The 57,671-nt window shown below is 39.7% G+C and carries 50 protein-coding genes, 10 pseudogenes and 1 riboswitch (1 of these 61 cut by a window edge); of the genes and pseudogenes, 25 read left to right on the top strand and 35 right to left on the bottom strand.

The genetic code is table 11. The annotated features are described in order from the left end of the window. On the top strand, positions 1–734 hold the 3' portion of the coding sequence (gltC, locus tag BFW96_RS10275; RefSeq protein WP_014664178.1) for a glutamate biosynthesis transcriptional regulator GltC. Its footprint begins 169 nt before the window's first position; 734 of the gene's 903 nt are visible here — the last part of the coding sequence; its start codon lies off the left edge, out of view; it ends in the stop codon at positions 732–734. A 49-nt stretch (positions 735–783) separates the two neighbouring features. Here the strand turns inward: gltC and proB are convergent, their stop codons facing one another. The 4 genes from proB to BFW96_RS10255 all read right to left on the bottom strand — a co-directional run bounded on the left by proB (position 784) and on the right by BFW96_RS10255 (position 4,311). Beyond that, the gene (gene proB, locus BFW96_RS10270) at positions 784–1,899 is read right to left on the bottom strand and encodes a glutamate 5-kinase (protein ID WP_069839357.1); all 1,116 of its coding nucleotides are present in this window, start codon (positions 1,897–1,899) and stop codon (positions 784–786) included. Then, positions 1,896–2,789: a pyrroline-5-carboxylate reductase gene (gene proC, locus BFW96_RS10265; protein ID WP_010886524.1), complete on the bottom strand. Its 894-nt coding sequence runs from the start codon at positions 2,787–2,789 to the stop codon at positions 1,896–1,898. Before proC ends, proB begins: the two co-directional genes overlap by 4 nt. Before the next feature lie 147 nt (positions 2,790–2,936). Continuing rightward, complete coding sequence (rtp, locus tag BFW96_RS10260; protein WP_003220337.1) at positions 2,937–3,305, bottom strand: replication termination protein; 369 nt, start codon at positions 3,303–3,305, stop codon at positions 2,937–2,939. Between the two features lie 289 nt (positions 3,306–3,594). Next, positions 3,595–4,311 carry a 3-ketoacyl-ACP reductase gene (locus BFW96_RS10255; protein WP_040082991.1) on the bottom strand — a complete coding sequence of 239 codons (717 nt, stop codon included), beginning with the start codon at positions 4,309–4,311 and terminating at the stop codon, positions 3,595–3,597. Between the two features lie 152 nt (positions 4,312–4,463). Between BFW96_RS10255 and BFW96_RS10250 the strand changes: the two genes are divergently transcribed. The 3 genes and pseudogenes from BFW96_RS10250 (at position 4,464) to BFW96_RS10240 (ending at position 6,186) form a co-directional block, all read left to right on the top strand. Next, complete coding sequence (locus tag BFW96_RS10250) at positions 4,464–4,769, top strand: DUF948 domain-containing protein (RefSeq protein ID WP_014664180.1); 306 nt, start codon at positions 4,464–4,466, stop codon at positions 4,767–4,769. A gap of 69 nt (positions 4,770–4,838) precedes the next feature. Further along, a pseudogene (locus tag BFW96_RS10245) lies at positions 4,839–5,608 on the top strand (hypothetical protein); the annotation flags it as partial. 44 nt (positions 5,609–5,652) lie between these two features. Further along, positions 5,653–6,186 (top strand): GNAT family N-acetyltransferase, encoded by a 534-nt coding sequence (locus tag BFW96_RS10240; protein ID WP_069839355.1) that lies wholly within the window; start codon positions 5,653–5,655, stop codon positions 6,184–6,186. A gap of 156 nt (positions 6,187–6,342) precedes the next feature. Here the strand turns inward: BFW96_RS10240 and BFW96_RS21485 are convergent, their stop codons facing one another. The 10 genes and pseudogenes from BFW96_RS21485 to BFW96_RS10185 form a co-directional block, all read right to left on the bottom strand. After that, a complete protein-coding gene (locus tag BFW96_RS21485; protein ID WP_341532923.1) occupies positions 6,343–7,857 on the bottom strand; it encodes an arylsulfotransferase family protein in 1,515 nt (504 codons plus the stop codon). After that, positions 7,837–8,664, bottom strand: a pseudogene (locus tag BFW96_RS21710) (lipase family protein); the annotation flags it as partial. The gene BFW96_RS21485 and the pseudogene BFW96_RS21710, both read right to left, overlap by 21 nt. 24 nt (positions 8,665–8,688) lie before the next feature. Continuing rightward, a complete protein-coding gene (locus BFW96_RS10225; RefSeq protein WP_040082987.1) occupies positions 8,689–9,519 on the bottom strand; it encodes a lipase family protein in 831 nt (276 codons plus the stop codon). A gap of 513 nt (positions 9,520–10,032) precedes the next feature. Then, positions 10,033–11,025, bottom strand: a complete 993-nt coding sequence (locus BFW96_RS10215) for an ABC transporter permease (RefSeq protein WP_069839353.1) — start codon at positions 11,023–11,025, stop codon at positions 10,033–10,035. Continuing rightward, positions 11,019–11,765 (bottom strand): ABC transporter permease, encoded by a 747-nt coding sequence (locus BFW96_RS10210; protein WP_069839352.1) that lies wholly within the window; start codon positions 11,763–11,765, stop codon positions 11,019–11,021. The genes BFW96_RS10215 and BFW96_RS10210 overlap by 7 nt, the downstream gene beginning before the upstream one ends. Before the next feature lie 10 nt (positions 11,766–11,775). Next, a complete protein-coding gene (locus BFW96_RS10205) occupies positions 11,776–12,714 on the bottom strand; it encodes an ABC transporter ATP-binding protein (RefSeq protein ID WP_069839351.1) in 939 nt (312 codons plus the stop codon). Positions 12,715–12,727: 13 nt separating this feature from the next. After that, positions 12,728–13,279 carry a MarR family winged helix-turn-helix transcriptional regulator gene (locus tag BFW96_RS10200; RefSeq protein ID WP_069839350.1) on the bottom strand — a complete coding sequence of 184 codons (552 nt, stop codon included), beginning with the start codon at positions 13,277–13,279 and terminating at the stop codon, positions 12,728–12,730. Positions 13,280–13,437: 158 nt separating this feature from the next. Beyond that, complete coding sequence (locus BFW96_RS10195; RefSeq protein WP_069839349.1) at positions 13,438–14,682, bottom strand: MFS transporter; 1,245 nt, start codon at positions 14,680–14,682, stop codon at positions 13,438–13,440. Positions 14,683–14,776: 94 nt separating this feature from the next. Further along, the gene (locus BFW96_RS10190) at positions 14,777–16,240 is read right to left on the bottom strand and encodes an FGGY-family carbohydrate kinase (RefSeq protein WP_069839348.1); all 1,464 of its coding nucleotides are present in this window, start codon (positions 16,238–16,240) and stop codon (positions 14,777–14,779) included. Between the two features lie 4 nt (positions 16,241–16,244). Then, the gene (locus BFW96_RS10185) at positions 16,245–17,279 is read right to left on the bottom strand and encodes a 2-hydroxyacid dehydrogenase (protein WP_083252852.1); all 1,035 of its coding nucleotides are present in this window, start codon (positions 17,277–17,279) and stop codon (positions 16,245–16,247) included. A gap of 95 nt (positions 17,280–17,374) precedes the next feature. Next, a riboswitch (SAM riboswitch) is annotated at positions 17,375–17,466 on the bottom strand. 145 nt (positions 17,467–17,611) lie between these two features. Between BFW96_RS10185 and BFW96_RS10180 the strand changes: the two genes are divergently transcribed. Both BFW96_RS10180 and BFW96_RS10175 read left to right on the top strand, forming a co-directional pair. After that, positions 17,612–19,654 carry a molybdopterin oxidoreductase family protein gene (locus BFW96_RS10180; RefSeq protein ID WP_069839346.1) on the top strand — a complete coding sequence of 681 codons (2,043 nt, stop codon included), beginning with the start codon at positions 17,612–17,614 and terminating at the stop codon, positions 19,652–19,654. A gap of 103 nt (positions 19,655–19,757) precedes the next feature. After that, on the top strand, positions 19,758–20,048 hold the full coding sequence (locus BFW96_RS10175; protein WP_069839345.1) for a hypothetical protein: 291 nt from the start codon (positions 19,758–19,760) through the stop codon (positions 20,046–20,048). Between the two features lie 264 nt (positions 20,049–20,312). Here BFW96_RS10175 and BFW96_RS10170 read toward each other — a convergent pair whose 3' ends face one another. Continuing rightward, on the bottom strand, positions 20,313–20,654 hold the full coding sequence (locus tag BFW96_RS10170) for a UPF0715 family protein (protein ID WP_069839344.1): 342 nt from the start codon (positions 20,652–20,654) through the stop codon (positions 20,313–20,315). 275 nt (positions 20,655–20,929) lie between these two features. Here BFW96_RS10170 and BFW96_RS10165 point away from each other — a divergent pair, with 275 nt between their 5' ends. Continuing rightward, a complete protein-coding gene (locus BFW96_RS10165; RefSeq protein WP_014664191.1) occupies positions 20,930–21,055 on the top strand; it encodes a hypothetical protein in 126 nt (41 codons plus the stop codon). Positions 21,056–21,098: 43 nt separating this feature from the next. Then, the gene (locus BFW96_RS10160) at positions 21,099–21,386 is read left to right on the top strand and encodes a YozQ family protein (RefSeq protein WP_040082979.1); all 288 of its coding nucleotides are present in this window, start codon (positions 21,099–21,101) and stop codon (positions 21,384–21,386) included. A gap of 114 nt (positions 21,387–21,500) precedes the next feature. On the opposite strand, the gene BFW96_RS10155 is transcribed toward BFW96_RS10160, so the two are convergent. Then, positions 21,501–23,186, bottom strand: coding sequence for a methyl-accepting chemotaxis protein (locus BFW96_RS10155; RefSeq protein WP_069839343.1), 1,686 nt, complete (start codon positions 23,184–23,186; stop codon positions 21,501–21,503). Between the two features lie 326 nt (positions 23,187–23,512). Between BFW96_RS10155 and hpaB the strand changes: the two genes are divergently transcribed. After that, entirely contained in the window at positions 23,513–24,964 is a 1,452-nt protein-coding gene (gene hpaB / locus BFW96_RS10150) for a 4-hydroxyphenylacetate 3-monooxygenase, oxygenase component (protein ID WP_069839342.1), read from the top strand. Between the two features lie 38 nt (positions 24,965–25,002). Here the strand turns inward: hpaB and exlX are convergent, their stop codons facing one another. Then, the gene (gene exlX / locus BFW96_RS10145; protein ID WP_069839341.1) at positions 25,003–25,701 is read right to left on the bottom strand and encodes an expansin ExlX; all 699 of its coding nucleotides are present in this window, start codon (positions 25,699–25,701) and stop codon (positions 25,003–25,005) included. Between the two features lie 270 nt (positions 25,702–25,971). Beyond that, positions 25,972–26,649: a YoaK family protein gene (locus tag BFW96_RS10140; RefSeq protein ID WP_069839340.1), complete on the bottom strand. Its 678-nt coding sequence runs from the start codon at positions 26,647–26,649 to the stop codon at positions 25,972–25,974. A gap of 172 nt (positions 26,650–26,821) precedes the next feature. Here BFW96_RS10140 and BFW96_RS10135 point away from each other — a divergent pair, with 172 nt between their 5' ends. Further along, positions 26,822–27,859 carry a polysaccharide lyase family 1 protein gene (locus tag BFW96_RS10135; protein WP_069839339.1) on the top strand — a complete coding sequence of 346 codons (1,038 nt, stop codon included), beginning with the start codon at positions 26,822–26,824 and terminating at the stop codon, positions 27,857–27,859. A gap of 231 nt (positions 27,860–28,090) precedes the next feature. Next, a complete protein-coding gene (locus tag BFW96_RS10130) occupies positions 28,091–28,774 on the top strand; it encodes an SOS response-associated peptidase (RefSeq protein WP_069839338.1) in 684 nt (227 codons plus the stop codon). 500 nt (positions 28,775–29,274) lie between these two features. Here BFW96_RS10130 and oxdD read toward each other — a convergent pair whose 3' ends face one another. The 3 genes from oxdD to BFW96_RS10115 form a co-directional block, all read right to left on the bottom strand. Next, positions 29,275–30,453 (bottom strand): oxalate decarboxylase, encoded by a 1,179-nt coding sequence (gene oxdD, locus BFW96_RS10125; protein ID WP_069839337.1) that lies wholly within the window; start codon positions 30,451–30,453, stop codon positions 29,275–29,277. A gap of 122 nt (positions 30,454–30,575) precedes the next feature. Continuing rightward, a complete protein-coding gene (locus BFW96_RS10120; RefSeq protein WP_069839336.1) occupies positions 30,576–31,064 on the bottom strand; it encodes a YdhH/YoaO family protein in 489 nt (162 codons plus the stop codon). Positions 31,065–31,226: 162 nt separating this feature from the next. Continuing rightward, a complete protein-coding gene (locus BFW96_RS10115; protein ID WP_069839335.1) occupies positions 31,227–31,988 on the bottom strand; it encodes an N-acetyltransferase in 762 nt (253 codons plus the stop codon). Between the two features lie 334 nt (positions 31,989–32,322). Between BFW96_RS10115 and BFW96_RS10110 the strand changes: the two genes are divergently transcribed. Next, a complete protein-coding gene (locus BFW96_RS10110; protein WP_040082964.1) occupies positions 32,323–32,682 on the top strand; it encodes a hypothetical protein in 360 nt (119 codons plus the stop codon). 388 nt (positions 32,683–33,070) lie between these two features. Here BFW96_RS10110 and BFW96_RS10105 read toward each other — a convergent pair whose 3' ends face one another. Then, the gene (locus tag BFW96_RS10105) at positions 33,071–33,565 is read right to left on the bottom strand and encodes a hypothetical protein (RefSeq protein ID WP_069839334.1); all 495 of its coding nucleotides are present in this window, start codon (positions 33,563–33,565) and stop codon (positions 33,071–33,073) included. 85 nt (positions 33,566–33,650) lie between these two features. After that, entirely contained in the window at positions 33,651–34,562 is a 912-nt protein-coding gene (locus tag BFW96_RS10100; protein ID WP_069149695.1) for a VanW family protein, read from the bottom strand. A 339-nt stretch (positions 34,563–34,901) separates the two neighbouring features. On the opposite strand from BFW96_RS10100, the gene BFW96_RS10095 reads away from it, so the two are divergent. The 3 genes and pseudogenes from BFW96_RS10095 to BFW96_RS10085 all read left to right on the top strand — a co-directional run bounded on the left by BFW96_RS10095 (position 34,902) and on the right by BFW96_RS10085 (position 36,548). Beyond that, positions 34,902–35,384, top strand: a complete 483-nt coding sequence (locus BFW96_RS10095) for a DUF2975 domain-containing protein (RefSeq protein ID WP_069149696.1) — start codon at positions 34,902–34,904, stop codon at positions 35,382–35,384. Between the two features lie 10 nt (positions 35,385–35,394). Beyond that, positions 35,395–35,651, top strand: a pseudogene (locus BFW96_RS10090) (helix-turn-helix domain-containing protein). Positions 35,652–35,756: 105 nt separating this feature from the next. Further along, positions 35,757–36,548 (top strand): DUF817 domain-containing protein, encoded by a 792-nt coding sequence (locus BFW96_RS10085; RefSeq protein WP_069839333.1) that lies wholly within the window; start codon positions 35,757–35,759, stop codon positions 36,546–36,548. A gap of 132 nt (positions 36,549–36,680) precedes the next feature. Here BFW96_RS10085 and BFW96_RS10080 read toward each other — a convergent pair whose 3' ends face one another. Beyond that, positions 36,681–37,553, bottom strand: coding sequence for a LysR family transcriptional regulator (locus BFW96_RS10080; protein ID WP_069839332.1), 873 nt, complete (start codon positions 37,551–37,553; stop codon positions 36,681–36,683). A 100-nt stretch (positions 37,554–37,653) separates the two neighbouring features. Here BFW96_RS10080 and BFW96_RS10075 point away from each other — a divergent pair, with 100 nt between their 5' ends. Further along, positions 37,654–38,532 carry a DMT family transporter gene (locus tag BFW96_RS10075; protein ID WP_069839331.1) on the top strand — a complete coding sequence of 293 codons (879 nt, stop codon included), beginning with the start codon at positions 37,654–37,656 and terminating at the stop codon, positions 38,530–38,532. A gap of 165 nt (positions 38,533–38,697) precedes the next feature. On the opposite strand, the gene BFW96_RS10070 is transcribed toward BFW96_RS10075, so the two are convergent. Next, a complete protein-coding gene (locus tag BFW96_RS10070) occupies positions 38,698–39,129 on the bottom strand; it encodes a hypothetical protein (RefSeq protein WP_069839330.1) in 432 nt (143 codons plus the stop codon). Between the two features lie 370 nt (positions 39,130–39,499). Between BFW96_RS10070 and BFW96_RS21480 the strand changes: the two are divergent. Then, positions 39,500–39,661: pseudogene (locus tag BFW96_RS21480) on the top strand (class A beta-lactamase); the annotation flags it as partial. Positions 39,662–39,757: 96 nt separating this feature from the next. On the opposite strand, the pseudogene BFW96_RS10065 reads toward BFW96_RS21480, so the two are convergent. After that, positions 39,758–39,913: pseudogene (locus BFW96_RS10065) on the bottom strand (DUF3221 domain-containing protein); the annotation flags it as partial. Positions 39,914–40,283: 370 nt separating this feature from the next. Here BFW96_RS10065 and BFW96_RS10055 point away from each other — a divergent pair. Further along, complete coding sequence (locus BFW96_RS10055; protein WP_040082952.1) at positions 40,284–40,547, top strand: hypothetical protein; 264 nt, start codon at positions 40,284–40,286, stop codon at positions 40,545–40,547. A gap of 406 nt (positions 40,548–40,953) precedes the next feature. Here BFW96_RS10055 and ppsA read toward each other — a convergent pair whose 3' ends face one another. Beyond that, positions 40,954–43,554, bottom strand: coding sequence for a phosphoenolpyruvate synthase (gene ppsA, locus BFW96_RS10050; RefSeq protein ID WP_069839329.1), 2,601 nt, complete (start codon positions 43,552–43,554; stop codon positions 40,954–40,956). A 332-nt stretch (positions 43,555–43,886) separates the two neighbouring features. Continuing rightward, the gene (locus BFW96_RS10045) at positions 43,887–44,441 is read right to left on the bottom strand and encodes an SMI1/KNR4 family protein (protein WP_040082949.1); all 555 of its coding nucleotides are present in this window, start codon (positions 44,439–44,441) and stop codon (positions 43,887–43,889) included. Positions 44,442–44,554: 113 nt separating this feature from the next. On the opposite strand from BFW96_RS10045, the gene BFW96_RS10040 reads away from it, so the two are divergent. Next, positions 44,555–45,991, top strand: coding sequence for a flavin monoamine oxidase family protein (locus BFW96_RS10040; RefSeq protein WP_139123533.1), 1,437 nt, complete (start codon positions 44,555–44,557; stop codon positions 45,989–45,991). 363 nt (positions 45,992–46,354) lie between these two features. After that, the gene (locus tag BFW96_RS10035; protein WP_069839328.1) at positions 46,355–48,757 is read left to right on the top strand and encodes a peptidase G2 autoproteolytic cleavage domain-containing protein; all 2,403 of its coding nucleotides are present in this window, start codon (positions 46,355–46,357) and stop codon (positions 48,755–48,757) included. 1,178 nt (positions 48,758–49,935) lie between these two features. Here the strand turns inward: BFW96_RS10035 and xynA are convergent. After that, a complete protein-coding gene (gene xynA / locus BFW96_RS10030) occupies positions 49,936–50,577 on the bottom strand; it encodes an endo-1,4-beta-xylanase XynA (protein WP_069839327.1) in 642 nt (213 codons plus the stop codon). Positions 50,578–50,888: 311 nt separating this feature from the next. Here xynA and BFW96_RS10025 point away from each other — a divergent pair. Together BFW96_RS10025 and BFW96_RS21470 are read left to right on the top strand one after the other, a co-directional pair. Then, positions 50,889–51,059, top strand: a pseudogene (locus BFW96_RS10025) (ATP-dependent DNA ligase); the annotation flags it as partial. Between the two features lie 384 nt (positions 51,060–51,443). Then, a pseudogene (locus BFW96_RS21470) lies at positions 51,444–51,849 on the top strand (transposase). 135 nt (positions 51,850–51,984) lie between these two features. Here BFW96_RS21470 and BFW96_RS10015 read toward each other — a convergent pair. From BFW96_RS10015 to BFW96_RS21040, 5 genes and pseudogenes are all read right to left on the bottom strand, one after another. Continuing rightward, on the bottom strand, positions 51,985–53,274 hold the full coding sequence (locus tag BFW96_RS10015) for a Na+/H+ antiporter NhaC family protein (RefSeq protein ID WP_069839325.1): 1,290 nt from the start codon (positions 53,272–53,274) through the stop codon (positions 51,985–51,987). A gap of 478 nt (positions 53,275–53,752) precedes the next feature. Continuing rightward, positions 53,753–54,115: a hypothetical protein gene (locus BFW96_RS10005; protein WP_069839440.1), complete on the bottom strand. Its 363-nt coding sequence runs from the start codon at positions 54,113–54,115 to the stop codon at positions 53,753–53,755. A 90-nt stretch (positions 54,116–54,205) separates the two neighbouring features. Further along, the gene (locus BFW96_RS21650) at positions 54,206–54,355 is read right to left on the bottom strand and encodes a hypothetical protein (protein WP_159427645.1); all 150 of its coding nucleotides are present in this window, start codon (positions 54,353–54,355) and stop codon (positions 54,206–54,208) included. A 564-nt stretch (positions 54,356–54,919) separates the two neighbouring features. Further along, on the bottom strand, positions 54,920–55,234 hold the full coding sequence (locus tag BFW96_RS09995; RefSeq protein WP_069839323.1) for an XkdW family protein: 315 nt from the start codon (positions 55,232–55,234) through the stop codon (positions 54,920–54,922). Between the two features lie 91 nt (positions 55,235–55,325). Beyond that, positions 55,326–55,689: pseudogene (locus BFW96_RS21040) on the bottom strand (hypothetical protein). A 72-nt stretch (positions 55,690–55,761) separates the two neighbouring features. On the opposite strand from BFW96_RS21040, the gene BFW96_RS21865 reads away from it, so the two are divergent. Further along, positions 55,762–55,995: a hypothetical protein gene (locus BFW96_RS21865; RefSeq protein ID WP_082032992.1), complete on the top strand. Its 234-nt coding sequence runs from the start codon at positions 55,762–55,764 to the stop codon at positions 55,993–55,995. Positions 55,996–56,033: 38 nt separating this feature from the next. Here the strand turns inward: BFW96_RS21865 and BFW96_RS09990 are convergent, their stop codons facing one another. Continuing rightward, positions 56,034–56,555: a hypothetical protein gene (locus tag BFW96_RS09990; RefSeq protein ID WP_069839322.1), complete on the bottom strand. Its 522-nt coding sequence runs from the start codon at positions 56,553–56,555 to the stop codon at positions 56,034–56,036. 256 nt (positions 56,556–56,811) lie between these two features. On the opposite strand from BFW96_RS09990, the pseudogene BFW96_RS09985 reads away from it, so the two are divergent. Both BFW96_RS09985 and BFW96_RS21860 read left to right on the top strand, forming a co-directional pair. Further along, a pseudogene (locus BFW96_RS09985) lies at positions 56,812–57,488 on the top strand (SOS response-associated peptidase). 69 nt (positions 57,489–57,557) lie between these two features. Then, a pseudogene (locus tag BFW96_RS21860) lies at positions 57,558–57,650 on the top strand (ATP-dependent DNA ligase); the annotation flags it as partial. Positions 57,651–57,671: the final 21 nt, after the last annotated feature.

The raw sequence follows: 57,671 nt of genomic DNA, 5'->3' as shown, positions 1-57,671 counted from the left end.
TCACGCCAATTGGGAAAGAATTTTTGATTCATGTGAAGACCGCAATGAAAGCAATTGATTATGCAAAAGAACAAATTGATGAGTATCTTGACCCGCACCGCGGAACGGTAAAGATCGGATTTCCTACGAGCCTCGCCAGCCAGCTTTTGCCGACTGTCATTTCAGCGTTTAAGGAAGAATATCCGCACGTCGAATTTTTGCTGCGCCAAGGCTCCTATAAGTTTCTGATTGAAGCTGTCAGAAACCGCGATATTGATCTAGCCTTATTAGGGCCGGTGCCGACGAATTTCTCTGATATAGCGGGGAAAATTTTATTCACTGAAAAAATTTACGCGCTTGTTCCATTAAATCATCCGCTCGCTCAACAAAAAACGGTTCATTTAATCGATTTGCGCAACGATCAATTTGTATTGTTCCCGGAAGGATTTGTACTCAGAAAAATGGCAATCGATTCCTGCAAACAAGCCGGCTTTGCTCCTCTCGTTTCAACGGAGGGTGAGGATTTGGATGCTATCAAAGGATTAGTGTCCGCAGGAATGGGCGTTACCCTTCTGCCTGAAAGTACGTTTGCTGAAACAACACCTCGTTTTACAGTGAAAATTCCAATTGAGTTCCCTCAAGTGAAACGGACTGTCGGAATCATTAAACCGAAAAATAGAGAGCTTGCGCCTTCTGCGAATGATTTTTATGAGTTTGTCATTCAATTCTTCTCTAAGCTGGAGCAGTATCAATAAAAAAATGAACCCGATCTTCTTTATAGAAGCTCGGGTTTTTTGCTGCAAATTAATTAACAGGCAAAGTAAAATCCACATGGCAAACAAATGCTTCTTGATCAATTAGCGCTTTGTTGATCAGTTCTTTCTTCTTTTCTGGTTCTTGAAGCTGTACAGAAGAATAATTAACGATTCCAAGCCCGATTTCTGTTCCTTGTGAATCCATTAGCCGAACAACTGAACCGCTTTTGAATTTTCCTTTAATCTTCTGTACACCGTCCAGGTATAAGCTCGATTGCCCATTTGTTATTTTTCGTAAATAATCATCTGATAAAATCATTTCACCTTCAGGACCGGAATTAAAAGCGATCCATTGTTCCTTTCGATTCAACGGAAGCGTTCCTTTTGCTTCAAAATAGGTGCCTGCCGCCTCTTCACGAACAGCATGGTATAAAATATCGCCGGCATCTGCCTGACCAAGAAAACCTTTAATGCCAGAAGCCATGACGATTTTAAATGCATCAAGCTTAGAGCGCATGCCACCGGTTCCGACAACGCTCCCACTGTCACCTGCGCACGCTTCGATGTCAGGTGTTATTTCACTCACCCGCTGTATTCTTTTCGCTTTTGGATTTGTGCGCGGATTGCCGTCATATAACCCGTCGATATCTGATAAAATCACAAGCATATCTGCATCAATCAATCCAGCGACTTTTGCTGCGAGCGTATCATTGTCGCCAAACTTGAGCCGATTGACTGTAACTGTATCGTTTTCGTTTATGATCGGGATGATGCCGCGCTCGAGCAGCACATTCATTGTATTCCTGACATTGTTATACCGATATTCATCAGAAAAATCGCTTCTCGTAATTAAAATTTGGGATGCGACATAGCCGTGTGCCAAAAACAGTTTTGAATAAGCTTCCATCAGCAATCCCTGGCCGATTGAAGCTGATGCTTGTTTTTCTGGAAGCTTCTCGGGTCTTTGGATAAATCCGAGCTTCCGATATCCAGCCGCCACTGCGCCTGAGGAAACCAAAATCACTTCATATCCGGCGTCTTTAAGTTTGACAACCTGATCGACCAACGCTTCTAATTTTCGAATGCTGATTTCTCCATGGAGGCTTGTTAATGAACTGCTTCCAATCTTCACTACAACTCTTTTTATGCTTGTATCAGGCGTCACTTTATCACTCCTGAAAGCGGCGCTGCTGTTTTTTCAATATCTTCGCTGATTTCCTTTGAACGCTTAGCCGCATGCTTTATCGCTTGAGAAATCGCTTCTCCGCCGCCGCTCTTTTTCAAGGCTTGCAGCCCCGCCGCTGTCGTTCCGTTCGGTGACGTGATATTGTCTCTCAAGATCTCGGGATGTTCTCCTGTCTCCATGAGCATTTTTGCTGCGCCTAATAGCGTCTGTGCGCCGATGCTTCGAGATAACTGTTTATCAAGACCCGCTTCCTCACCTGTCTTTTCAATGAATTCCATTAAATAATAAAAGTACGCGGGACCGCTGCCGGCAATTCCGGTGAATATGTCCATTTGATTTTCTTGGATTGTATAGACTTCGCCCATGCATCCGAGCAATGCTTCGGCCAGCTTCTTCAAGTCTTCTGACACATACTTGCCAAGGGCAATCGCTGTTGCAGAAGCGCCGATCATACTGGAAGTATTGGGCATCACTCTGACAACCGGCTGTTCATTAAGCAATGATTGTTCAATAAAAGAGGTGGTTATGCCGGCAAGGACCGACAATATTAGTTGATGGGGTTGGATACGTGATTTTAGTGATGACAGAGCGTTTTCGGCATCTTTTGGCTTCATTGCCAAAATGAGCACATCCATGTCTTCAATACATAGTTGGTTCGGCAAGGCGCCTTTGATTCCATATTGAAGTTCAAGTTCAGTTAATCGCTCTGTATTGCTGCGGTTTGTAACGCAGATGTTTTGTTTCGGGATTTTGTTGGCACGAACGATACCTGATATCATTCCTTCCGCCATAGATCCTGCTCCTATAAAGGCTACTTTCTTTTGATCAAAGATCGGTAACATCTCCTTTGTTCGCTTTTTTGTTCGCATTTTCACACGTTTTAAATGTTACCACGTGAGGAAATGATGTCAAGTTTGAAGGTCATCATTGATTTGTATTGTTTCTTTTCGACAAATATGTATAATGTAAAGCAGAAAACACCCGGTGTAGCAGTGTGAACCGGGTGTTTGTTTCTATTAAAAATTATCTGAGAGAGCTTTTTCAATCAGTTTTTTACAGCGGTCCAGCTCAACTTTCAGCTGTTTTTTATATAGTTTGGCAGCTTCGTAATCTTTAAATTGATAGAGGACGACTTCCTGAAGCTTAGCCCCTTCTTTTTTTACTTTAATTTGTTTTAGTATCCCGTCGTCAAGAAGCTCATGCAAAGACCGGTATACTTCAGTATGATTTGGTTTAAAACCAATCTCTTTAAATTCAGACCGAAGTACTTCAAGCAGCTTTAATCCATAGAGTCTCTCTTGCTCTGTCATTGTTATCATATAAAGCTTCAAAAATGCACGCTGTTTCACTAAAAAGCCGGTTGAACTCCTTTTTTCTTCTTTCATGATATGCACTCCTTCTTCTGTCACTGACAACACTATGTACTAAATATTCAATTTTCTTTTATTGTTTTCCTCCTTATATTAAAGACTGATCGTCGAGTTATCTCATGGTTACTGATTATAGGTGAAGCGGAAAATAAATAGGTCGTTGAACATTTGGCACATAGTTTTCTTAGTTCTATTATAGCCTACATTCACTGCCAGCTTCAATTTAAAACGATTTTCAGATTTGCATATGTCGGTATGAATTTCACTCAAATAAAAAAACCTGTCGAAAGACAGGTTCTCATTTTTACGGATTTGTTGACCATAATCCCGCTGTTTTGATGAAAATACGAGGATCTAATTTCAATTGCGCCACCATGTATTCAGCAAGATCTTCAGGCTGCATCACTTTTTCAGGATTACCGTCTGTCAAGTTCAATTCGATAGACATATCACTAGCGACAGTGCTCGGCGTTAACGCGCTGACTCTGATATTATGTTTTCTCACTTCTTGCATAAGAGACTCTGTTAATCCGAGAACGGCAAATTTAGAAGCGCTATAAGCACTTGTTACAGCAGCTCCTCTTTGACCCGCTGTAGACGAAATATTAATGATGTCTCCGGCTTTGCGTTCGATCATTTCCGGAAGCACCGCGCGAGTCACATGATACACACCCATTAGGTTGACTTGTATTATATTTTCCCATTCATCGGCTGATAGATCTAAAAAACCGCCAAATTTGCTGATTCCGGCGTTGTTAATGAGAATATCGATATCACCAAGCTGTTCCTTCACTTGAGCTACGGCTTGGTTAACCTGCTCGGCATCTTTTACATCTGCAGCAGCAAATGCAGTTTTTACACCAAGCGCTTTGACTTCTTCTGCCACTTTTTCAACATTAGCGGCAGTCCGGCCGATTAACCCAATATTTACGCCTTCTTTCGCAAGAGCAAGAGCTGTAGCGCGGCCGATCCCTCTGCCTCCGCCTGTGATTAAAGCGGTTTTATTTTGTAAACTTTGCAATTGAAGCACCCTTTCTTTGTTTACCTATGTACGATATCACATTATAAGTAGAATAAATCCAATACGCAAATCAAACGAACTGTGCAATCATCATTTCTTTGGATTAAAAAAGCGGAAACAGGGTAATGACAAAAGAAAAAAGGAGTGAACATATGGTTATTGTTTATATCAGTCTGGCAGTATTGGCTATTTCTATCATATTTTTAGGGTTTAATGTGATCCAAAACAAGAAAAAAATAGACCCCGCACTAAAGGAGCTCACTTCTGTTACACAGGCTATGCAAAAACAAGTCGAGGGATTAAAAACAGAAGCAGAGCTGCTGACGCAAAAACAAAAGAAGATTCAGCATGATGTCCAGATGAAAAAATACGCGTTTCAGCAGACAGCAGCTGAAGTGAAAGAAGTTCCCCAAGCAGTCAAAGAGGTGTGGCAGGCAGGACATTTTAATAGCAGATAAAGATGAATGAGATCCCGTTGTTACGATCAGAATGGACAATGGGATCTCATTTTTCGAGGAGGCTTACATATGATTATAAACCGCAGCTGCTTAAAGGAGTTCGCAGAAAAACTACATTTTCTTCCCTCTTCACTTACAAAGTCCGATTTACTTACTGATCCATTTCGTCTCCATCAAGAAAACGAACTTGCCATCTACTATTCACCTCATAATGAATTTATCAATCGGGATGCCTCACTTGTGATTGCCGGGATCACGCCGGGTTTTTCCCAGATGAAGACAGCGTACGAAACAGCCGCCGAAAGCCTTTTGCAAGGCGGGACTCTTGAGCAAATGGCAGTAGACACAAAAATAGCAGCGGGTTTCTCCGGATCGATGAGGCATAACCTTATTACCATGCTGGATTTATGCGGGCTGCCACAGGCTTTCGGCATTCAAAGCGCCGCGCAGCTTTTTGGTGACTTACGGCATTTGCTCCATACAACTTCCGTTATTAAATATCCTGTCTTTATCCAGCAAAAAAACTATACCGGATACAAACCGGCCATCACTCGTTCTCCTATCCTAAGCACCTATGCTTTTGATCACTTCCCTGCGGAGCTCAATCATGTGGCGGGACCAGTTCTTCTGATTCCGTTAGGAAAAGCCGCCGAAACAGTATGTGAAACATTGATCAGACAACACAGACTCCAGAATTTGATTTGCCTTAGCGGCTTTCCCCATCCATCAGGCGCAAACGGCCACCGTTTAAAACAATTCGCCAAAAACAAAGAGCTACTAGAAAGACAAATTCATTCTTTTGCTTCCTCAGTTTTGAATTTTCTATAGAAAAGAGGAAATTAAAGGGATATGATAAACAGAAACAAACGTGGGGAGTGGTTGAATGTTTCCTGTATTAGAAACGGAGCGGCTTACACTTAGGCAAATGACAGATCAGGACGCGGAAGCCATTTTTGCTTGTTTCTCAAACCATGAAGTGACACGCTATTACGGACTTGAAAACATGGAATCTATAGAACAGGCCACTTCAATGATTCAAACCTTTGCCGCCCTCTATCAAGAAAAACGTGGTATAAGGTGGGGAATAGAAAGACGGGATACGAAAGATTTGATCGGAACAATCGGCTTTCACGCTCTGGCCCAAAAGCATAGGCGTGCAGAGATCGGTTATGAAATCACCCCGGCGCATTGGCGAAACGGCTTTGCATCAGAAGCCATTTCAGAGGCTGTCTCCTACGGGTTTACTTCCTTTGGCCTGACGCGTATTGGCGCAGTTGTATTTACCCAAAATGAAGCATCAAATCGGCTGCTTATAAAAATGGGATTTCAAAAAGAAGGTGTTTTAAGACAGTACATGTATCAAAATGGAATTCCCTATGATACAAATGTATATTCTATTTTAAAATCAAGCAAATGAACGGACGACATTCTCTCAATCTGTATGCACACTCCCTTCATCTTCTTGGTGACTGCCCAAAATAGAAGGGGCAGCCAGCCTCTGCACTGACTCCAGTATAGGACAGTAAATGCTAAATAGCCTGATAGAACACATCACAAAATATAGTGAAGAGGCTTATTCTTTTTCTTGCCCCGCATGAATGATCTGTGATGTACCAATGGTTTGGCCAGAAGAATTCAATGCTTTCACCTGAAAATATGGCCCAATCGAATGAACAAGTATATCTGTTTCAAATCCGGTTCGGGGAGCATCCGTTCCCACCTCAGACAATTTGTTAGGTGCTGGACCAGCTAACACTTTCCAGGCTACAGTTTCAGTTGAACCGTTCCATGATGCATAAACAATGGCTGCATCTTCACATAATGGATTTACAGCAATACTGGGTGGATAAAACGGCAAGCCTACCCATTTATCCTTAAACGCCCTATAAGAAAGATTTTGACCAGGAAACTGCATATCATATAACAAATTCAACGAAGGATCTTTTTTATTATTACCAGCACTCCTATATTCAGAAAGATACGGTTCCTGTCCCCATCCAACGAATTGATTTCCATTTGATAGTTTCTGAACATTTCCTTGACTTGGAACATACAGCGCTGGATCATGATAATAAGTTCGATCTGCTTTTGCAGTCATGTTATGGAAATCAAGTTGAAGGATTAAACCACGAGCCTCTCCCTCAGGCGGAGAGCTTGAAGAAGCACAACAAGCATCATCAAATAGACTTATCCGTGTTCTAGACCTAAAACGTGCATCATGTTGCCAAGAAAATGTTGCATTTGGCTCAAAAGTAAAATCGCTTTTTTTGCCACCAAGCTGCCAGACAATCTTTCCTGTTGTTTTATCAACCAAATAAATCGCCCACATGTTACGCATGCTTATTAGAAGAGTATTGTTCGGCCCTTCCTCAACTGAATTCACGTGAAAACAGTCCCAAATATTGTTAGCGCTTGTGGCGGATGACGCAGGTAACATCGAGTCATCCGGATTAACATGAGCAAGCACATCCCAGAAGAAAAGAAGCTCTCCTGTCTCAAGATCTACTTCTTGAATGGAATAATTGTCAAAGTACCCATCTGCCGGACCTCCATACATTGTGAGATCCGCTGGCACTTGTTTCACAGCAGTAAACAAAGCCGTATCTTGCTTTGTAATCGTAAACTCGTGAACATCAGAGGTAAATCCTTTTTTGGCGGTGAGTTTCTTAATCACTTTATAATTCTGATTGATGATTTGAAAAAAAGCTCCAGGTTCCGGATCCCCCGCCGGGAGATTAGGATCTTCAGACTGAGTTCCAGATATTGTTCCTTGCCACATGGTAAGAACGGGTTCCCCTTTGTAGGATTGTACCCTAAAGTCCGTATTTTGTGTAAATCTACTATCAAGAGGTCTAAACCATACTGGGTTACCAGCTTGATCTATGATCAGTGCACCTGTTTGCCCGATCATAGTCGCGCCGAACACAGTATAGGGTGCAACGAATATTAAGCCGGGTGCTGCCCCTGGCTTGTTGACATTTATAGAAACCTTCATGGGATGCAGGGCAGGAGCCGAAACAAAGTTCCATTCTTGTGAGCTTGAATGATTTGCGGATGCCTTATCACCGCATCCCCCCATAAATGGCACGCATAATTCCGTATCGGGACAGAATCCCGGGTTTTCATCACATAATGATTTGGCAAAGGCAGGATTTTGTTGGCTGAGGTTTTTAAAATAACAGACAATCTCATGATTGCGAACAGGTAAACTGTTCAGCTGAAAAGAGAGCGTTACCTTCTTGTCTACATGCTGATAGAATAATCCTTGCTTTGTAAATGGAGGCGGATATGCTTGATCCGGCAAGGTGGGAATAATGTCATGGATATTGAAAATACGAATACTATTCTTTACCGTTTGGTTGAACCGGGACGCAAAGACAGGGTCAGCGACTCGAGGGCTGCCATAAGTATACACAAAAGGATTTTTAAATCGGGTATTCACCGCAATATCAAAAGCGGCTAACACGGCTAAAGCTCCTCCTAAACTATGGCCTGCGACTAATATTCTTTTTGCTGCATAAAGCTTGGTTAATTCCCCGATCAGCTCATTTCTTGTCGATTGATAAAGACATGTAAATCCACGATGGGTTTTTCCTGCATTTCTGACAAACGGATATGGTACTTGATATAAGTCTTGATCCGACTCATTGTCCTTAAATGTTCGGGTTCCTCTAAAAATTACAATGATCTGATCTTGTGACTCGGCAATAAAACCAAATACTTCAGATTCCGGATCCTCAACACCAGCAAGAGCTCGTATGGTATATCGAAGGCTATATCCTTTTGGCAAGACAAGCGGTTCCTTTTCAAAGAGTTGATATGACTGATAGATCATGGCCGATAGCAATATCGAATCCTCACGGTTAAACATATAATATAAGCTTGAGTGATTCATCCGAGCTGCTCCTTTCTTTTATTCCTAGCATGTTCCTCGAAACGGAGTACACATGTCAGGATCGGGACAAAACCCTGGATTTTTATCGCATAATATTTCGGAGAAATCAGGATTCATTTTACTAAGGTATTTAAAATAACAAGCAATCGCATCATTGCGCGGCGTATTATTCAATTGAAAAGAGATTGGATACTTTGTTTTTACATGGTGATAGTATAATCCTTCCTCCGTAAAAGGTGGTGGATACTTTTTTGCTGGGAAAGTTGGAAAAGAGTCATGAATATTTACAATTCGTATACTATTTTTCACCACTTTGTTAAATTGGGAAGCAAAGACAGGGTCACCGATACGCGGACTGCCATACGTATACAAGAAAGGATGATTAAACCCAGTGTTCGCAGCAATATCTAAAGCAGCTAACGTTGCCAAAGCTCCTCCGTAGTTGTGCCCGGTAACAAACAGCTTTTTTGACGTAGAAAGTTTATTTATTTGTCTGATTAAATTGTTTCTTGTTGATTGATAAAGACATGTGAATCCACGAGACGTTTTCCCGCCATTTTTAACATAGGGATAGGGAACTTGAAATATGTCATAGGATGCTAAAAGATCCTTGGGATATGCTGCGTATCCTCTAAACGCTATAACGATTTGATCTTGTGATTCGGCAATAAAACCGAATACCTCTTCCATAGGATTCTCTACGTCAGCAAAAGCACGAATGGTATATCGAAGTTTAAAGTCTTTTGGTAAGGTAAGTTTCCCTTCTAAAAAGAATGGATATGTCTGATAGCTCATTGCTGCAAGAAATATTGCAGTTTTGCTATTAAAAATACTGTTTTTATCTAAAGAAACCATATATACGCAATTCCTTTCTTAATACAGGTAAATATGATGTTAATGGTACAATATGAATGAAAACCCGGAATTGCTAATGATGGTGAAATGAACGGGGATATTGGTAAAAAAACTGGGAAGTTACTTTATGACGGAATAAAAGAAAATGTAAAAAATGCAAATGGAATACTGCAAGAATCTTCGTCATTTAAGCGGTCATCGCACACAACATTACACTGTTCGGGACAAGCAGAAACAGGCCTTACACAAAACAAATTTGTAATCGTGATCACAATGCCAATTGACAACTCAACAAAATGAAGTGTTTGCCTGAGAAGATATCGGCTATGGCCATCTGCATGCGACAGCAAACAACATCGATGAAGCTGCACCAGATTCATCGACTGCGTCTTGATTCTTGGTCAGATTTTCACCTACCTCTAATCCTCTTTATAACATACTGATCGACACAACATAATCACTCATAAACAAAAAAGATGCACAGAAACCTATACATCTTATGTTCCATCTTCACTATTCATAAATCCCTTTAATAATCCTTCTTCTTGTAATAAAACCACCAAGGAAACAAAACACAGCCGACCACATCAAAATATAGACAATCTGAATTTTGTATTCCCACATTGTATGCCCCGTTTCTACCCCGTGAATGAAAGTCATATACGCTTTTTGCGGCAGTATCTCACAAAGCGCATTCAACAATGGATGATGCGGAGCAAAAGAAAGAAAACAGCCTGACAATACACACGTGACAACACTGATACCGCTGGACATCAAACTGATGTTTCGATCCATCACAGAAGCCATAAAGATAGCGAACCCTGTCGCAAGCATGATTAGAACACCCAGTAGCCCAGCAAGAATGTCCAAACGGAAACCAATTTCAGCATGAAAGAATACATTTGTAATCACAATGGCCAAGTATGTAGGTATGTATAGACATAAAAACGTAAAGATAAATTGAACAAGCAAATAATTCCCCACATGTACGGGAGACACCAAAATCCTTCTAAAGGTTTTGAGCATCCGGTCTTCTGGATATAACGAAGCTAATGCCACACCTTGCATCAAGACAAGCATTACGATAAAACCTAATATATTCGTTCCTGTTCCCCGTTGAGTCCTTAATTCATCCTCCCCACGGTAACTGCCTGGCATTTTTCCAGTTTCAAAAAATTGCAGAATCATTTTTTGATCCGTTTTACTTTTCAGAGTGGTCACTTTGTAATCATGTTGATTTTTTTCTACGATCGCTGCATATTTCCCTAACACCAGATCAGAAAACCTCGGCTTCTGATAAACCTCCACCACTCTAAATGCAGAGTCACTCGGCACATGCTGCACGCTGTCCTTCTCTGTTACAAATGCGATCGTTTCTTTGAAAACGGGCTCTCCGGAAAACATAATCGCAACACCAATCATCAGCGGCATAATAATCACTGCAATGATCATAATGGATTTTTTGGTCAGCATTCGTTCCCACCTGTTTCGGAATAAACTCAGCATATATATCCCTCCGGCTTACATACAACTTGTGAAACGGCAATACAAATGATGGAGGCAAATAATAGTCCTGACATAACGGGTAGCAGCATACTGAAATCGTGATCATAAATAAGGCGAAACTGACATTCTATTACCCATTTAACCGGAGAAAAAATTGATATGAAATTGACGATGTTTCCAAATCGATGAATCCCGAAGAATACGCCGCCAAAGAAAACAAAAAAAGCAATCGGAATTTGCATAAGCCCGTTCGCCTGCTCTTCATTTTTGAACAAACAGCAGAACATTGTGCCTAAACAGCAGCCAAAAAATAAAAATACATATAATAAGAGCATGAAATACGGAAGATGTTGTCCACCAAAGTTCAAACGAAACATTGTCTGGGCGACTAACACATTCATACTGTACATAATGACACTGAATATCCAGGTTGATAGTAATTTAGAAAGATATATACCGGTTGTCGAAACGGGCGCATATACAATACGGAGGTTCGCTTTCTTCACCTTTTCCTCCATAAACGTATTTGAAGCCGTCATAGCGATCAGAGCTGCAGCAAAAATCATCATATTCACTCCATAATAATCATACGAACTGACCCCAACTGCCCCAAAGCTGTTTTTCGTTACAAAGCCCATGACCAGAATGAGAACGAAAGGAAAGGCCGAATTGGCGATCACAAGAACCGGATTCCTTACAATATTCATAAAATCAAACGCTATCAATTTTAACAAATTCATTTTTTGTCTCCTAATCTCTTAAGTTTCTTCCCGTCAGTTCTAAAAATACTGTTTCTAACGATATCTCTTGTTTGTTCATGCTTAGAAGGCTGCAGCTTTGGGCACTCAATTCTTCTATGATTTTACTCAGGTGATCTTGGTTCTGCTGAACGGTCACATTTAGTTGATTGTCAGAAAAATCAACTCCTGTCACTCCTTTGATTTCTCTAATCGAGTTTTTATTTAATCGCTGAACATTCGCCAGTTGAAAAGCATATGTTATTTCTTTATTGGCTTCTCTGTACAGCTCTTCTTTTGTTCCATTGGCAATGATTCTCCCTTCATTCATGATTATAATGCGATCTGCAATAGCCTCGACTTCTTCCATATAGTGTGTAGAGTAAATGATGCTTGCACCTTTTGTTTTCAGTTCTTTTATCGATTCCAAAATGTGATGACGGGATTGTGGATCGATTCCTACCGTGGGCTCATCCATGATAATCAGTTTCGGCTGATGGGCAATGGCGCACGCAATGTTTAATCTTCTTTTCATCCCGCCTGAAAACGTCTTTGGCTTGTCATCTTTTCGGTCATATAGCTGTACGAGCTCCAAAGCCTCTTTGACTCGGGCTTTGAGTTCTTCCCCTTTAAGAGAATAAAGACTGGCAAAAAAACGAACATTTTTCTCAGCGGAGATTTCCTCATAAATCGCGAGATCTTGAGGTACAATCCCGATGCCTTTCTTCATTTCCTTTGACCCTTTTTTTACATCATGGCCCAATATTGTAACGTTTCCGGAACTAGCCGACAATATCCCGGATAACATATGAATGGTGGTACTTTTCCCAGCACCATTTGGGCCTAACAAGCCAAGAACTTCCCCCTCTCTCACTTCAAACGAAATCCCATCTACCGCTGTTTTGTTTCCGTACTGCATTTTCAAATCTTCAACTGCCACCACGTTGTTCATACATGTCTCCTTTTTACATTCTCCGTTTTGAGAATTCCTGCAATAAATTTGTTTTCAAATCGTCCCGATTTTGTTCAATGTCAAAATCAGCAGCGTTTTCTTCAAAGCCATCCTGTTCCTCTCCGTCAAAACTGTACAGTTTCTTCAATAAAACCCACAATGTTTCCAACTCTTCCGTAGAAAACCCTTTAAATAGATCTGCCATAAAGTACACCGCTTTTTCACCGCATTCCTCCATGACACGCTTGCCTGAATCAGTAATCTTCACATTAACCGCTCGCTTGTCGCGTTTACTCGGAACAGTAATGACATAACCTCTTTTTTCAATACTACTGACAAGCCTATTGATGTTTTGTTTTGAAGTGCCTAATTTTTTTGCGATGTTGTTAAATGTCGTTTCCTCTTCCGGTAAATGCAGTATGGCAACCATTGTCATAAATTGTCTTGACGTTAAGCTTTCATAATAATCATCCCCGCGTGATTGGATTTTGTTTAAAACAGAAAAAAGAGTAGCGTAAGATTGTTGCATTAAAAATAAATCTTTCAGTTCTTTTGAATAATCCATGTTATTCCCTCCTAAATAGACAATATGTTGTCAATAACATCATAACACTTCTTAATTAATTGTCAACATATTGTCTATTTTCGTTAGAAAAGTTTCAGATCCAGATCCTTCGACAATACAAAAGACAAAAAGCGCCCTGTTGCAGGGGCGCTTTTTGATTAAGATGCATATTGAGGAGATGTTTCCTCCTTTACTGCTTTTTCTTCAGGTATATGAATGCATTTCGTCATGACCGCACTTGCAAGGTAAAGAACCGCAAAGATCCAGACGACGCCTTGCGCACCGATAAGGCCTATGAACAACCAAGCAAGCGCGGGACCGACAAACGCTGATAAACCTGCAGCCAAATTCAATACAGACATGGCTGCTCCTTTGTCTTTTCCGGCCACCGTCGGCACAATTGCACCGATCGGCACATAGCCTGCCAGCAAACCGCCCCAAATAAAGCCGATCACGCTGACAACCGCTACACTTCCGCCGGAGAAAACAGGTGCGTAGTATAATAAGACGGTGAAAATACCGCAACCGACTCCGCCGAACCACATCACAGTATTTTTCCAGCCGAATTTATCGCCGACAATTCCAAAGATAAGGTTAAACACAATGTTCCCCAGAAAAATGGTTCCCCAAATTTGCAGCCACACATTGGTCGAAATTCCGTGCTGAGCCATGTGCATCGGCAAAAAGACTGGGAATCCATATGTACCAATGCTGTTGATGATTCTGATGATTCCGCCTGTAAGCACGCGCGGGTTTGTAAATAGAATCGTTACCCCTTTTAAAAGCTCCTCGGCTGTTTCTGATCGTTTTCTTTTCTTCTTTTCAAAACGGTCTTTATTGATAAACAATGCGAAGAATGCACCTAGACATACCCAGAATATAGAGCTCCAAAGCGTATTCAAATAACCGAACGCTTTGATCGCGTAGCTTGAGTACCAAGCACCGAATACAAACATGCCCAGGCAATAGGCAATCCAAAACCAGCCGACAGCAGTGCTCAGTCTGTTTTGCGGTGTTCTGTAAATGACCCATGTCAAGAAAGAATAAGCAAATAGCGGGTAGCCTAACCCTTTTACGAAGTAAGTCACATACATCACAGGGAGGTTTAGCTGTTCAAACCCAAACACGATAAAGGCTGCTGTACCGATTACATAAAACAACAGCCCCATAAACATCGTCCGTTTTGCGCCAAATGCTTCGAGACATACACCTGAAAACCAGGAAGCTATGGCAAGCGCAATCCCGTAAATGCTAAAAATGGAAGCAGATTGCTGAACAGTCAGTCCGTTTTCGGTCAGAAACGGGCTGAGCCAGCCTTGTTCAAGTCCGTCTCCCATCATAAACAAAACAACTCCTAAAAATCCCCACGCAAGCCGCTTTGGTATACCAATTTTATCTAACATATCTGTTTCCTCCTTAGATGCTTATATACATTACCGTATTACCTTATTAAAGCTAAAAATTAGACAATTCCTCAAAACATCCGGATATGCCGCCTTATATCAACACTTTGCTTTCTGACCCTGAAAAAAAGCGCTGAGTTTGCTTCCATTCCTCATATAAAGCCAATTCTGTCTGACAGCTCTTCGGTTCGATCACCCGGACATTTGCTGACATCTCCTCCGTTAATTGAAAGCTTTCATTGCAAATGACTGCAGCACCAACGACAGATGCCTGATGATATCCCTCTTTGACATAGATTTTTTTCTGAAGAAGGTCAGCGATATATTGAGTGAGCGCTTTGCTTTGGAATCCCCCTCCGCACACCCAAACATAGTCACGTTTAAACGGAGTAACCTCTGTTAAAATATCAAAGTTCCATTTGATTGAAAATGCGATCTCTTCTAGCGCTGCACGTACAAAATGTGCCCTCTTTAAATCTGCTGAAAGCGGAGTGTCAAAAAGAAAACCGCCTCTCGTTAATGCATTCTTTTCAGCTGATAAATAAGAGCCGAGAGCCGCTATACACGCATTGTTTTCTTTTGCTAGTGCAGAAATTTCCTCCTCCATTACGTCGTACGATTCATTCGGATAGAAAATCTGTTTTAATTTTTGATAATTCAGACCGGTAATTCCCGGATTCGTTTCCACTAGCCAATGCCCTTGATCTGTATGGCAGTTCAGCCAGGCTTTATGTTTTGTGTCGCCATGGTCCGCAGTAATTTTGGTTATTGGCGTTGTTGTCCCTGATACGATGACAATGTCCTCAAGTCCAGCTCCGGTGCTTTTCACAGCTAGCTGTGTATCCCCGCCCCCGGTTATCACCTTAGCATTTATTGAAAGACATAATTCGGCTGCATATTCATTTGCTATTGTTCCAATTGCTGTTCCCGCTCTTACAAGAGGCGGAAGGAGAGATGGAGAAAAGCCGAATATGTCGCACATCTCTTCTGACCAAGTGTTATGCTTCACATCAAACAGCAGAGTTTCTGTTGCCTGCGATGGTTCATATGTTAGGATTCCGCTCAGTTGGTATGTCACCCAATCACTGATGCTTGTAAAGCTTGCAGTCTTTTCCCATAAAGAAGGCTGGCGCTGCTTCAAACCATAAAGCTTGAGTGCAGAAAAAAGCGCAGTTGGCAGACGGCCTGTACGGCTGTATATCTCTTCCCGATCGGGAATGCTCTCCTCCCACTCTCGGCCACGGTTATCTATGTTCGGCAGCCCGAGAAAAGAGTCACCGTTTTGATCGATCAGAACAATCCCCTGTCTTTGACTCGTCGATGTCAACCCAATGATGTCAATATCACGCGAACGGGATAGCGCACGTTTTGCCAACCTCATTACTTGCTTCCACAGTATCTGAGGGGAAAAATAACGGCTGTCCGGGTAAAGCGCCTCAGTGGAATACTCGATGTCCTCCCGTTCAACCGTTTGAACAATGCCTGAGACACTCACGACCGCTACCCTCGCATTGCCTGTGCCGATATCGAAAACGAGATAGCCTTTTTGTTTTTTCATTCTGTTAACCTCTTTTCTTTACCTCTGTTCTCAGTTTGTCTTTGTTATACAATATCGGAATATTGGGAATATTTTCAACCTTCCACTTTTTGAGGGCATCATTCATGATCGACACGTGATGATCCTCTACTTCAAAGGTTGCCCCAGCGAGATGCGGTGTTGCCAGAACATTAGGCAATGAGATCAATTCATAATCCGATTCCTCTGGAGGTTCATGATAAAAAACGTCTAGTATCGCACCTCTGATTTTATGTTCTGTTAATACAGATAAAAGATCTTCACGGTTTACAACAACTGCTCTTGAAGTATTGACGAAAATCGCACTCTCTCTCATCAAATCAAAATATTGCCGATCTATCAGTCCAAGTGTTTCCTCAGTGCGAGGCAGATGGACAGAAACGATATCACTGTCTGAAAACACCGTTTTAAGAGATACTTTTTCATACAGCGGATGATCGTCTTGAATGTATGGATCGTAATACTTTATTTTACAGTCAAACGCAGTCAGCAGTTTTGCAATCCTTTGACCAACCGCGCCGAACCCAATCATGCCAACCGTTTTTCCTGTTAGCTCATTTCCTTTAAATTTGACATAAGCCTGCAGGTAATCACTTTTCCACTTTCCATCCTTCAGCCATTGATTCGAGGCGCTGGTATGACGGAGAAAGGAAATAACATTTCCAATAAACATTTCGGCAACGGCTTGTGCATTCCGCCCTGGTGTATAAAAAACAGGTATGCCCCTTTTTGAAGCAGCTGCCACATCCACATTGGAGGGCATTCCCCTGCAAACACCGACAAATGAAAGTTCGGGAACAGAAGCAAATACGCTGTCTGTTACCTGATCAAGCTCAGTAATCAAACCTGTCGCATTTGTTGCCTTTAGCAGCTGAATGAGTTCATCCTCCCGATATGCCCGGCCTTGTTCTTTCCAAGATTGATAAATAACTGAGCCAAACAAGTTTTTTAGCTCTTTTCGCCCTTCTTCGTTGTACGGCGCTGTAACCAAAACCGTCATGGTGCAAAACATCCTTTTCATCGTATTTTTTCATAAAAAAATCTCTTTCCGAAGATGGAAAGAGATTCATATATAGGCGCGCTCTGTTACAGGCAGACACCGGTATAAACCTTGCTTTCCTATCTTTCAAGCTGACGCTTGCTGGAATTGGCACAATAATGTTGCCGAGGTTTCATAGGGCCAGTCCCTCCACCTCTCTGGATAGAAAATGTTGAGTATGTAATTTTCAGAATTAAGAATACGTTTATCATAAAGAAGTCTCAGATTGATGTCAATCTCTTTTTTCAGAATTGACGTTATCATCCGAAATGTTATAATTCTTACAAAATATCTAACTAGAGAGGAACTGGGCCATGAAATCTTTTGCCACACAACAAAACGGCATTTTTAAATCCGTTTGCTCGCTCGACTGCCCGGATCAGTGCGGATTATTAGTACATAAAAAAGACGGAAAAATTGTGAAAGTGCAGGGAGATCCCGATCATCCTGTCACAGCTGGAAACATATGCAACAAAGTCCGAAACATGACGGAGCGCATCTATGATGAAAAGCGGCTGACTACACCGCTTAAACGGACAGGCGCGAAAGGCCAAGCGATATTTGAACCGATTTCCTGGGAAGAGGCGATTGATACGATCACCTCCCGCTGGAAGCAGCTGATTGATGAAATGGGAGCTGAAAGCATACTTCCTTACAGCTTTTACGGAAATATGGGGAAATTGACAGCTGAAGGAATGGACCGCCGCTTTTTTTACCGCATGGGATCAAGCCAGCTTGAACGGACGATTTGCAGCAAAGCGGGATCTGAAGGCTATAAATATACAATGGGCATAAGCGCGGGAATCGATCCTGAGGAAACCATTCATACAAAACTATTTATTTTTTGGGGAATTAACGCTGTCAGCACAAACATGCACCAAATTACAATCGCCCAAAAAGCGCGAAAAAAAGGTGCCAAAATTGTCGTGATCGATGTACATAAAAATCAGACAGGGCGTCTTGCAGATTGGTTTATTCCAATAAAGCCGGGAACTGACAGCGCACTTGCTCTTGGCATTATGCACATTCTATTTAAAGAAAACCTTCACGATGAAGCATTCCTGTCTGAATACACGGTCGGCTACGACAAGCTCCGTGAACACGTGAAACAGTATAATCCGGAAAAGGTATCAATGATCACCGGGATCAGCACTGAAGATATTTATCAGCTGGCAAGAATGTATGGGAAAGTCTCCCCTTCTTTTATCAGAATCGGAAATGGAATCCAGCATCACGATAACGGCGGGATGATTGTAAGGACGATTGCCTGTCTTCCGGCGATCACCGGCCAATGGCTGCATAAAGGGGGCGGCGCCATTAAGCATAACAGCGGAATTTTAGAATATAACACAAATGCCTTGCAGCGGCCCGACTTATTGAAAGGACGCACACCGAGGTCGTTTAATATGAATCAGCTTGGCAAGGTGCTTTTGGAAACAGATCCGCCTATCCGCTCTCTTTTTATTTACGGAACAAACCCTGCCGTCGTCGCGCCGGAAGCAAACAAAGTCAGACAGGGCTTGCTGCGGGAAGACTTGTTTACTGTGGTTCATGATTTGTTTTTAACGGAAACGGCTGCATATGCGGACATTGTACTGCCTGCAACATCCGCTTTTGAGAACACTGATTTTTATACCTCCTACTGGCACCATTACATTCAGCTTCAGCAACCGGTGATTGAGAACTATGGAGAAAGCAAGTCTAATACTGAGGTGTTCCGATTACTGGCTGAAGCAATGGGATTCACAGACCAGGAGCTCAAGGATTCAGATGAAGAATTAATCCGCCAAGCGCTTGACCATCCAGATAATCCGCATTTGGCAGAGATTAATTACGATTCACTTACTAAGCATTCATTTATGAAAGCGAAACGCGATAAACCGCTGTTTCCTGGCAAACTTCCAACGCCAAGCGGAAAAATAGAATTATATTCAGAACAAATGAAACAAGCTGGCTTCCCGGCTTTACCGACATTTACGCCTCTTGTAACCGATAATGAACATCCTTTTATGTATGTTCCGGCGCCAAACCATAATTTCTTAAACTCAACGTTTTCAAACAATGAAAAACACATCAAGCTCGAAAAGACGCCAAAGCTCTTTATCAACACAAAAGATGCTGAAGAACATGGAATCGTTGATGGGGCTCCTGTACGAGTTTGGAACAGCCGGGGAGAATGTGAGCTGACCGCATCAGTCGGAGAACAAGTGCTGCCAGGTGTCGTTGTCAGCCAAGGATTATGGGCAGATGAGCAAGGAAAAAAACAGCTTGTAAACGCGCTAACCCCAGACCGGCTGTCCGATATGGGGGGCGGCGCCACCTTTTTTTCAGGCCGTGTACAGATTGAAAAGGTTTGAAAAAACAGCCAGTATTCGTTTTGGCTGTTTTCTTTCAAATTTAATGAAACCTGGAGCATGCCAAGCCCGTATATCATAACATTGACATAATGGAGGCATGCATATGGACGTTTTTTTAGGAATCGGTATTGCTTTGGCTGGCTATTTTATCAGTGAAGGCTTAAAGCAAATGAACCATCCAAAAGCATATGAAAAAAGTGATACCTATCTTATAAAAGAACGAGATATTCACTTTTACATCGGACATTTTTTAGGAATTACTACAGCTGAGGCTAAACAGTTAGCCGGAGATATGAAAGACATCCCTTACATCGAAATAAACGGAAAAAGATATGTACAGAAACAGATGTTAAAAGAATGGACATTTACATTAGTTGAAAAACAGCAGGGTTAATATAGAAAAACTGAGGAGAGCGCAATGCTCTCCTCAGTTTAGTTTAACTATATGGTTTGACCCTTTGCCATAAGCGATGTTAAAACGATTAACCCCATCAATTTCTTTCCTCAAACAGGACAAAATGTCCGTTCCACTACAATAGATTTTATATTCCCTTTGATTGATGACGTTATCATCTTGATGAACGTATGTATCGTAAAAACTTAGAAAACCTATTCGGATTGAATATGTGCTCTCATTATGCCCTTCCATACTGGGCCTTTATCCGCCCGAAGCTGTACGTTTATAAAGGATCAGGGAATCCCAGAACCAGTAAATCACTGCAGCTGTAATACTTAACAGATAATAAATATACGATTGCAATGTCCTTGCTATTGACGCAGGTTCACTAATAAAAAATAACAGGAAAGCCGCGATAAAAGCAATCACACTGTAAATCAATAGATACATGACATTGAATGTTCCCGCTTTTTTCTGCAACATCATTTGCAGCGGAACAGCAAAAAGGCCATACATAACGAAAGAATATAGTCCGAAAAACAAACCAAACGTAAGGCTGGATAGCCCTAATGTCATTAGATAATATGCTGCGATTTTTTTCATTTTTTCACCCCCCTTGTTTGATTTATTCACAGTGCTGTTAGTATACATTCACAACCTTTGTATTTCTTTTATCGAGATGTCTTCCCCCACTGCCATACGCAATGCGAAGATAAAAAGTTTCAAAAATGCCGGCTTTTTATTAAATAATACGATTGGCATGGAGATGCCTCTCCTGATTGTCCAAATCGCGAATGAAAAAAACGAATGAATACCTGATCAACAGACAAAATAAGAAGAGTTGATATTTCAACACTTTTCGTAAAGGAGTGAAACCTATGAGCCAAAAAGGAATTCAAAATTCAAGTATTGAACAAATAAAAAATGACCATGAGACTGAGACAGCTTTTAAAGCAGATGATCCTAAAAAACATGGTTCTTCTGATCCTAAAAGAACGAAATAAGTTCTTGCCCTCATTAAAATTTCAATAATCTGGAGGAAGTAAAGTGACTCAAAAAAACGGAGCCGACAGACCTGATGATTATAAAAGATTTTCTTCAATAGACAAGGAATATAATTTTCAGCAATCTGTAAGCAGCAATGCTGAGACAGAAAACACTGAAACACAAACTCATAACAAAGAAAACATAAATGACACAACGGATGTAGCCGGGAAATCCTTTGAGCCCTCGGATTATAAAGGAACTACACAATTAGAAAAAGGATTGGCTGAGACTCACGAACAAGTCAGCGATGACTATTTTGAAGGGACGATCGATCAAAACTTGGACTAGTCATTCAAACGGAACGAGCTTGAGAAAAAAGCCGGTTCCGTTTTTAGAAACAATCTCAATAAAGGCAGTAAAACCCCACCTCATGAGATGGGGTTTTGCGCTTTAGTAATCTGATTAATATTTAAAACGGTTAATGACGGATTGAAGTTCTTCCGCCAACTGAGATAAAGATTCTGCAGCATAGGAGATTTCCTCCATTGAATGTAGCTGTTCCTCTGATGATTTTGCAACCGCTTCTGTATTTGCTGACGTTTCTTTTGTTCCAGCGGCCAATGTATGAACTGTGTGCTGAATCACTTCAACGCCTGAAGTAAGCTGTTGAGTTGCTGCTGCGACTTCTTGTATTTGAGAAGTGACCTGTTCCACCAGGTTCAGGATTTCATTGAAATTTCCTGTTGTTTCTTGAGAAAGAACCATACCTGAGGTCACATTTTCTTGAACAACCTTAATATTATTTACCGTTTCTATCGATTCATTTTGGATGGTCGCCACCACGGATTGGATGTGGTTTGCTGATTTATTTGTTTCATCCGCTAATTTCCGAACTTCTTCAGCCACCACAGCAAATCCTTTTCCTTGCTCTCCCGCTCTGGCCGCCTCAATCGCTGCGTTTAGGGCCAACAAATTGGTCTGCTCGGAAATTGTCGTGATAAGCGAGGAAATATCACTGATTTCTGCTGTGCTCGCTACCAATGCCTGTAATCCATTCCCGGCTGAATCTACGGATTTATCAATAAATTTCATCTGATCTAACATCTTGTTAACTGATTTAGATCCTATTTCAGCCTTGTCTCTCATCGAAGAAGAAAGATCCGCTATGTTCCCTGTATTTGAAGCAACAGATGATATACTGTCTAATAATTCAGTGATGGATTCTGCGCTCTTTTCTGTCATTGAGCTTTGCTTCACATTGCTGTCTGCAGCCATCTGCATGGATTGGGAAATATGTTCAGATGTTGATTTTGATTCTTCTGCGCTTGCGGATAATTCTTCGGAGGAAGCGGCGACTTGTTCAGATGAACTGCTGATTTGCTTCACAATTTGCGATAATGAATGAGTAAAAGCATTAAAAGATTGGGCAAGCTGGCCAAATTCATCTTTATTTTTCACAATGACTTTTTTGGTTAAATCAGCCTCACCGTGGGCAATTTCTTCTAGCTGCTTATTTATGCTTCTTAGTGGCACCATAATGGACTTTAACAGCATTATGCTTAGAACAATGCCTAATATTACTGATATTCCTGTGACAGTGATGATGAGCCATTGACTCATTTTCCCATTGCCCCGTATTTCATCCTTTAGATCTTCTACCTCTTGATCCAGGCGATCAGACAGCTTATTGACAGTCGGATCTACGACTTCTTTTCTTAGTGTTCTTTCTTCCCCAAAATGGATGGTTTCTGCTTTTTTCGGATCTGAAGAGTAGGCTGTTAATACTTGCTGATTCAAAGCTCTATACTGAGTAAAACTTGTCTTAATGTCTTCAATATTGGATTGATACTTCTCTTCATCAATCAAGTCATTAACCCGATCAAGGCTCTTTAAGACATCGTCTGATTTTTCCTTCATGCCTTCGTCATATTCTTTGTCTCCAGTAATCAAGAAGCCTCTTTCATCATTTGATAACCCGGTCAATTCATACTGAATGTGTTTCATCTCTTTTTGGAATTCCATTTTGTCTTTAAGTTCTTCATTCTTTTTCACAATAGAAGAAATCATAAAAACTGAGGAGCCCCCAATTCCAATGATTGAAACAACTAGTATTGATATAATCCCCAGCAATTTTGTTTTCACTTTCATGTGTCGTTTTCCCTTTCTCCACGAAGTAATGGCTGAAATAAAATATATTCAAGCGTGTGACTCCAATTCGTTTACGCTTATGCCCATAATATCGACACGTGTTATCAAGTTTTATAGTGATGTTTTCACATGAATAAGCAAATGTTTTGACGTCTCTTAACTTGCAGAAAAACCTTAAATGAAATTTGCAGACTTTTGCGGTATGTAAGTCACTCTTATTCGTTTTTCTAAAAAAGGCTTTTCCCATCTCAAATTGGCTGAACAGGCTGTTTTCTCGAAAATATAATGACAATACGCAGCATACATTTAAGGAGCGATACACTAAAATGGGGATCATCAATGGCAAAGAATTCATTGACCGATTGAACAAACTAGAAAACGAAATATGGTATGATGGCAAAAAAATAAAGGGTAACATTTCTGATCATCCGGCATTTAAAGGAATACTCAAAACAAAAAGCTCGCTTTATGAACTGCAAACAAAGGATGAGTTAATAAACGAAATGACTTATTGCCTTCCTGGAGATCATGATCGAATCGGCCTTTCCTATCTCCAGCCTAAGACCAAGAATGATTTGAAAAAAAGAAGAAACATGATTGAACATTGGGCTAGACACACTCACGGAATGATGGGGAGAAGTCCGGATTACATGAATACGGTTATGATGAGCTTTGCTTCGTCAGCAGAGCTTCTAAAAGATAAAGAGAATTGCTTTCCTGAACATATACTAGATATGTATAAACACGCTGCTAAGCATGACCTTTCTTTTACCCATACATTCATTACCCCGCAAGTGAACCGGTCACAGTCCTATTTCGGGCTAAGTGAAAAACCGATATCTGCTAAAGTCATTGATAGAACCGAAAAAGGTTTAATCATTCATGGCGCGCGTCTGCTTGCAACACAAGGCGGGTTGACTGACGAAATATTGGTTTTTTCAGCGCCTAAATTTTTCTTTGAAACAGATGAAGCTTATGCTTTTTCACTCCCTTCTAATACAAAAGGCGTCAAATTCATCACAAGAGAATCATTTGTGTTAAGCGACTCTGCCTTTAATCACCCCTTAAGCTCAAGGTATGAAGAGATGGATTCAATTGTAGTTTTTGATCATGTGTTAGTGCCATGGAATCGTGTGTTTTTTTACGATAATGTGGAAGCAGCTAAAGAATTTATGACAAAAAGCTCATTTCATGCTTTTACCTTTCACCAGGTTGTCATTAGGCAAATGATAAAAATTGAATTTCTATTAGGCGTTGCACAGCTTCTGGTTGACACCATTAATGTTTCCGAATATCAGCACATACAAGAAAAGCTCTCTGAAATCATTGTGGGATTGGAAACAATCAAAGCGCTCATTGACAAGTCGGAAAATGACGCTCAATTAGATGAATTCGGCTATATGCGCCCTAGTTTAATTCCTCTTCAAGTCATCAGTACGATTATTCCTAAGCTGTATCCTCGATTTACTGAAATCATACAATTAATTGGAGCTAGCGGAATGGTGACACTGCCTACTGAAAATGCATTTGATTCAGAGATACGGGAAGATCTTGACCAATATCTTCAAGCAACCAATACAAATGCTGAAGAACGGGTGAAAATTTTCCGATTGGCATGGGATTTAACAATGAGCTCATTCGGAACAAGACAAACCCACTACGAAAGATACTTTTTCGGAGATCCTATTCGGATTTCAAGCAGGCTGTATACCAGCTATCCAAAGCAGGAGCAGTTGAACATCATAAAAGCATTTTTACAAGCAGATGTAGAACAATGAAAAAAAACAGCGGGAAAAGATCCGCTGTTTCGTATTTTTTATTTAGGAAACTGTACATGCCCTGGCACTGTATATGCATTGGACGTTCCGCTTTCAGGCAGCTTTGGAATGGTGTCTTTCACGACTTTCCCGCGAATGTCAGTTATTCTGACTTTGAGAGAGCCTGTCCCTAAATTCGTACTGACAAAATGGTTATAGTCCATTTTGTCCATGTTGATCCACTTGCCATTTTTTTCATATTCCATTTTCATAACAGGATATCTGTGGTTTCTGACTTGAATTGCCGCCCACCACCTGCTGCTGCCTTCTTTGACCCGGTACGTGAAATTCCCGGTGATTGGAGCTTTGACAACACGCCATTTAATATTGATTTTTCCATCTTTCATATTCCCGATTTTACGGAAGGCATTAGGTGACAGATCGAGAGCTCCCCGAGCACCTTCGGGATATAGATCAGTAACATAAACGATTGTTTTCCCTTTTGGCCCTTCAACTTCCAAATAAGAGCCGGCAAGAGCTGCTTTTACTCCTCCGTAATTGAGATCCGCTGGATTTATTGCAGTAATCTCCATATCGGAAGGAATGGGATCCAACAGGAAAGCTCCTCCTGAATAACCTGACCCTGTATACGTTGCATATCCTTCATGCAGGTCGTCATATGCTGCCGAAGCTTGCGGGGAAAAACAGAGGATCGTCAATAAAACCATACCAACAAATGCACTCATGATCTTTTTCATACTTGGTCCTCCTCAAACCAGACTTCAAATGAGAATCATTATCATTATAAGACTCAATCCAACTGGTTTGAAAGAGGAAATAGATTCATAGTTGATTTTAAGGCGAATTCACTATCATTCATATATCTAATGAAGCGTACTTATGAAAAAAGCAATTCGAATGAACGAATGTGCACATCAGCCGAATTTCTTATTTTCACCTCACAAAATTCACATAACAATCAAAAAATGAGACAGCCTGTTGGCCTGATAACAGCTATGCAGGAAAAGCTATTTTTCCCCGCTTAGTTTCAACTTAGCTGTCATCATAATGCCAAAGATCAGCACAATCGGAACCCAAATAATGAAGCGGTTAAAATTAGGTTCACTCAGAGCAACAATAATAGCTCCCACACAATATAAAATAATAGCCAGTGCTCTTAACACAGTATCTCTTAAGAAAGTCTTCTTTTGCTTCTTAAAAAACAAACGGCCGGATATATCCTCTAATAGAGAAGCGAGTGTTCCGGTCAACACAGTTGAAGAAATACCTGCGATCCCCAGTTTTTTGGCTGCTATCGTTTGAATCCCCATGGAAATGCTCATGAGTATAATCAAAATGTGCACAGGAACAAAAGCCCGGTAAAAAGAAAGACAAGCAAAGACAAATAAAATGAATGCTTCAAGTGCAAGGGCTTTTGTTACAGCAGCAGGCCAAAGGGTATTTTCCGCCTTTCCGACAATCAGTGTTGCAATGATCACGCCGCATATAAATCCAATGAGCGCAGTTAAGGAATTGAAAACAGTGACCTGAAGGGATTTGCCGATAGCTAATCCCAATAATACAATGTTTCCAGTCATATTAGCTGTGAACACATGTCCCAAGCTTAAATACCCAATTACATCCACGATTCCAGCTGTTAAACATAAAAGTGATAGCAAGGTGTTTCGATAAGCGGCTGCAGTCAACGTTGTATCAATCCTTTCTTCTATTTCAATTGTTAGTATGTCTTTTGACGCAATCTGTATTTTTTAAGTAACCAAGCATTAATTGGGAAGATAGAACCTATCATTCCTTTCCATTAACTGTAATAATAATCTCCGCAAGGAAATGATTAAAATTGGAAGGAAGTATATTGTAATGAAACGATTTTGTTTATGGTTCGCCGTGTTTGGTTTGTTATTGGTTCTCTTGCCTGATAAAGCGTTAGGCGCAGTTGATTTTCCGAATACCTCGACAAATGGCCTTTTAGGATTTGCCGGAAATGCTAAAAATGAAAGAGGCATTTCCAAAGCGGGCACAACGGGTGGGAAAAACGGGCAGATTGTTTACATTCAAAGCGTAAATGATTTAAAAACCCATCTAGGAGGATCCACACCAAAAATTTTAGTGCTCCAAAATGATCTTTCCGCATCTGCGAAAACAACAGTTACCGTTGGCTCAAATAAAACACTCGTGGGCTCTTATGCGAAAAAAACGCTGAAAAATATTTATTTAACAACCTCTTCAGCTTCTGGAAATGTCATTTTTCAAAATTTAACGTTTGAACACAGTCCGCAGATTAACGGAAATAATGATATCCAGCTTTATTTAGACTCCGGCATGAACTATTGGATAGATCACGTCACATTCTCAGGCCACAGCTATAGTGCAAGCGGGAGTGATTTGGACAAACTCCTGTATATCGGTAAATCAGCTGATTATATCACGATCAGCAACTCAAAATTTGCGAATCATAAATACGGTTTGATTTTAGGATACCCAGATGATTCTCAGCATCAATATGACGGCTACCCCCACATGACAATCGCAAATAATTATTTTGAGAACCTGTATGTTAGAGGCCCGGGTCTGATGAGATACGGATACTTTCATGTTAAAAACAATTACAGCAACAATTTTAACCAGGCGATTACGATTACCACAAAAGCAAAAATATATTCCGAATATAATTACTTTGGGAAAGGCAGTGAAAAAGGCGGAATCCTTGACGACAAGGGCACCGGTTATTTCAAGGATATAGGCAGCTACCCTTCACTCAACAAGCAAACCTCCCCTTTGACTTCATGGAGTCCTGGGTCAAATTACAGTTATCGCGTTCAAACACCGGAGTATACAAAAGAATTTGTCACGAAATATGCCGGATCACAAAGTACAACTCTGGTATTTGGCTACTGATATAAAAGAGGCCTGCGTAAAAAACGCCGTGCCTCTTTTTGTTCTTAAACGCGATTTTTAAACGATCCTTGGTCAAACCAAAAAGCATTATTTCTTTTTCACAATAACTTCTTAACTGTCTTTCTTATTATACCAGTTTATCGCAAGTAAAAAGAAATCATTGTCTGGTCCTGTATGAAATGAACGTTCGTCCCACACACTATTCAAAAACCCCTAAAAAGGATGATGGACATGTGCGGCAGGTTTACTTTATTCTCTGCATTTGATGATATTATTGACCAGTTTGACATCAATCAATTTTTTCCTAAAGATGAATACCAGCCGAGCTATAATATCGCACCATCACAAAACATTCTTGCGATCATCAATGATGGATCAAATAATCGCTTAGGCAAGCTTAGATGGGGGCTTATTCCTCCTTGGGCAAAAGATGAAAAGATCGGTTATAAAATGATCAATGCTCGAGCCGAAACAATAACCGAGAAACCGGCTTTTAAAAGACCGCTTGTCAGCAAACGCTGCATCATCCCTGCCGACAGTTTTTATGAATGGAAACGGTTTGATTCCAAGACCAAAATCCCATTGCGGATCAAATTGAAATCATCTGCTCTTTTTGCGTTTGCTGGCTTATATGAAAAGTGGAACACCCATCAAGGTGACCCTCTTTATACCTGCACCATCATAACAACTGAGCCTAATGAGCTCATGAAAGATATACACGACCGGATGCCGGTTATATTGGCCCGTGATTTTGAAAAGGAATGGCTAAATCCTCACAATACAAACCCTGAATATCTGCAAAGCTTGCTTGTGCCTTATGAAGCTGATGACATGGAAGCATACCGGGTTTCATCATTAGTAAACTCACCTAAAAATAATTCATCTGAGCTTCTTGATGTACAGAATCGTCTGTAGTGATTGCGATTCTATAGTAAGAACTTGCAAAATGGCTTTGTTCCTTAGGGCCAATCTATTTTTGTTTCAATGAATATTTAGTACACAGATCAATTAGTTATTCTTTTTCAGTTTTAAATAATATCATTATGTAAACTTAATGTTAATCCAATGATGTAAAAAGAATTTACATCGCTTATAAAATTTCACTTTTCAATTTTGTCAGCAAAAAAACTGAACCACATTAAACTGATAAAACCTGCCGCACCTGTGATTGCAAATATGATATACGCCCATATAGGTAAATCCATATCCTTTCCTCCTAAGAATTAAATTTTTTTATCTTACATTAAGGTCTTCTTTCTTTGTCTATCCAGTGTAATACCTAAACAGTTTAAAGCTCATTACAATACGATTCAAGCAGAAAACCCCTACATAACGCATACATAGGGATTAAATAAAAACGCAGGCCGACACCTAGCTCTAGTTACTTTAAGACCACTGTGTGATCGGTTCAGTCTTTACGTGCCTGGATATTTTACAACAGGCACTTTCTTCTTACGCAGAGAATCAAGCATGACTGATCCAGCATTTAAGTTGCTTTGCACTAATTCTTTAGGGGTCAATGCCATCCATTGATTGAGTGACACATCTGCATAGCGGTCACTTTTGAACATTTCTAAAAACCATAAGGTTTCTGTACCAGTGTTTTGTATATAGTGTCCCGCATTAGAAGGCACGTATCCAACGTCACCTGCTCTATAGTCAAATGTGCGGGCAGTCCCATTCCCGATAAATACTGTCATGCGTCCCTGCCCTGTTAGATAATACTGCCACTCATCGCTATTAGGGTGCCAATGAAGCTCTCTCATCGCGCCAGGCTCAATCTGAACAAGTGCAGCGGCTATCGTTTTTGAAATCGGGAAGTTAGAAGAATCCACAATTCGTACGCTCCCCCCTTGCATTTGAATTGGGGGTTGATTTAGCAACTCGTGTTTAAAGGTCATGGGTACTTTTCCATATGGTGACTGAATGTCTTCACTTTCGACTGATCCCGGCACATTCCCTTGGTAGATATAGACTTGCTCTGAAGGAAGAGAGTTGAAAGCATTCTCCGGCACACCAAAATTCGCAGAGAGAACATCTTTTGGGGTGTGTGCAAGCCAATCAGAAATGGTTAACGTTGAAAACTCAGAAAAGTTTCCATCATCGAAAACGAGCAGAAATTCGCAGTGTTCTAATCCCTGTATGGAATGCGGAATTCCTGCCGGGAAGTACCAAAGGTCGCCGGGGCCAACATCAGCAATGAAATTTCGTCCGTCTTGGTCAACAGCGGTGATACGTGCCCGTCCCAAAAGCATATAAGCCCACTCCGCTTGCTTATGCCAATGAAGCTCGCGGACACCTCCCGCAGTTAAGCTCATGTTTACCCCTGCAATCGCAGTCGAAATCGGAAGTTGTCTGACGGTGATTTCTCTTGACCAGCCGCCATGATCTAGTTTCATGGGAGCGTCTGAAAATGAAAATCTCAAGTTAGGAATCATACCTTCATCTGTAACAGGCGGAACAAGTATATTCGGATTTTGAATGTCCCGCATCATATTTCGCGGGCCTGCATCGATAGCTCCAGCTCCATCACTTCGAATAGGCTGCGGCACGTTTCTGTCTTCATGATTGATTGGTTGTTGTTCCAACAGCATGCACCTCGTTTTAGAAATGAACAAGATTTTATTTCAGCCTATGCAGAGTCTTAGATTGCTGTGCCTAGGAATCCGCAAATAAAAAAGTGACCACAAATGTGATCACAAATACATCAAATAAGCTATTGTTTATACCATGGCTTCTTATGTAATTTGATTTCTTCTGTCTGTTTTTTCTGGCCTGTCTTCCACTCTACCTTCACTAATACATCATGTCCTATCACTTCATCTTCAGGCATATAATCAAAGGTGGCGATATGGTCCTCCATATGTCCCCCACCTGGCATTTCTTCACCTGTGTATTCTGATAAGTCGTACTCATCTATGTGATCATCTTGATATTTTTCGCCATCTACATACAGAGTAATTCTTTCAACAACAGTTCTTTTCTCATCTTTCTTACTCCCCTGCCAATACAAATTCAGAAAGTAATTAGGTCCAATTGAAGTTTTGTCTGATTTTTCAAGGTTAGACATCCACAGTCCGCTTTTCCCGCTGCCCTCATATTTCACTTTGTTTCCTGACACCATTACAAATAATGCGATGACGCAGATGATCAAGAATCCAGCAATAATCAATAGCCATTTCTTAAAGTTGTTCTTTTTTATCATGTTTTTCCCCACTTTCCTGATTCTTTAGTAGGGAAACATGATAAAAATGTTACTGAAAAGAAAATAAAAAACTTCGAATTTAAATTAAAGCTCTTTCAGAGACAAAATTTAAACGTATATCACACCTTACATAGTTTTAGAATGGGCTTATATTTTTAAAAATCAAGCTAACATGAGTTTATTAAGTAACTTTTCAAATTTATTTACACTCATGATCTCATGAGTCACAAATCTCCCATCAAAAAAAACGCTAAAAGTTGTCCAAATAGCTGGTGATTTTTGTGCCTCTTCTTTCGAAGATAAATGAATTGACTGAAATTGAACCCCTTTCTTTTCAGTCAATTCCCGCAAATCGTTTATCATGCCCACTGCAAACGGGCACTGAGCTGTATAGTATATGGTAATCCCCTTTTCATTGACGGAATCACTTTTCACCTGGTCCTTAAATGCAGGAGAAGCTGCAAGGCCATTCCAAGTTAAAGCCATTAATTGAAAATAAGGGTCAGCTTCATCCTGTAGAGTAAACCCCATATGCTCAAAGAAACGCTTATCACTTAAATAGGGACGTTTTTTCTTGCCCGCAATATGGACAATGCCATCCATGCCGCGGACTTTCGCATCTGCTATACATTTGTCCAACAATCGTTTCGCATGACCGTTATTTTTATATGTGCCAGATACCCATAAACAATTAATATACATAAAATTAGGCGCATTGATAGGCACCCATGCCTCATTCGCAGGTAGATATTCAATAAAGACTTTTGCCCGTTCATGTAAGCGATAGAACACCAATCCTTCATCCATTCGAGCTTTGAGCCATCTCTTCTTTTCATGAACTGCATGCTCATATTGTTTCGCGCCTAATGCGCAGCAAATATGATTGTCTTCAATATTGTCCTTTGTGATTTCAATGTAGCTCATTTCCTCCTTTTCCCTCCTTTAACACAATTACTTGGAATTCAACTCATTTTACCCGTCCCAACTCAAATACTTTTTCTTATCTTCCATTTTGCCAATTAATTAAAAAAACCTTCTTATATTGAGATTTTATCTTGATTCCTCTATCACCCATTTCAAATTGCAAGTGTGTTCATCTTCAAGGATTAGATGCACTCCTCTTGCTTTAACGTAATGGAAAAAAATAATACAAATATCGGTTAAAATGCTATAAATACGTACAAGAAGTTTTTTATTTGAAGTAATATTTGTTACGGGACAGCAAAAGCAAATAACAGTTAAAGGAGGATTAAACTTAGTGGAAAAATGTTATTCTTGTTTAATTTGCGGATACAAAGGATTAATTCAAAATCCTTTGTATAAAGGAGAATATCAAAAAACGTTTGACATTTGTCCATGTTGCGGTTTTGAATTTGGCTACAGTGAGGATCATGATGTGAGATTAGGTTTTATTGTAACTCCTGATCATTTAATTGAGGCTGCATTTCAATTGTATCGCAAACAATGGATTGAGAGCGGGATGGAAATTGCTCATCCGGAAGATATTCCAGAAGAATTGAAAAATGGTGGTTGCTTAAAATTCGACGTTTTGCTGGAACAATTAAAAAACTTAAATCTTGACATAGAAAATTTTGAAGTGAACGGTTTTAATGATTAAGTGGGGTGTTTTTTGTTTTTCAAAGGGTTAACACTCTTTATCCACACATTTCAAGCTAAAATGAGCAGGAGTGATTCAACCGCTTGTACATTTCCATGCTTTCTTTATTCGTATTCAATGACCTTATGACAATCAACAAACATTCACTTCAATTGGAGCCTCTTCTGGTTCTTCACTATAGTGATAAATTGCAGTCACTTTGCAGTTGATTCATCTGTGATTGGCTTTCCAACTGTCATTTTTTTCTCTGGCAATGTACTGGCCTCATCATCAAACCCACATCATATTCGTATTCCTCTCCACTTTCTCTGCGGTATGCTCAATGCTGGTTAATCTTATCTATCTAAGAGATATGACTATTCATATCGATGACTGACAAGTTTTTTGCCTAATTAACGCCATCCTCAGTGAATTTAAAGGTCTGTTTTAAATTTCTCCCTTCTTGTCCCTTTTGCGTCCAAATAATGACAACCTCTAATTCGGAGGCCTTATCTGCCAGCATAAAATGATTGAACTTCAGCGGTGAGCCATCGTTTAAACTTTTGGCTAACATTTTATGATCTTCTGGTTTGTCACAGTTTTCATCAGGGCATCCAAAAAGCGAAAACCGTGTGATTGAATCAGGATCATTTCTATACAATTGCACATCTACAGCAGCTGCTTTTTCTCCTACATTTTTGACTTCCAAGGAATATACTTGATATTCTCCTTTTTGAGATTCCGCAAATTCCTTTGCATTTTTTGCTTCACTTACTTTTACTGACCACTGGTCTGTTTTTTGTGTAATAGGCAACACCGTAAAAGTCAGAGCGTGCGCTTTTGATTGACAAAAAACAAATCCAACTACTATTACCGCACATACGGAAAAGAATACCCTTTTCATTTCATTTGTCCCTCCTTTCTTTTAACTGGCGATCCCTTAAAAAATTGAGCTCTCTTAAGCCATAGCCTTAACTACGGTTGTGTATTTACTGCTCAGCATTTATTTCTTTCGGTATCCGAGATGGAGCTTTTGGGATTTTTCTCAACTTGTTGTTGATCACATCAGAAGAGTATAGCGTAACAATCATACTTCCCCCATACCTTTTTGCCCGAATTAAGATTGGCTGGTTATATTGGTTTTGAAAACGAAAATCAGGGCCTCCCCAACTGACCGTAGCATCCCGTCCGGGTGGAACGTATGGCACGCTTCTAGTATGAGAATAGCGCTGAACGACCTGCAGCCCTGCCTGGTCGACTGCATTGAAAAGTGTTGAGGACACCTGGCAAATTCCGCCTCCTACACCTTCAGACAACTCCCCTTTTACAATAATGGGCGCACTTTTATACCCTTTGTTCCGAGTTCTCATGCCTACAACTTGGTTAAACGAAAACGTCTCATTAGGGAAAACAACGTGATTGTCAATGGCTTTTGCAGAAAGAGAAATATTGTGTGAGCGGCTTTTATTGCTTGAATTAAAATAAGTCACGTACTGACCAAGCCGCTGCGTACTGATGTGAGAAAGCAGCTCGCTGTCAACCTTCGGATAAATGTTCATTTCAGGCACTTCTACCTTGGAGGGGCCTTGGCCATAAAAATACGCATAAAACTTTTCCTTAAAAGCCTGTTGATACAGTTTGTAGCCAACCCTGCCCGGGACGATGCTTCCATGATCGTTAAGGACAGCGTTTATCGGCTCCCGGTACACTTTCTGATCAAGCTGTTTGATAAATTTACTGTATTTTTCATCGTCGACCATTGGAGTGCCGGGAAGAGGCATTGTAAAGTCTTCACGGTGAACAGTGGCAATTGTTCGTCCTTGCTGTGTAACCGTTAAGCTGTCATCCGGCCCACTCGGCTGAGCCAATAAAAAAAGACCAGTGATCAAAATTTGTATCATAAGTTGCTTTACCTCCCGATCATTAGTATGAACAGCAGCTTCTCCTTTGATGTATTTCTTCCCATCGTTTGTTTGAATCTTTAGATGTTCATAAAAGAGCTATCACTTTAACTTGTTCACACCGATCCTTTGAGCCCACTGAAGTACACGGTTCATTCACTCGCCAAGTTTAAAATAGCAGAGCAGCTCAGTGATGTGGGATGCTTTTTTGTCTTGCTCAAAAAATGAAAAAGGGTTTCCCATAACAACAACAAATTAGTTCATTTCAATATTTTTTTATTGAGAAACGATAAATTTTTTTGTTACATTCAAATAGACAACAAACAAATGAGGTGCGTTATGAATCGAATGTCAACACTCTTTTTAAAAATAGCTGTTATTTTTATTGGAATTCCAATTCTTGCTTTATGCATTTTTTTAGTGCCTAAGATAGCCAACTATTCAGCAGAATTACTTCCAAATATCGTTTATATGAAATATCTCGTTTTCATCTATTTGTATGTAACGGCGATTCCTTTTTACTTTGCTCTTTATCAAGCGTTCAAACTTTTAAGCTATATTGACAAGAATAAAGCTTTCTCGGGATTGTCAGTAAGGGCTTTGAAGAATATAAAATACTGTGCGGTCACTATCAGTATCTTTTATGCAGCAGGTATGCCTGTCTTTTATCTGATAGCCGATATAGACGACGCCCCGGGTATCATAGTCATCGGATTGGTTATTATTTTTGCTTCAATGGTCATTGCGGTCTTTGCTGCTGTTCTGCAAAAACTATTAAAAGAAGCGATTGATATAAAATCAGAAAATGACTTAACGGTCTGAGGTGATGACTATGGCAATTATTATTAACATTGATGTGATGCTTGCTAAAAGAAAAATGAGCGTAACAGAGCTTTCGGAGAGAGTTGGCATCACCATGGCTAATCTTTCGATATTGAAAAACGGAAAAGCAAAGGCCATTCGTTTATCAACTTTAGAAGCGATTTGCAAGGCTTTAGAATGTCAGCCCGGAGATATATTGGAATACCGAAGTGATGAAGACACAAAGGAGTCGTAAAAAGCAAATATGTGGCATCAACAGAAAAATAAAGTGATTGGCGGTGAGCCTATGGACATAACCTTATATCCATCCAGCTCCTATACTAAGCGTCCCTTACATACACGAAGAATACTCCTTTGGAGGGCGCATATAACATGAGAGCTTTAAAACAAATCGTTCATTTCGGCTGGGAACAAGCGCTTTCATGTTTGTTTCCTGTCGTTATTTTTGCCTCTTTGGCTATTACACAAATGATCCCACTACCCTTCTTGCCGCGGTACGACTGGCTTCTCATGATCTGCGTCCTCATGCAATTGTGGATGGTGCGTTCTGGTCTTGAAACTCGGGATGAATTAAAAGTGATCACATTGTTCCACCTTATCGGGCTTGCTCTGGAACTTTTTAAAGTCCATATGGGCTCTTGGTCTTATCCAGAAGAAGGATACTCCAAAATATTTGGAGTACCTTTGTATAGCGGCTTTATGTACGCAAGTGTAGCCAGTTATTTGTGCCAGGCATGGAGAAGGCTTAAGGTTGAATTGGTTAAGTGGCCGCCTTTTTTTGCGGTTGTTCCGCTTGCCGCTGCGATTTATTTGAATTTTTTCATCCATCATTTTTCGATTGATATTCGATGGTGGTTATCTGGACTTGTCCTCATTGTCTTTTGGCAAACATGGGTTACATACGAGGTGAATGGAGCTCGTTACCGTATGCCGCTCGCACTTTCTTTTGTACTCATCGGATTTTTTATATGGATAGCGGAAAATATCGCTACGTTTTTTGGGGCTTGGAAATATCCAAACCAAATCGAGACATGGAGTCTCGTACACCTCGGAAAGGTAAGTTCATGGCTCTTGCTGGTGATTGTTAGCTTTCTTATAGTAGCATCATTAAAACAAGTTAAGGAGCAGAGTCCTACAAAGCAGAGAGGGGTGAATCTTTTTTAGGTTAACAGTCTCCTGGCGTACAAGACTCCAGCTAAAAAGAAAAGCAACGTTCAAATGTGTTGCTTTTCTTTTTTGTCACTCTGCCTGCGGGTATCCATCTTCTTCAAACTTCGTCGCACCACGAGAACTGATTCAGATTACAACTGCTTTCAACGCCTTGACAAACTCATGCGCCGCCGGCGTTATCTCTTCAAATGAATGTGCGATGACGCCGATATCGCGTGTGATCCTAGGAAAAATGTCCTTTTTACTTAATTGATGCGGGACGGATGAAAGTGTAAAGTTTGAAATAATGCCTATGCCCAAGTTGTTTTTGACCATATTAATCAAGGTTTCGGCATTTTGCACAGTCAAGTTTTCCTTTAATTCGATGTTGTATTGCGAAAATGCGTTTGACATCGCGATTTCATGACCGCCTTTACAGAAAATGAGGTCATCTTGATATGTTTCAAGGTTGACATGCTTTTCCTGTTTTAATTCATCACGCTGCGGCGGGATGACGGCCACCATATAGTCGTTACACAATAGCTGATTTTCAAATGGTTCAAATGGAGATGCTGCGATTCCAATATCAACCGTCCGATCCTCAACCCATCCTTTTATTTGGTCAGAGGTTCCCTCGATCAAATCGATGCGGATCAACGGGTAGTTTGATCTGAATGCCGCAATCGCCTGGGGCATGATATTTGTTGAAACTGCAGGAAATGAACCAATTTTCACCTTCCCGTTTAACAGCTTGTTTTCCCGGTTGGCTATTTGATATATTTTGCTTTCAATTCCCTTCATTTGCCTCGCCAGCAGCAAAATTTCTTTTCCGACGTCAGTCAGCATTAAACCATGATGTTTATCCCTGATCAATAATTTGAGCTGCAGCGAGCTCTCCAGGTTTTTTATCGCTTTGCTTACCGCCGGCTGAGAGATGAACAATTCTTTTGCCGCTTCTGTAATATTCAATTTCTCCCCGACTTTTACAAATATGTGAAGATGGTTCATGTTCATAACCATTTGGTTATACCTCCGATAATAAAAATGTATTTCAGTTATATACAAATGTAACATATGATAGAAACCAGCACGATATTTAAACAAGAAAGGCGGATTCATCATGGTAAAAGTCATGTTGGGAATCTTATCTGTCACATTTATTTGGGGTTATACTTGGGTTGCAATGAAAGTAGGAATTCATGACATCCCCCCGCTTTTATTTTCGGCTTTGCGCCTGTTCATCGGAGCGGTTCCATTATTTCTCATTCTCTTCATTCAAAGAAAAAAGCTTTCAATTCAAAAAGAACATCTCAAAAGCTATATCATCATGAGCCTGCTGATGGGGCTGGGTTATATGGGGATCTTAACGTATGGAATGCAGTTTGTCGATTCAGGAAAAACCTCTGTTTTGGTATATACGATGCCCATATTTGTTACGGTGCTCAGCCATTTTACATTAAATGAGAAAATGAATGCGTATAAAACGATCGGACTGGTCTGCGGTTTCTTCGGACTGTTATTTATATTTGGAAAGGAAATGCTTGCTATCGATCAAAGCGCTTTATTTGGAGAGCTGTGCGTCCTTGCGGCAGCGCTTAGCTGGGGAATCGCGAATGTGTTCAGTAAGCTACAATTCAAGCATATCGATGTTATTCATATGAATGCCTGGCAACTTATGATGGGGGCCGTCATGTTATTGGTGTTTTCCTTTATATTTGAGCCGGTCCCTTCAGCCGAGTGGACATATCAGGCGGTATGGTCATTGCTGTTTAATGGCTTGCTTTCCACCGGCTTTACCTTTGTCGTATGGTTTTGGGTGCTCAATCAAATCGAAGCGTCAAAAGCATCCATGGCATTAATGTTTGTTCCCGTATTGGCCCTATTTTTTGGATGGCTGCAATTGCACGAACAGATCACCATCAACATTATCCTCGGCGCACTGCTGATATGCTGCGGCATCTTTATGAATACATTTACATTTTCACGACGAAAAATGTGAATGGACAGAGGGTACACTTTTTTTACGATTTGTGCCTCGTGTGACAGGAGACGGCTGTCTTTTAAAATCCTGCCGGCAGCCTATTAAACAATAAAAAAAGCTAATATCTGCATGTGAGACATTAGCTTTTTTTATTGGCGTTTAGGTTGCCAAAATTCTTTTTTATTACCATTCCGGCTGATCAAACTGAAAACCGTATAGACCTTTTACTTTAACCTCTCCGCAATCTGGATCTTTTGTTAAAATCAAATAATGAGTCTTATAAGGCATCGCCTCAACTCGATCAGTTGCACTAAAATCATAATGATCCCCTGAGAAGTTTTTTTCACTAACGGTTATTTCGTATCCCGACAAAGTCATTCGCATGATTCTTGCGTTAATTGTACATCCTTCAGTATCGAAAATGGTGAATCTGTATCCAAAGTAAGACGTCCAATGGTTTGGATTTAAATCATCAGATTTCATAAACCATTTTTCATTTTCTGTCATTGTAAAGCTCACTTTCTCCTCATCTTTCACTATAACTGCCGAAACTTCCCTTATATGAATAGTCAAAGCCAAAAGAAATGTGAAAGCTAGCATCAACATCTTTTTCAAAAGAGTTCCTCCCGATATCTTTTTGCTTCAATATATTGGAAGGATCTTTTCTGATCAAGACCGCCTTCTTCAAATGAATCTTTAGCACCATGAAATGAGCCTTAAAGAGAACAGTTTTCATCCGAATCTATTTCCTTTTTAAGAGCCAGTGAAGCTTTTATATTTAATTTGATATGTCATCTGTAGTCTATCCTGATAAATAACGGCATGTGGGTCGTAACAGCTTGTCCTCTCAACTTATTAAAATCTGAAACTTTAAAGGGGTTTGTTACACTAACTGTCATGGGAAACATTTCATTGGAAAAATATCATTTTATACCTGATTTTTTGAGGTTAATTAGAAGGCAATACAAAATCATTTGAATTAGAAGCCGGAAGTTACGGGACACGAAATGACATTGCTATCGTTGGGCCGCCTAACAGAGCTCCTATTGTTTTGGCAATCCTATCAAAGCGGTTTACGAAAGATGCAAATTATGATAATGCTCTTATTGCTGAGGCAGCTAAAGTCGTCCTTAACGACCTCAAATAAAAACACAATATTGCAATTGCTTTATCCTTTTGCCATAAAGGATAAAAGACATTACTTTTTTAAACCCCGCCGTTTATTTTTAATGAACGGTTTTTCTTCTGTATCAGTAATGAGAATTGCCCTATTATTGTCTTTAAACCCGACATAGCCGACTAGGCTCTGCGTCATTGTTTCGTCTCCGTTTTGTTCATTTTTATTGCAGCCAGCAAGGAAAATCATGAGCACTATCAAGCTTACTCCGATTTTAGGCACCTTTCTCCCTCCTCTTTAAACCTCTTTTGATCTTTAAAATAAACAACAGGATCACCCAACCCATCTACTTCTTTTTGCAATTCATAACAGCAGCATACTCCATTCTCCAATTCCTCAAACTTCTTTTTGTTCTTTCACAAATGTTTATATGTGGTTGCCTTCGACATTATCCCCTTACTCTTTTACGCTTTTAAACTTGAAGGCTCCTTCTTTGTGGATTCCAGCATAAATATACTTATCATTACTGTCGTTCACATCACGACTCCCATTAAAATCAAAATTTTCACATTTTATGATCCATTATTCACTTCTAAAACGACTTCCAATCGTTACATAATATATGTATTAATTGTAAAAGGAGTTGGTATAATTGAACATTAAGAAAATCTTATTGGGTTCTGTTTTATCCTTTGGCATGCTCATATCCGCGGTTCCCGCATTGGCTGCTGAAAATTCGCCTGAAGTTGCAGTAAAAAATGAAGAATATGATTATGACACTATATACCGCATTAGTCCTCTGCCAATGAATTTCCAGCCGACAATAGAATATAACGGTTATACTTATACGCTTACACGTCATTATTTTGATTACTCAATCGGGTTTTACACGGCTATTTATACAAAAGTTGTTTAAACTTATAAAGGAGCTTTTTAGCTCCTTTTTCTCTTGTTTTAAGCAAGGTGTTTCTTTCTATGTGGTCTTCTATCAAATACATATCAACATTCTCTGGTTTTGTTCTTTTCTTGATCTTACATGTTCTCAATACGATTGATTCACTGTTGTTCAATTTCCTTTAAAGCCGTTCTTTATATTCAACACGAACAAAAAGTAAGCTCAGTTTAAATGCTGATAATAAAAAAATTCACTTTAAAAAGTTGTCGCCCGCAAAATCGGCTTTCTCACACTACACCAATTTAAAATAAAAAGCCGGATCTCCTCTAAGAGGTTCCGGCTTTTCTTGGTACAAATGCTATTCCATCAGCTTACAGCTTCTGAGAACATGGAAAAATATCTGATAGCTCGCTACACTCATCAGCCATTATCGTATTTCAATGTAGCCTTCTGTACCATGAACGCGAATCTGTTGCCCATCTTTTATCAGTTGCGTAGCATTTTCAACGCCAACAACTGCAGGCAAGCCATATTCGCGCGCTATAACAGCTCCATGGGTCATCAGTCCACCAACTTCGGTGACCAGGCCTTCTATGGATACAAACAATGGTGTCCAGCTTGGGTCAGTAAAGGAGGTGACTAATATATCTCCATCTTCTAGATCTGCATCTTCCATGTTTAAGATGACACGTGCTCGCCCCTCTATCACTCCCGAGGAAACAGGGAGACCTGCAATTGCTCCGGCTGGGAGATTCTCTCGCTTGTATTCGCCTGTAATGATCTCACCATCAGACGTGATAACACGTGGTGGAGAAAGTTTTTCATATAATGTGTACTCGTCTTTTCGTTTGCTAATGATTTGATCATCAAGTTTATTTGTGCGTACGACTTCGTGAAGTTCTTCAAAAGTAAGATAGTATATATCTTCTTTTTCATGAATAACGCCCATTTCTACGAGTTTTTCGGCTTCTTTCAGTAAAGCCTGCTTATAAACAAAATAGCGATTAACCATTCCGTATTTTGGATATTCCCTGAACCCGCTGAAATTCCGGATGATGTCGATCATCCGTTTGGTTTCTTTGGCTTTTTGTTCACCATCGGGCAATTGCTTTAAGCGATCTAATAACTCTTGTTCTTTCTTTAAAGCCTCCTCTCGCCCTTGCTCAAATTTCCGCTGGCCGGCATTAGGCTCAAAATTTTTGATATTATTAAGAATCATCGGGACAAGTGTAGTTGGTTTTTCGCTCCATCGAGTTCTTGTAATATCAATCTCTCCGGCACATCGCATTCCGTATTTGTTCAGATAAGCATAGATCGCGTCTTGAATTTCCTGTCCATTTTCAAACCTAACCATCTCATCCAAAAAGTGATCATCTTTGACATCCTGTAAATAAGCAATTACCTCTGGATAAGGACGAATCACATCTGCGACATCCAATAGCGCAAGACCCATTTCTGACGTAATATTATGGGGTACAGATTGAGAGAGTGTATCTGCTGCGTTTTTTTCACCTAACCACTCGTTCATTTTTTCGTTAATCCATAATGAAGCATTCATAGCAGATCGAATCAGAACCGAACTTTTTGGGTTAAATAAAATCTTCTTTAATTCCTGGATATCTTCCAGAATAAAACGAAATAAATTTGATCCTGATTTCGTTTGGATGTTTTGTTTTAACTCTTCTATCGATGTTTGACTGCTCTCAATCAAATCTGACACGATTGTCGGATCGTTTTCAACTTGAGCTGGCAAATCTGCATTGCCTCTGCTGGGATTTGGTGCTGTTTTATCATTTGGTATCGATTTTATGAAATCTCGTCGCTTTATTAGAGTCATAAGTGCGTCTTTTAAGAGCTGATCGTGCTGTCCCATGCCTTTTAAGAAAACTTCTCTGCTGTCAGAAGATTCTAGTTGATGTGTGACATCAACAAATAGCCTTCCACCGGCTTTACGCATTGGTGCAGCGGTCGTCAACAGAAAAAAAGACAATCCCAGTGGTTTTATGGGATCCGTCATCATTTGTTGATGACCTACAGAAATATAGACGTGATTTTCTTGGTCACTCGCTTCAGGGATGGGGAATAAAGTAGTGATTGGACGACTCTGTACAATATAAAAAGTATCTCGGACCAAACACCATTCGATATCTTGCGGCTGGCCGAAATGAGCTTCGATCTGTCTTCCGATGCGTGCAAGCTGTAAAATTTGTTCATCAGTCAGCGTTTGAGCCTTTTGCTGATCAGGCTCGATTTGCTGTGTTTCTGTTCCGCCTTCTTTCCGTCCATAGATAGCTATTTTTTTAGTTGCTATTCTCTTATCGACGATTTGCCCATCCTGTACTTTATAACAATCGGCAGATACCAAGCCGGAGACCAGAGCTTCACCAAGTCCAAAGCCGGCATCGATGGATAACACCTTTCGGTTAGAGGTAATCGGATCAGTGGTAAATAAAATCCCCGAAGCCTGAGGGAAAACCATCCTTTGAACGATAACAGATAAATAGACTTGGCTGTGGTCGAATCCATTTTGCATGCGGTAGATTACCGCTCGATCCGTAAATAGGGAAGCCCAGCATTTGCTGATATGCTGCAAGATTGCATCGACGCCGATAATATTTAAGTAGGTATCTTGTTGACCGGCAAAAGAGGCATGTGGTAAATCTTCAGCAGTCGCACTTGAACGCACGGCATAGGCATGTTCCTCACCGAACTGGGAGAGATAGTGAGCCACTGCTTTCACAACATCGGAAGGAATATCTACTTCCATAATGATTTGCCGAATCTTCCGGCTGATGTTACCAATTTGATCTCGGTCATCAACTTTTAGCATGGCCAATTGATCCAACATCGCTCGTAACGTTTCGTTTTGTTCAATGGCTTTTTGGAATCCTCTTGTTGTAACACAAAATCCTTCTGGTACTTGTATTCCTTGAATTTTTAATAATTCTCCTAAATTTATTCCTTTTCCTCCAACGAGCGAATGCTGTGTTTTTTCAACTTCGTGTAAACCGAGAACGAAAGAACTCATTCTACATCTCCCCTTCAAAAAAATATTGACAAGAGCTTCCCAGTAGGATATAATAAAATTATAAGATGGATAACTATGACTTTTTAACTAGGAAGCGCACGTAGTGTGATTATATCACCGTGTCTGCTTTTGTGCAATATAAAAAGAACCTGGGCAATTTCACCAGGTTCTTTCTTAATTTCTGCAATTATTAGCCACATAAAAAACTTGGTTCAAACTTTGTTCGTTTAGTCCCCATTCATAAATTAGACTTATTTTTTGTGTAAGAAACTTCGAGTCATAAGTTTCGATCCTATAAACTCTATCAGTCAAAGACTGTCTTATACATAGAGCTATCTTGTTTTGTAGTAGTTTTCTGCTGTATAGAAGCGCCATTCCCAAAAAGTTGCCCCATTGGATTCTATATACCGATCTAGAAATATCTCAAAATTTAAATTTAATGGTGTATATTCCCCTATTTCTAATATGAAAAGATAGTTGGGATCCCCTTTATCCAATTTGCCTTTGTCGATCATCAAATGGCACCCTTCTAATAAGTGACCAATTGGAATACCATTGATGCCTTCAAACAAATCCTCATATTTTAATTCTTCTTCAATCTCTTCAAGGCTAAATAAATAAAGTCCTCCACCTATATTCTCCCCATCGGAAAGAATCTGAAAAATTTTCGCACCATTATGCAGTGTAATAAACTTCTTATAATCATCTGGAAGGGTAAGCTGGTGTTTAGCCTCAAAGCTTTGAATGTCATTCAGGGTTGCTTTGTCCTGTGAAAATGTAACAAGGAACTCCTTGATATCCCCTTCAGAACAAAACAATTGAATGGCTCCTTTTTCATCTAAGAGACTTTTCAAACCATTTAAAGTCTTATGAATAAAGTTAGTCAAATACATCACCCCTTTATTTCCTTTTAAACTCCAAAAGATGTAAACAGATCGTGATAGACGCTCTTTTCAGTGAATACAATGCAATAAATCCTAAAAAGAGGTGCCTCCCAAAAGTGAATTTTCTAAAGAATGATGACATGGTGAAGATCATTCGAAATGGCCTTAGTGCAACGCAGCACCCAAAGCATATTCTTGTTGTAGGAGCTGGATTGTCCGGGCTTGTATCAGCATCATTGCTGAAAAATGCCGGTCACAGAGTAACGATTCTCGAAGCGAGCGGCAGAGCGGGCGGCCGTGTCTGCACTTTGAGATCTCCCTTTAGTGGTGATTTGTATTTTAACGTTGGTCCGATGCGCATACCGAATAACCATTTGTTAACCTTAGAATATATCAAAAAATTCAAATTGCCAACAAATGTATTTATCAACAGAACCCCTCTGGACATCATTTATGCCAATGGAATCAAGACACGTCTCCACATGTTTGAACGAGCTCCTGGAATACTGGGGTACCCAGTCGCATCACATGAACAAGGGAAAACGTCTGAAGAGCTGCTGCTTTCTGTACTGCAGCCTATTCTAAATTTCATCAATCAAAATCCAGCGAGAAATTGGCGGATTGTCGAAGAACAATACAAAAATGATTCGTTAAGCTCTTTTTTGAATAGGTATTTTTCCTATGGCGTGATCGATATGATTGGTGTACTTTTGGATATGGAAGCGTATATGGGGATGTCCCTTGTTGAAGTATTGCGGGAATCCATCTTTTTTTCATCACCCGCTCACTTCTATGAGATAACAGGCGGCATGGATCTGCTTCCACACGCGTTTCTTCCCCAATTAAAAACAAACATTCTATACCATCAAAAAATGATGAAAATATCTCAGGATGAAAATCGTGTTACGATCCATTGCCAGCATCAACAATCGGCAGAATTTGCATCGTTTACAGCTGATCTCGCTATTGTAACCATTCCTTTTTCAACTTTGCGATTTGTAAAAGTCGAACCATACCATTCTTTCTCGTACTATAAACGGAGGGCCATCCGTGAGTTAAACTATATCAGTGCAACAAAAATCGGAATAGAGTTTAAAAGCCGATTTTGGGAAAAAGCCGGGCAGCGCGGCGGCAAATCTATTACTGATTTACCGATTCGTTTTTCGTATTATCCAAGCAGAAATATTGGAGCAAATGGACATGCTGTCATTCTGGCCAGCTATACATGGGCAGATGAGGCGCTGATATGGGACAGTCTTTCAGAAGGAGAGCGTATCCGGTATACTTTACTGGATTTATCTAAAATCTATGGTGATATTGTATGGTCTGAATTTGTATCAGGCGCTTCTTTCAGCTGGAGCCAGCACCCCTATTCTGCGGGGGGATTTACAGCTTTCGAACCAGGACAAGAATTAGAGCTGTATCCCTATATTCCTGTCCCTGAGGGCAGAATTCATTTCGCCGGAGAACACGCCTCACTCACTCATGCGTGGATGCAGGGCGCAATTGAATCTGGAATACGCGTTGCTGATGGGGTCAATCGCTTACCTTAGATCATGCTCACATCTAGTTAGAATTGGTTGATATAAAAAAGAAGTGATGTATTTAAACAGTCAGCGGTGAAAAAGGATGTCTGAACATTCGATTCTTTATTATTCCTGTACACGATGGAATTGTAGTCCTCCCTTTTCATCCATAATCATTAATAAATACCAAACTATAAGAAACATTTTAATTAATCATCAGGCGAACTTTCTTTCACTGTACAACATTCTTAATGTTGCTTCAATACTTTACAAATCTAAAAGGAATTTTGTAACAAATACAGAATTGAAAATATAAGCGCACAAGAGATGTCTACCCTTATCTTAAAGACAAAAACTGCGCTTATATTAAAAGAAAGAGGTGTCTTTAGAATGGTTCATTTTAAAAACTGCCCTGATCCTTCTCTAAACGCCAAATCTCACCCCGAATTAGAACATATTAAGACAAGAATGCAAAACTTTATTAAGCACTCCGTTACAGACCAAAATATCGAAGTTACTGACGCAAGGGTGACGGCCGAAGGAGAGATTACCTCTCTTTTAAAAGAACGTCTCGACAAGGAATACTATAAGCTTTTATCTAAAATCACCCGGGAAGTAAATGTGGAAGACTTTGGCGCTGTTCCAGATGGAAGAGATAATACTGAGGCTTTTCGAAAAGCAATCGGGAATGGCCGAGTCAAGGTAAACGTTCCAGCAGGAGAATATCACGTACAAGGGATTAAACTCCCCTCTTGGACAACAATTGTTGGACAAGGTAAAGGGATCACAGTGATTAAATTACATGAAGACACTCCAGCACATGAATGGGTGATTACAAATGATGATTATCAAAATGGAAATCGCAATATTTTTGTACAAGGAATGTCATTAGACTGGAATCCAAGCAGACAATGTGGTGTGAGAAACCCAGGGGGACAGTTCTCCAGTTGTTTGACTTTTGCTAAGGTTGAATATGGATGGATCAAAGATGTGGAAGCTATTAACGCAGGTCTTCATGGCATTGATATCACATCGCCAACGTATGATCATTTGCCTAATACCGATTGGACAAAAGACGGATCAAGATATATTTGGATCGATAACTGTGTGACATATGGTTCGGGAGACGACGGCATTACCACCCATTACAGTGAATACATCTTTATTTCAAACTGCCATTCAGGAAATCCTCGAGGAACAGAATTTGCAGAAGGTGTTTCAAACTCCAACGGAATAGAAATTGACGACGGCTCTAGGCATGTGTGGCTTTTAAATAACTTTACAAGTGGAAACATCCGTGGAGTTGAGGTAAAAGCCCATGAACTTTGGCCGGCCTCTCAAAACGTCCATATCATAGGGCATGTTTCTTATCGCGATGTTCGTGCGTTTGATCTTCGTCATATTGGTCACCACCAAATTACAGATCCTGAAAGCACAACAGCATACGATGTCACACTCATTGATTGTTCAGCAGTTGAACCGGTTTTTAACTCGCTTTATGATGCTGTGACACCAAGAGCATTGGTTATTTCAGCGTATAAAAATGTCAATGTAAGCGGATTCACAGCAATTGGTGATCCAGACTATGATTATAAAGGAAATCCTGTTGTGGCTTTGCAATATCGCAGTCAAAATATAACTATTAATGGCATAAAAATTCGAGGGTTTAAAAAGGCCGGCGTTGATATTAATTTATCAGGCGGATCAAATAAAACAGACTATATTAAAATTTCAAATTTCGATATTTATAAATCTGCACCTAAAGGAATTTCAATCGGTGGCGGTCTCTACAATGTGAATATTCTAAATGGAACGATGATTACTGACAATGGGACAGTTGGAATCCAGTCTCCCAATAATCAGGCCACAATTCTTGGTGTACAGTCAGAAGGTTATGGTATAGCAGCCTCAATCAAAGGTCAAGCATACCAACAAGTTCCAATCAATTTGAAAGGAGGCGTACAGCTTGCGACGACCTCTGGCTTTGCCGTAAACCAAACAAGCGCAGTTATAGCAGGTACCGGTGACATTATGGCCCGCGGAGAAAGAAATGCGGTCATCAGCTCTTCTGGAGGCTCCAGTACTGAAGGCTCTCGCGCATTAATCGCTTCTTCAAATAACGCACATCTTAAAGGAAACCATGCTTCAAGAACGATACTGTCTTCTGAAAATATTATACTTGAAGAACCATACACCGTCGCAGGAGGTCATCAATCAATGAAATGGCTTCTTGACTCTGTTGGGGGAAACGGGACGTTTGCCGGGGCAATCAGTTCTTCTTTAGGTGGATATGGAGAGTATTTTGAGAGCTCAAATGGACAGTTAATCCATACGGGTACAATCGTGACTTTAAGAGGTGAAAAGATAGCGCCCGCGAATGTGGGAGATTATATGCTTGGCGTTATTTCAGAAACTTCAGCTTTCATTTCAGGAGCCTCCAGTTTCGTCTGGCAGGGCCGTTATTTGACTAATGAGTTTGGCGGATTTATTTATGAGACAGTGACTGATAAGGAAAGCGGTGAACTCATACAAGTTCCCAAACAAAACCCAGACTACGATACAGCATTTGAGGCAAATTATCATTCACGGGCAGCAAGAGACGAGTGGCACGTAGTAGGGTTAGTAGGCCAACATTATGTGCGTATTGACGAAACTGTCAGTCAAGGTGACTATCTTACAGCACATCATGGAATAGGAACAAAAGCCACCGAAGGAAGCTGGAAAGTAATGAAAATAACCTCTGCTTACACATCAGAAAAAGGATATGGTATCGCTCTAACCGTCATCAAATAGTGGACACCAGGACAAGTTCAATATATGTTCATCCATATAATTAATAATTAGATCCTTTATCAGGTTCGTTTATTAAATAACGATAAGGAGCAGTTGTCAAAACTTATTGTTATAATATAAGTTGATTACGATAGTTAAGATTCGGAAATGGTTGAGGTTGAAAAATTCGATTAACATACAAAGCTACTATTGAAATGAGCAAATAGATATAAAGTTCGGTTTCTCCTTTAAGTATTTACAAATTGCAATTTTCATTTCCCTTCGCCCTCCATGCTATATTCAGATAGCGATGAGCAGAATTGTGTAAACCGATGTATGTGCCCTTTGCGACACAAACGAATATGGCGTGTTCAAAGAGTTATTACAAACCCTTACACATCATAGCTTATCGCTATTTGTTTTTCGTCAGGTCACGTTTTTAACAATAAAACCACCTTATCTGCTGCTTCTACTTGCATTGACAAAAGAGCATGACTGTATGTTCCTAAAATTTGCTTAATATCAGAATGACCTAACCTCTCTTGTACTATTTAGGATTTGTTCCGAAAATTAAGAGGTAAGTATTATGCGTGTGTCTTGCGTATTGTCTGATGCTGAATGATATAAAACAAAATTATGGATCGATAATAGATATACCTGCACTTTGTTTACTAATTATAAACTAAGAAAGATATAGTCAGTTTTTCAAACTAGAATATAATCCCATTCCCAAATAGATTTCTTTAAAAATCTTATTTTGATGCAAATAAAAAAAGCAGGTTATTCCCTGCGCTCACTGAATATCTCCTTTTCCAACCATATCCTTCTTATAAACCAACCTAGGTGTCACACTTTGGTATGCACTTCCCTGTAAAGAATGATAAGGTTCCCAAAAATGGCTTCCTTCATTAAGTGGGAAAACACCAGATGTGCTAAAACCATAGACTTGATACATTAACTTTGAGCAATATGTATACTGATTATCTAGGAAATTCATTGTTATTCAATCGGTCTAATAACTTTAGTTGGCTTTCCTTTATAGTCCAACCACTTGGAGAAAACCCTACCTCAAACAATACCAATATCCGAGGCATATATTAGGATTCAACTAAAAGACCATCGCCTCTTAGTAACTCACAATAACAATGATAAAGGAACGATCAGCAGCCCGTTAGCTACCCCTGATTAAAGATGATCTGTTACCACACTGTTACGTTAGAACTTCCACTACTTTGATATCCTTCTGTCGCCATGACTTGGTAAGCCCAATTACTTCCCAGATTCATTCCATGGCTCTTCCATGCGTTCACATGATTGCTGAAAGTGATTGTAGCGTTGCTTCCTGTTGGTCTCTTCGTCTGACGAACACTCCAGTACTGCGTAAAAGTAGTGTTATCGCCATCAATGGAAGGTGCGTTATAACGTGTCGTTGTATATATGTCATATGTACCTCCATCACTCTTTACAGTACCTTTATACGTTCCGGTAGGTCTGTAAGTACCCCATGAATCCACTACATAATATTCAATGAGAGGTGCTCTCGTCCAACCATATAAAGTCAAATATCCATTGCCATTCGGCGCCCAGACTCCGGCATTATAGTTTATCGTCCTAAATGGCGAACCTGTAGTCCAGCCTTTGCCAACAACGAAATTTCCGGTATTAGACCAATTAACACTGTAATTCCCGCCAGACCCATTGACGGCGTTTACTGTTCCGCCACCATCAGTCCAATTTTGCCAGTAGTCTGTGCTAGCTGCAGAGGCGGTTGCAGAAAACAAGCTTATACTCATTAAAGCTGCCGTTAATCCAACTAAAAAATTCTTTTTAAACTTAAACATTTGTTACCTCCTATAATTTTTTTCTGACTTTGACATGAGGTAGCACTTGTATATATTTAAAACATTCTAATGACTAACGCCATAGCTTTTGATCGTTCCCTTCAGTATAATACCACGAATTCACGAGTGAATATTAAAAGTATTTGTAATTTAATTACAAATACCTAAAAATCATATTATAGATGGTTTTGTTCTGCCATATTCTAATTCTTTCTTCGCAGGATCACAATTCTTGTTTCTAAATCTGATGGAGTAACATCTGTAACGAATTCCCATTGGAACCATTTCGTATAAAGGTGATATTCATGAGAGATTTTGAAATTATTGTAGCTGATCCAGGTGGTGATCTTGACTTTCAAGCTCTAATGCAACGTTTCTTGTCCAAAAAATTAGCTTATATGATTGTCGATGTTATCTATAAAGACAGTCAGTCAATTGCCTCTAAGCCGCTCACTGTGCGTAAGACAGTTTTGAATTCACTATAGTTATAGAATAACTCACGATTAATTTAGATAAAATAAGACAAGTTTTATTACGTTTTCAATCACATTATCAAAATAATCCTTGAATTCCTTCGCCCGCCATGCTTTATTGAGATGGCGATGAGCTGTATTGGGTGAGCCGGTGTACATGCCCTTTGCGGCACACACGAATGTGGTGTGTTCAAAGAGGTATGACAAAGCCTTACACAGCGCAGTTCATCGTTTTTTTATTTCGTCAGGTCACATGTTAAGACACGATTTGGTTTTCAAGTAGAAGCCGTCGCTCTTGATTCCGGATATTTAACGACTCCGATCTGTAAAGGATTATCTGACCGCCAAATCTTTGGTGTCATCGCACATAGACGTTATCACTCTATCCGAGGCTTGTGTCCAAAATGGAAATTTCATTATGACAGTGAACAAGACAGATACATTTGTCCAAATCACCAAACACTTACATACTCAACAACTGACCGAAAAGGCTACCGATCATACAAATCAAATCCTGAAATATGTTTCGCATGCCCGCTGCTTGAAAACTGTACGAAATCAAAGAATCGGCAGAAAGTGATTACTCGGCATGTATGGGAAGAGCTTGTCTGTTTCAGGAAAAAACCTCTACAAAAAAAGAAAAGAAAAAATAGAGTTAAGCTTTGCAGATTCAAAACAGCTGCATGGGCTTCGCTATTGCAGGTTGAGGGGAAAACGAAATGTGAGTGAACAAGTTCTCCTCACAGCCGCATGCCAGAACATGAAGAAGATTGCCACATACCTAGCCAAGCAGGGCTAGGCATGTGGGAGCGCTTTTTCTGCATCTCTGAAACCTGATGAATATCTAAAGAAACTGTATAAAACAAAAAAAGCTTGTAGAAAAAACATCGTTTTCTCTACAAGCTGAAGGTACCATTTGGTACTTTTTTTATCTTCACTTCGTATTTCTTGTAAATTTTGGAATTTCAAATATAATTGCTATGATGCCACAGATCCCGATTAAAACAGGATAGAAGGAGTAATGCAAGATGCTGACGGGTGAAACATTTCCAAACTTCCCGGCCGATAACATCTGCGCTCCATAAGGAATTAAACCTTGTATCATGCAGGAAAAGATATCTAAGATACTTGCCGACTTTCGATTGTCTATTTTAAATTCATCAGAGATATTTTTGGCAATCGGCCCGGCTGTAATAATAGCAATCGTATTATTGGCAGTAGCTAGGTTAGTAACGCTGACCAATCCGGCAATACCGGCTTCAGCACCTTTTTTCGAATGGATTTTTTTAGAAATGACTCCCAGTAAAAAGTCAATCCCGCCGTTTTGTTTCATGACACCGACCATTCCGCCAATTAACATTGAAAGGACGATAAGATCAGACATTCCGGCAATTCCATCTGTAATTGCTTTAAAATAAGACTCAAGCGTTAAGCTGCCGCTTACAAACCCTATAATTCCTGTTAAGATCAATCCGCCAAAAATGACAGCCACCACATTAAAACCAATTAACGCAAAGACTAACACGGCAACATAAGGAAGTACTTTAAACCAGCTGTAAGATTCAGCTCCAGTATGTCCTATGTGTCCTGTCGGTATAAAAAATAATAAAATGATAGTTATGATAGCAGCAGGCAAAACGATCAAAAAATTCGTTTTAAATTTATCCATCATTTGTGTTTTTTGTGAACGTACTGCCGCGATGGTGGTGTCCGAAATAAAAGAAAGATTATCTCCAAACATAGCTCCGCCGACAACAGCTGCAATTGCGACTGCAGAAGACAAGCCCAGTTCTCCACTCATACCAGTGCTAATTGGAGCAACTGCCGCAATCGTCCCCATTGATGTTCCCATCGAAACAGAAATAAAACAAGCAATGATAAAAAGCCCTGGCAGTATAAACTGCTGCGGAATAATGCTCAAAGCAAGGTTGACGGTTGAGTGTACTGCTCCCATCGCTTCAGCTGCAGAAGCAAAAGCACCTGCTAATATAAAAATGATAACCATAATAATAATATCAGGATGTCCCGCACCGGAAGCAAACCATTCAATTTTCTGATTGAGCGATTGCTTCTGGTTAAATGATAGCGCGAAAGCTGATGCTATAATTGCCGCAATCAATATTGGTAATTTATAGAAATCTCCAGTCAATACACCAGAGCCGACAAAAAGACCTACAAATAAAACTAGCGGCAATAGCGCCCAAGGATTTCCATTCTGTTTCATCTAAGTAGCCACCTCTAATTTCAATATCAAAACCGTTAAACATAGTCTAAACAACATTCCATACTTTAAAAGGCTACAGTAAAAAAGTCAAGCTGAAAAATAGTATTAGTATTTATTAAATTAATAACAGAAAAGAAAGAAGGATTATTCAAGGTGAGGAAAAAACACTCTTATCAACAGATTATTTGGAAAGTACAATATGCAAATACAACTGTTTGATGAGGTGTGTTTAAGCGGGAATATCTAAAAATTAAAACTTTTTTATTAAACTTTGGGGAAGTTGGCAACAACGATATTCGGCAGAAAACACAGTAAGGAAAGGGTTCATACCCTTCCTCTATATGCACCAACTCAATCTGCGGTCGTAGCAACTGTTATTCAAACAAGACAAAACAATTTCAGAGAATATGAGAAGAATTTACAAGAAAATGATTTCAATAAGAAAAACGCCCAGCACTTTATTAAACTGGTCCCTGTTTTATATGTAAATTGAATTTTTATAAGCATTAATTGCTTCGTTTCGCAACAGCATATTATCTTTATTAACCATGCCTAAGTTGTAAGCTTTTTTGATCATATCTAATAACTGCGAATCCAATGCAGAAAGGCTGTCTCCACCATTTAATCTTGATTTCCAATAATCTAAAGACTTATTTAGGTCAAGTGAGCTTTTTTTATTCTCGGGTTCTACTACCTCATTTTTCTCAAGTTTTTCACAGAATTCACTAAAACCAATGGATGAAGGAGTTGGATTATTCCCTCCATACCCTTCTGTAGCCAAGCTGCAAAATGCTAAGAATTTTGGATCATAAATAAGTTCACTTGAGTTTACATTTACCAACCTAATCACAATCCTTTCATGCTTTTTATAATTATAGAGCACCCTTTCCATCTTTTTCATATGTTAGATATCGACAATTTCTCAAATGATTTAATATCTGTGCCAAAAGGTTATAGAGCCACCAAAGTGATCTCGATAGTGACTAACTTTCATTTTTGGTTTATAACTCTTTGATTTTAAGTAGTCGGCAATTTCTTCAGCGCCAAATTCTTGACCTATTTTACCTCTTTCTTTAAACACACTCTAAACCTCACAATGAATAAAATAATTATTTTATTACTATTATACTATAATTCCCCATAGTTCCAATAAACAAAAAGCAGTCAATTCAGATCTGCTTCTTAGTGTTTTCATCCTTTAACTTTTTGTTTAGTTTGAACCCAATTAAGACGTTGACAATCGCAGCGGGAAAATATAAAATCCCTGCACCCATTATTCCTAACGCGGTACTTGAACCCACTATAAACGCCTGTATTTCTGTGTTTCTTGACTTCAAGCTAAGTAATACGAGGAGGCCAGCTAAAACACCCATAAGCCGTGCAATACCTGGAATAAAGAAATCTGTCAGGATTCCAAATAATTGCCCTATAATTGATAGCACAACCCCGAAAAAGCTGGACAATAAAACTAAATTTTTAATGGCATTTCACCCCTTTTTAAAGCCGCTTCCATTCAACATACCCAAACCGCTTTTGAAACAGTTTTATGTTCTTCGGGTATATAAGCTGACAGATTAACTATTCTTTCGATTTCAAAATAAAATTATCATTTTTAATATAAAAAGCCCCTATAAGGGACTCTTTGTTAGTTTGTTCCTTCAACCTTACTCGTTAAGTAAGCCACTTGTTTTTCTAAATCAGCAACTCTTTCTTCAAGAGTTTTTGGCTTAGGCGCATTTTTCTTCTCTTCAAGCTCAATTGCTGCTTTTTCAATTTCCTCTATTGTAGGAATAGGTTCACTTTTTCTCCAAGCAGTAAAGATATGTCTCCCGTTATCATTTACAAATTCCCAATGATAAGATTCGTCTGAATGAGGGAACATATACATTAAAACTTCCGGAAGAATCGATCCATGAATATTCCAAATTTCTGATACGTCTTGACCAACTTTAAACTCCACAAAAACATCTCCTCAATTATCAAACTCTTCTATATTCTATCATATTTTCATTATATAGGTAAAGAGTTTACTATAATTAAACAATTTCACTTCACAGCCACATATCTATTGTTTGCAATGTAAAGCCGTCAGGCAGCTTCTTCATTTCACATTAACATTGAACCTCTTGCCGACTGTTCTATGTACAATAACTAACTCTTCTACATTAAAGTAACGTACAATGGCCTCATCAAATACAATTGGCTGATTAACCACGTATCCTCTTTTAATGCTCTGTTAAACAAATAAGGGTCATTTTTATACAGCTCATATAGAACATTGGCTTATTATTCATTTTTGTTTCTAGGCAGTTCAAAATTAATCAACGGTATGCATAAGTCTTTGTCTGATAAATTTAATTTGTTTCTAAAGTATTTAAATGCTTCATCCTGTTCTTTAGAAATAATGTTTAACATTTTTCCATTCTCCTTTTTATATAATGTTTTAATACAAACTAAATTGGGTAAAAATTTGTAGAGGTGATTTCTTTGAATAATGATCATAAAGTTACGCATTACTCTTCATTTATTTTTTCAACAATCATGGTTTTGCTGGTTGCCATCTTTCCAGAATACACTTCTTGGTTTGTAACAGTTTTCTTCTTGGGTTTTGCACTTATCTATACATTCCAAAAACATAGAACAAGTTCGTCAAAAGCACTTTCTTATATTTCGTATTTTTTATTCATCGTTTCATTGACTTACACTTTAGTTAATATGTAATAATAATCCTCCCTTGTGGGAGGATTATTTGTTTAAACTTATTTCTCAGCTGCTTTTGGGCCACCTGTATCAGTAATGATAAAGCTATCTGATCCAATTTTCTTCTTACGATCTTTGTCTTCATAAATTGTAACATTGTGGCGTGTCATTAGTGTCGCACCGGCCATTTTAAACTCTTTACGATCTTTAAAATAAACAACAGGATATTCGCCTAGAATAATCATATTTGCTAATCCGGCTAAATAGGAAGACCATCCACCTGAAGGAAGGTTTAATGCAAATCCTAGAGTCTGAACAACTGCAGCTAAGGAATATTTTTCGAACTTTGTGCTTCCATACTCAGTTCCTGCTGATTCCCAGTCATCAGCAGTTGCTTCAATGTTTTGACTATTAAACCTTGAAGCTGTTTTAACTACATTAACTGGTTGATTAACACTTAATATAGTTGTATGGTTGTTTCTAGCTTCTTCTTTAGCTTCTGCTCCAGTCGCAAAAGGTGAAAACAGTCCACCAATGACCAGCGCTCCAACAATACCTACCTTACAGATTGTAGAGTTCAAGGTAATCCTCCTCCAAATGTAAAATTGTGTACATTCGGTTATTACCCCACATTTATCCATTTAAACTATAAAGTGAGATTTTTCAACTAGTCTGACTTAATCACTCATATATTTATTCCATTAAATAAAAGGTCAATTAAAGGTTGTCTGTTTCCTGCAAAACTAATAAATACATCCAGATTAAAGCTATGCTTCTAGTTGGGTAAAATAGTGACTGTTTATGTATAGATAACAACTTTTTAAATGGATGATGAATATGTGTGGCAGGTTTACTTTATTTTCTGAGTTTGATGACATCATCGAGCAATTCAACATAGATCAATTCTTACCTGAAGGTAGAATATCCCCAAGCTATAATGTAGCTCCTTCACAAAACATCCTGACAAATCATTAACGATGGATCCAATAACCGTCTGGGCAAGCTTAGATGGGGCCTTATCCCTCCTTGGGCTAAAGTTGAAAAGATCGGATACAAGATGATTAATGCTCGTGCCGAAACACTGGCCGAGAAACCAAGCTTTCGAAAGCCACTTGTCAGCAAACGTTGTATCATACCCGCTGACAGTTTTTATGAATGGAAACGTCTTGACCCAAAGACTAAGATTCCTATGCGGATTAAGCTTAAATCATCTAATCTCTTTGCTTTTGCTGGTCTTATATGAAAAGTGGAACACGCCAGAAGGGAATCCGTTGTACACTTGCACAATCATTACAATAAAGCCTAATGAGCTTATGGAAGACATTCATGATCGGATGCCGGTTATCCTTACTGATGAGAACGAAAAGGAATGGCTCAACCCTAAAAATACTGATCCTGATTATCTACAAAGCTTACTGCAGCCTTATGATGCTGATAACATGGAAGCATACCAGGTTTCATCTTTAGTGAATTCACCTAAAAACAATTCACCTGAGCTCATTGAACCCCATTAAGTACCACTGCCAGATCGCTTTATATATCACCTTCTCTTAGCTAATATGTTCTAAGTAGGAGCTGATATTTTGTTTATATCGCCAATGCTATTGCTTTCAATAAAAGGGCCATTTGACGACGAGAACTATATCACTGAGCTTAAATTATCAAGACTAAAATTAAGGGCTCATACCTAGTTGATA

It is taken from the genome of Bacillus sp. F56 (assembly GCF_001748205.1).
GTDB classification, from domain to species: domain Bacteria; phylum Bacillota; class Bacilli; order Bacillales; family Bacillaceae; genus Bacillus; species Bacillus stercoris.
Note: the sequence above shows the minus strand (reverse complement) of the source record. Positions and strands in the feature narration are given on the sequence as shown.

Coding starts and splice junctions, on each gene's coding strand:
- BFW96_RS10225 (WP_040082987.1), bottom strand. CDS start 9,519: ATGGTTTCTTTAGATAAAAACAGTATTTTTAATAGCAAAACTGCAATA.
- rtp (WP_003220337.1), bottom strand. CDS start 3,305: ATGAAAGAAGAAAAAAGGAGTTCAACCGGCTTTTTAGTGAAACAGCGT.
- BFW96_RS10170 (WP_069839344.1), bottom strand. CDS start 20,654: ATGAAAAAAATCGCAGCATATTATCTAATGACATTAGGGCTATCCAGC.
- BFW96_RS10135 (WP_069839339.1), top strand. CDS start 26,822: ATGAAACGATTTTGTTTATGGTTCGCCGTGTTTGGTTTGTTATTGGTT.
- BFW96_RS10155 (WP_069839343.1), bottom strand. CDS start 23,186: ATGAAAGTGAAAACAAAATTGCTGGGGATTATATCAATACTAGTTGTT.
- BFW96_RS10185 (WP_083252852.1), bottom strand. CDS start 17,279: ATGAAAAGGATGTTTTGCACCATGACGGTTTTGGTTACAGCGCCGTAC.
- BFW96_RS10190 (WP_069839348.1), bottom strand. CDS start 16,240: ATGAAAAAACAAAAAGGCTATCTCGTTTTCGATATCGGCACAGGCAAT.
- BFW96_RS10075 (WP_069839331.1), top strand. CDS start 37,654: ATGGTAAAAGTCATGTTGGGAATCTTATCTGTCACATTTATTTGGGGT.
- BFW96_RS10205 (WP_069839351.1), bottom strand. CDS start 12,714: ATGAACAACGTGGTGGCAGTTGAAGATTTGAAAATGCAGTACGGAAAC.
- BFW96_RS10120 (WP_069839336.1), bottom strand. CDS start 31,064: ATGATAAAAAAGAACAACTTTAAGAAATGGCTATTGATTATTGCTGGA.
- BFW96_RS10035 (WP_069839328.1), top strand. CDS start 46,355: ATGGTTCATTTTAAAAACTGCCCTGATCCTTCTCTAAACGCCAAATCT.
- BFW96_RS10130 (WP_069839338.1), top strand. CDS start 28,091: ATGTGCGGCAGGTTTACTTTATTCTCTGCATTTGATGATATTATTGAC.
- BFW96_RS10240 (WP_069839355.1), top strand. CDS start 5,653: ATGTTTCCTGTATTAGAAACGGAGCGGCTTACACTTAGGCAAATGACA.
- BFW96_RS10085 (WP_069839333.1), top strand. CDS start 35,757: ATGAGAGCTTTAAAACAAATCGTTCATTTCGGCTGGGAACAAGCGCTT.
- BFW96_RS10115 (WP_069839335.1), bottom strand. CDS start 31,988: ATGAGCTACATTGAAATCACAAAGGACAATATTGAAGACAATCATATT.
- ppsA (WP_069839329.1), bottom strand. CDS start 43,554: ATGAGTTCTTTCGTTCTCGGTTTACACGAAGTTGAAAAAACACAGCAT.
- oxdD (WP_069839337.1), bottom strand. CDS start 30,453: ATGCTGTTGGAACAACAACCAATCAATCATGAAGACAGAAACGTGCCG.
- BFW96_RS10080 (WP_069839332.1), bottom strand. CDS start 37,553: ATGGTTATGAACATGAACCATCTTCACATATTTGTAAAAGTCGGGGAG.
- BFW96_RS10200 (WP_069839350.1), bottom strand. CDS start 13,279: ATGGATTATTCAAAAGAACTGAAAGATTTATTTTTAATGCAACAATCT.
- BFW96_RS10210 (WP_069839352.1), bottom strand. CDS start 11,765: ATGAATTTGTTAAAATTGATAGCGTTTGATTTTATGAATATTGTAAGG.
- BFW96_RS10095 (WP_069149696.1), top strand. CDS start 34,902: ATGAATCGAATGTCAACACTCTTTTTAAAAATAGCTGTTATTTTTATT.
- BFW96_RS10215 (WP_069839353.1), bottom strand. CDS start 11,025: ATGCTGAGTTTATTCCGAAACAGGTGGGAACGAATGCTGACCAAAAAA.
- BFW96_RS10105 (WP_069839334.1), bottom strand. CDS start 33,565: ATGAAAAGGGTATTCTTTTCCGTATGTGCGGTAATAGTAGTTGGATTT.
- exlX (WP_069839341.1), bottom strand. CDS start 25,701: ATGAAAAAGATCATGAGTGCATTTGTTGGTATGGTTTTATTGACGATC.
- BFW96_RS10015 (WP_069839325.1), bottom strand. CDS start 53,274: ATGAAACAGAATGGAAATCCTTGGGCGCTATTGCCGCTAGTTTTATTT.
- BFW96_RS10250 (WP_014664180.1), top strand. CDS start 4,464: ATGGTTATTGTTTATATCAGTCTGGCAGTATTGGCTATTTCTATCATA.
- proC (WP_010886524.1), bottom strand. CDS start 2,789: ATGCGAACAAAAAAGCGAACAAAGGAGATGTTACCGATCTTTGATCAA.
- BFW96_RS10175 (WP_069839345.1), top strand. CDS start 19,758: ATGGACGTTTTTTTAGGAATCGGTATTGCTTTGGCTGGCTATTTTATC.
- BFW96_RS10180 (WP_069839346.1), top strand. CDS start 17,612: ATGAAATCTTTTGCCACACAACAAAACGGCATTTTTAAATCCGTTTGC.
- BFW96_RS10100 (WP_069149695.1), bottom strand. CDS start 34,562: ATGATACAAATTTTGATCACTGGTCTTTTTTTATTGGCTCAGCCGAGT.
- BFW96_RS10165 (WP_014664191.1), top strand. CDS start 20,930: ATGAGCCAAAAAGGAATTCAAAATTCAAGTATTGAACAAATAAAAAAT.
- xynA (WP_069839327.1), bottom strand. CDS start 50,577: ATGTTTAAGTTTAAAAAGAATTTTTTAGTTGGATTAACGGCAGCTTTA.
- hpaB (WP_069839342.1), top strand. CDS start 23,513: ATGGGGATCATCAATGGCAAAGAATTCATTGACCGATTGAACAAACTA.
- BFW96_RS10195 (WP_069839349.1), bottom strand. CDS start 14,682: ATGTTAGATAAAATTGGTATACCAAAGCGGCTTGCGTGGGGATTTTTA.